The organism is Peribacillus simplex, from assembly GCF_001542915.1.
GTDB lineage: Bacteria > Bacillota > Bacilli > Bacillales > DSM-1321 > Peribacillus > Peribacillus simplex_B.
Genome location: NZ_LNNH01000018.1, coordinates 1 through 57,671, shown reverse-complemented (window position 1 = coordinate 57,671; position 57,671 = coordinate 1). Strand labels below are relative to the sequence as shown.

Here is a 57,671-nt window from a genome sequence, read left to right as displayed (position 1 = left end):
GGGGTCGCATTGCCCACTAGCAGTTGCCGTTTTGTTCAGTGCAACGTTAGTAATGTTTTTTGCATCCTTTGAAATTGTAATAAAGCCTTCTTTTGTAAGGACATCTTCTCCTTCGCTATTTTTAGCGGTTAGAGTAACGGAGTACACGCCTTCTTCTTCATACCTTACAACAGGATTATTCTCTTCACTTTCTAAAGGTGTACCACCTTCAATCCGCCATTCAACTTCTTCTGTCGCTTCAGATGAATGGTTGAAAAATTGAATTTCTTCACCTGGTGCTGCAACCGTTTGACTTACGCTAAAGTCTGCCTCTGGTTTTGGGTATGCAGGCCATTTAAACATTACCTTCGCAGCCTTGCCCCGAACAAAATCAGTCGTTACAGCTACGATTTCCAGGGTAGTTGCTGTTTCCTTACCACTTCTCCGTAGATTCGAAAGGTAGTATGCATCATTTGGAACTGCTCCGATAAATTCTTTTTTGCCATTAGGAAGGTCACGATATATTTCATAATGCTGAATATCACCTTTCACTGACTCCCATGATACATCTAAATCAGCATATAGCCCCTTCGGGAAAGTTGCATTTTTCACCTTAGCTTTCGTCGGCTTTGCCGGGACCTCTTTAGCGTTATGTTTGTTTGTAACTTTAATTTCCCCGATGTTGATTTGATAGTCTTTTATTGCTTCATCACTCTCGAAGAATAGAGAGATGGTTGCGATTTTTTTCCCCTTGTATTTGTTTAATTTAAATGTTTCCTTCACCCATTGATTTCGGCTCTTTTTCTTCACATCAAAAAACACAAAATCATCAGGCTGATCCACAAAGCTTACACCAAGCTTCATATTAGGCTTTTTCACACCCGTTTTGTAAGTTACAGAGACCTCCGTATCCTTTTCAATGGGTAGATTCGTTTTATAAAGCTTCACATGTGTCGCATTTTTTTTCGTTAGGTTACCCGAAACCTTCAAAGAGCTGCCACCAAAAAATGCTGTATCCCAATCAAAATCAACCTTTAGAGGCTCCCCTTTGCTATCCTTTAGCCAGCGCCATGTTGGTAAAACATCTTGTAAACTGCGATTATTCCATTCTTCCATCCTTTGTGCTGGACCAGCCACGGCAAAGAATTTCCCACTACCTGTATTAAAATGAGTGACAAAAGGAAGCTCTTGAATCACCGTTTTTGCTGTAAAATAATGAGCCATTCCTTTCCAGTTTCCATTATCACCAGTCTTGCGAGGATCCCCAGCTTTTCCAGTCCAGAATTCTTGTTCTTTCTGATAGAACGCTTCCATTGTTTCAGTTGTTTTAAAAGCCCAGTCTGGACGATAAACCCCTAATGAAGTCAAAGGTTTTTGCCCTTCTGGAAAAATCCCATTCCAAGGAATGTTTGTCTTCGTTCCATTGGCTTCTACATCAATGCCGGTATATAGGTCATAAGGGTTTCTACCCATTTCCAATGCCTTATCATGGGAGGATTGTTGATTCGTCCACCAGAAGTTCAAAAACATACTGTCGGATATTCTGTCCTTATCATCTTGCAAGAACATCTTATTACGATCTGTTAAGTGATTTTGCCAGTTGATTGATCCGTCTTCCACCATTGAGTCATACCACATAATGTGCATGTCTTCTTGCTTATTATTTTGAAGATATTTTAAAAACTTTTTGGTTTTTTGTGCAGTTTCATTATTCCCACCTGCTGTTTCTTGATTGACGAACCAGCCGTCGAATCCGTAATATTCAGCTGCCTCTAAAAGTTTATCAGCAGCAGGAAATGACCCATCTTCCCGCTGTGCAAGCATTTGTTCTACCCACTTCGCTTGTCCTCCGTACGTTATCGGAGGAAAGAAAATCGTGCCTAAGATTGGAACGCCATTCTTATGGGAGGCATCGATCACATCAGCGCTTGGAGGAGTAATGATTCCTTCTCCGGCAGAACCCGCCCAATACACCATTAAATCAACATACTGCCAGTAGCTAAATGTATTCGCAAAAAATTCATTTCCGCCTTGAGAGGGCACCCCGCTTGTGTTGGGGTTTAATGCCGATAATGCAACCAATTTAGCTTCTGACTGAGCTGTTTCATTCACATTGAAAACAACCTCTCTATCAGCTAATGGAACGGTGCTTTTGTTATATACAGCATCCGGGTCATTTTCCGGACTCCAGGCTAATAATGTCTCAGGATACCAATAAGATGATTCCGGCTGTTTTGCAAACCCCGTAATAGGAAGTATACAAACTAAAAGCAAACCGAAGAACGCAGTGACGAGTCCAAATCTTATCTTCAACAAATCCCCACTCCTGTCAGTAAGATCATTTTATTCATCCTCTGTAACAACCAAGATGCGGTACTGTGCCTTGAATCAGATATTGTTTTCTTGTAGCTTTTTATGGAGCGGGCTGCCCTTGACTGCAAAACCGCATAAGCTTAATACAAATTCACTGAACATCGAATTTGCCCAGGAGAACCACTCTCTCGTAAATTCTTCTGGTTGGTCTGCATTGAAGCCTTCATGCATAAATCCAGTTCCGCCATCCGATTGCTTCATCGCTTCCAAAATCCTCTTTTTATCCGAAACATCTGTAGATGTCATCCCCTCCATTGCCAATGCAATATGCCATATATAATGATCGGGTGTGTGCGGACTACCAATTCCATGGGCCGCTTTTCCTTCATAAAAGTAAGGATTATCCCTACTTAATAAGAAGCGTCGAGTATTCTGATAGGTTGTATCATCAAATTGGCACCAGCCCAGATATGGAGCAGCTAGTAAACTGGGGATGTTCGCATCATCCATAAGATGATATCTTCCCATTCCATCCGTTTCATAGACATATAAATCTCCATGAATCGGATGTTCTAACACTGCATGTTCTTCTATTCCCGCTTTTATCTCAGAAGCTAATTGCTCACATTGCTTCGCAAGACCTTCATCCTTTAAAACTTCTCTACAAATCTCTGAGGCATACCCTAGCACTACTACGGCAAACATATTTGCAGGTACCAAATAACCATATAAACAAGCATCATCACTTGGTCTAAATCCGCTCCAGGTCATTCCCGTTCTCACAGTTTTAGATCCCTTCCCATCCCGGTGCAAAGTATCTGATTGCCTTACATCCATTCTTTCGAAGCTATATGGTGATTCATCCTCATGATTTTGTTCCACTTTCCAGACGTGCAAAATCTTGTTCAATGCTTGTACAAAGATGTCATCAAAGCAGGCCGTTTCCCCAGTGGATTTCCACAAAAGATAAGAAAGCTGAATCGGGTAGCAGAGTGAGTCAATTTCATATTTACGTTCCCATGTCATTGGGGACATTTCCGTTTTATCATCTTGATGGCCTTTTCCATTAGCGGCTTCATTGAATGCATTTGCGTATGGGTCATGAACGATATAGTTCATTTGGCGACGAACCACACCTTCAATTAATTTCGCCATTTCATCGTCCTTCTCGGCAGCCAGTAAATATGGACGCACTTGGGCTGCTGAATCTCTTAACCACATAGCTGGTATATCACCTGTAATGACAAATGTTGTTCCATCTTCTTGCGGCTTTAGTGTCGTTTCATACGTATTAACAAAACATCGTTCAAACATTTCCTGAAGCTTTTTATCTTCAGGGAAATTCTCCTTCACCTTTTCGATGAAATAAGATAGTGATTGCGGGATCGTTTTCTCAGTTTCCATTACCTTCACTCCTTCACTTGCCAACCAAGGCTTATGATTTCAAACGGTTTTACTTTTTCTTGAATTTCCGTATTGCCAAAAGGTTCTTTCACATTCTCAACGATAGTACTTTTATAGCCATTTATTCCTTGCGATGGTTGAGCATTTACCATTGTTGCTTCTTCAGAAGTATTGAACCATCGGGCAATTACATCATCTCTTTCCTCCGCTAACTTGATAGAAGAGATGGCTAATGATTTACCTTCCCAAGTAAAAAATTCCTTTTCGGTTGGAAGTGCCCCTTCATGGATATCTGTTTGTACAGCAATCACAGGCACTTGGAAGTCATACGCCGCTTTGAATACTTCTGACTCAACGACTGTATCTTGGTGAGGGATGACCATCCATTCTGCTTGATATGTTCCAATGCACTGAGCTTCTGGTGTCGGGAAAAGACCCCAATCCCCTAACTCAGAAGTGGAACGGAGAATCGTAACGGCTATTGTTTGTTGCTCCTCAAGGATTTCATACTCATGTAATCCTTTATTCGCAATTGTCATCCCATGTTTCCCATCCGTTACACTTACAAATGCCTGTTGATGATGATCAAAACTAGGATTGTCCCACTCCCTTTCCGGTATATTAGGACGTTTGGCCACTTCAAAAATACTGTCTGCATAGTGCTCATTCGTATGTAGATTAGTTGGAAAAAGAACACGCAGACGATGATCCTTTGCTTGATTTTCAATTGTCACCTTAACTGAAGGTCCCTTCGCTTTTTCATCTAACTGAATTCGAGTAGTTAAGCGAATGGTTACATTTTCGGAAGATCTGCCTGACAGCCGGTCCTTATGCCAAACCAATAGTGCCTTTTCTCGTTGAAACGATTCATCGGCCTCTTTTGGAATCTCCCACTCATGAACAAGTTCCATAACTGTACGTACTGGATGGTCTTCTACGACTCGTATCTCCGCTTTCAAATCTTTCGTTGTAAGTGGAACTTCACCATTTGGCTTCCTGAACATATATTCATTTCCAATGTCCCCGCTATTTTCATAAATTCCGAGATTTTTAAATACTTTCCCAGTCTGCTTGTCAGTCAATGTATACGAACCATTTTCATGAACAAACAAATGAACAAATTCATTCTCCAATTCACGAACACATGGATTGATCGGTGGCTGTTCATTCAACTTGGTTCCCTTGGCCGGTTTGAGATAATATGTTTGATATCCATAACCCGGAAGAGATTGAGCCAGGAATGTTAATTTGATGATTCTTGCATAATAAGGACGCCGGAAGCCATCTCCTGGTAACTCATATCCAAACCGGGTCCCAAGGTCCTTTGTTTTACAAGCAAGTATCTTGCCGCTTTTATCAACCAAATTAATATCAGGCAAATCCTTCGAACCAAGGAAAGCTGGAATCTCTGAAAAAGGCATATCTGAAAAATAGACTTTTTCTAATTCAATTTCCTTTTCGATAACCACATCTCGTCGATTTCCTGATGTGTTAAAAACAACAACTGGAATCATGTCCTCATCAACAAGACTATGTTTCGTTGAAATATGAGATACAACTTCATTGGCCTTATCCTCGACAATGGATGATGCAACCTGCTGAACCTTCTCAAAGCGAGTTACCATTTCTCGATGCACTTCATCTACACTACAACCGCAAATACTGTCATGGGGATGGTTTTCCATCAAAGTTTTCCACGCATATCGCAAATAATCACGTGGATATTCATGACCAAGGATGAATGAAAAAACGGATAGCGGCTCAGCCACTTTTTCTAAAAGCGTTTGACACTCTTGATTCATCTGCTTTAAATAGATACGGGCGGAGGCTGTATTTACAAGAGTGGACCACCCATCTGTACGTTGATTCCGCAGTTCTCCCGTAATCGTCTGGAGCTGTTCTGGTAATGCTTTCTGCAGCGCTTCCATATAATCATCAAAATTGGAGTGTACAAACGTGATATCCGGAAAAAGTTCTTCAGCCACCTTGATTGCTTCTCCTACATCCACTTGAATTGGCTGATGATCACAACCATTCATGAAAAGAAGATTTGCTGTTGAAGAATATTTCTTGGCATCCGCTAGTTTTGTTTCCCAATACTTTCTCGCAGTCTCTCTTTCCACTGGTACTTCATTGCCGTTTGAATACCAATTCGCAAACAACACACCAAGCACCGCCGAACCATCCGGCGACTCCCACTTAAGTTCTGAAAAAGGAGATTCAAATGATTTCGCATCGCTCACCATATTATTGAATCCGGTCGGCTTTACACCTCTCCCAAACGCGGCAGTATTGATATTAGCTTGCTGAAGCATTTGAGGCGCTTGCCCGTAAATGCCGAATGTATCCGGGAAGTAGCCTACCTTTGACACAGCACCGTATTCCTTTGCCGCTTGCAATCCATATAACATATTCCTGACATTCGCTTCCGAGCTTGTTAAAAAGGCATCCTGTAACACATACCACGGACCGATATGAAGCTTTTGTTCTTGTATGAGCTTCTTAATCCATTCCTTTTTGTCAGGACGAATTTGGAAATAATCATCCAAGATAATCATCTGTCCATCCAAGTGAAAGCTCTTGAAATCTTCCCCCTTTTCAAATAGATCGATAAGTGTATCCATTAATTTCACTAAGTGGTAGCGATGCTTTTCAAAAGGCATATACCATTCCCGATCCCAATGGGAATGAGAAATAATATGCGCAGTAGTCTTACATTCCATCTTGTTTCCCTCCTATATCTTAATCCTTCGACAGGAAAGTAGCCGCCAGAGCACCCTTCGGTCACGTCCATGTACCCTGACACTTTTTCCTATCTCATTCATTAGCCAGCTTGGTGAAAATGATAATAAGTCATCACCTACTACGAACAGCCAACCCCATTAGGAAAGCGCTATCAATATTTTCTTAGGATGACCTTGCCACGATTTAGATTATGTGGATTTAGTGCCTTCACTTATTTCTAATCCAGGAGAAGCGGAGTCCCTATAACGGTATGGAACTGCTGCATCGAATTCTTTCACACACGAGGCAATCTATCGGTATCGGAACCACCCGGTGCTAGGACGACTTCACCTCTTGTACATATTTCAATCGCTATAATCGTTCTTATATGTTGCCTATAGCCGTTTTCATGTACAATCTCCTTCTTCTATTTTTCTTCACATTAACGATATGTTTCAGAAAGTCAATAGTCAATCACCACAGAGAAAGTGATAAGCTTTTTCCATATAATCTATAATTTATCCATAATTTATAATAATTCATTTTTTACATGTGAACCCCTGTTCGATAAAAGATCCAAAGAGCCGAGCAGTAGCTTCTGGCAACATCAATCTGCATTATTGCACCCATCACCCGGAGCTATAAAAATGGCATTCCACAGTAAATGAAGTGCACCCCCATTGTTAGACACATATCTAAGGGGCATGCCGACAAAACGCAAAGACTCTAATACAATTTCCCCGAATAAAAAGCCCTGAATGTTCTACGCTAGGTAGAACATTCAGGGCTTTTTTTGAGTTGTATTTGGAAAATACAACGTAAAATATATGCAAATTATCGGTCAAACTGAGAGAAATAGAATCAAAATATACTTATCATCCTAGGTCTGATAGTTCATGGACTTGATTTTGCAAACTTACCGTAAATCTCTTACTTTGTCATCCAAACATGCATCACCGAAAACAGCTGTTCCAATTTCAATGGTTTGCTAATATAGTCTGACGCACCTGATTCCAGGCATTTTTTCCGGTCATCTTTCATCGCCTTTGCAGTCAGGGAGATAATCGGAAGATCCGCGAATTCTTTTATGTCACGAATCCGCTTCATCGTTTCGTACCCATCCATCTCAGGCATCATGATATCCATCAAAATGAGGTCTATCCCTTTATTTTTGTCTAGTACATCCAGGCATTCCAGGCCATTATTCGCAATCAGGATCTTCATCCCTTTACTTTCAAGAGCTCTTCTTAATGCAAAAATATTACGGTGATCATCATCGGTGATCAAAACCGTCTTGCCATAGAAAACATTATTTTCATCGGCCAATTCTTCATTTGACTTGGTATGTTCCACTTCCGGAACTGCCGCTATTGCTGTATTAGACTGTTCAAGAGTTGCTGCTACTTCTGCGGATGCTTGTAAAAATGTTTCACGTGAGATACTTTCTTCGGTAATACTCGGAATGAGAAGAGCGAACGTACTTCCTTTCCCTTCTTCACTATCAAGCTGGATTCTGCCACCTAAAAGTTTTGCAAATTCAGTGCTGATGGACAACCCTAGACCTGTACCGCCATATTTTCTACTCGTAGCTCCTTCTCCTTGTTGGAATGCTTCAAAGATCAGGGCATGTGTTTCTTTTGGAATGCCAATTCCCGTATCCGTAACCGAAATCTCTAGCCAATAATCGACACCCGTGTAGTTCACATTCGTCAGCACTTTCTTGATTTGGACGGATACAGAACCCTTCTCTGTGAACTTGAAGGCATTCGAGAGCAGATTTTTAATGATTTGCTGGAAACGCTTCTCATCGGTTTGGAAAATGGTCGGTACATCCGGGCTCATAGTTATATGAAAGTTAAGGCCCTTCTGATTCGCAATATGTGAAAAATTCCTCTCTAAACTGGCAGGAAGTTCACTTATATTCACTTCACTTAGCGTAAGCTCAAGCTTTCCAGCTTCAACTTTTGAAAGATCTAGAATATCATTGATCAAGTTTAACAAGTCTTGCCCAGAAGAATGAATGACTCCAGCAAACTCTAATTCTTCTTCTGATAGAGAACGCGTGTTATTTTCAGTAAGCATCTCGGATAGGATCAAAATACTATTTAACGGAGTGCGTAGTTCATGAGACATATTCGCCAGGAATTCCGATTTGTATTTAGAACTAATCGTAAGCTGTTTCGCCTTCTCTTCAAGATCTTTCTTTGCGATTTCAAGATCTCTTGACTTTTCTTCCGCTTCTTGTGAACGATTTTTCAGCTGCTCATTGATCATCTGTAATTCTTCTGACTGCATCTGCAGTTCCTCAGACTGACTCTGCATTTCTTCAGATTGTGCCTGAAGTTCTTCGGTCATCGCCTGAGATTCAGTTAATAATCGTGCAATCTCCATGCGATCAATGACACTATTGATGGTTAACCCGAATGTTTCAAGTACAGTATCTATAAAAGCGATATGCTGCTCCGTAAATTCATTAAGGCTCGCAAGTTCAAATACGGCGATGACTTCCCCTTCATGAATGATTGGAGCGATCAGAATACTTCTCGGCTTTGTTTCTCCTAATCCAGAAGAAATCAACTGATAGTCTGCTTCCATTCCATTGATCACTTGTATTCGTTTTTCAAGTGCACATTGTCCGATCAAGCCTTGTCCGAGGTTGAAACTCTCTCTTCCTGCATCATCCACGGAATCTGCAAAGGAAGCCTTTTTTACGAACTTAGTCCCTTTCTCTTTTCCTTCTTTACTATAAAAAGCTCCAAATGATGAACCCGTTATTTTAGCGGCACCGGATAGGAATGTCTCCGCAAGGTTCTCCAATGAAGATATGCCTTGGTTGTTACTTACGACTTTTGTAACATTCGTTTGCAGCCAATCCCGTTCTTCAAATGAATTCAGAAGTTCGTTCGTCGCTTCTCCAAGATCCCGAATTTCGTCGTTGGTCTTAACGTGAATCCGCCCGCTCAAGTCACTGCCGTTCGCCATTGCACGAATGCTTGCCACAACTGCTTTTAACGTTTTGAGGATGGATCCGGATATAATCATCGCTAGGACAACAGATGCAATGATGACGAAGGCTAACATGCTAAAGAGACCAATTTTCAGATTCAGGTTCTGCTCGTTCAAACTCTCCGCACGTTGTTCCGTAAGCGCTTTTTCCTTATTTCGGAAGGTTTCAAATTGGATCAAGACGTTATCGATTTCTTCTTTTCCCCGTTCTTCTTTAAAAAATTCGCGAATACCCGCTGTATCGTTCTGCTCCTTCAGCTTAATGAACGGATCACCTGCGACCGCTACCCATTGCTTGATGTTTTCATTAATCGAATCAAGCACTTTTTGCTGTTTCGGATTGTCGGACAGAAGCTCCCTAAGTGCATTGTAGTCTTTTCTCAATTGGGAACGCGTCTCATTATACGGCTCTAAATAGCTCTGCTCTCCCGTAATAATATAAGCTCGCTGACCCGATTCCAGCTTTAACAGATCTTTTTCAATTCGATTTGTGATATCTCTAACCGCGAAATCATGCTCGACGATAAAGTTTCTTTCCGTGTTCATCGTATCTAACTGCTTCATTACAGCCCAAATAGACGCAATTAAACAAATAATCACAATAATATACCCAGTAATAATCTTCTGGCGTATTCCAAATCTAAAATTACTCATCCATGCTTGCCTGCCTTTTAATAACATAATTTCTTTTAATTATAATATGTTCCACAAGATATAGATAGCTCTTGAGCATGTTATATGTTTGATAGTAGGACAAGCACTGCACGTATTCGAATGAAACACGCCAAATAGGCTTGGTGACAGGATTCTTTTTGTAGCTCGCAACTTATAACACGGCCTTTGTATGGTCCTGTTAAACATGGTTGCTTTAAAACTTTATTGTACTAAAATCAAATTCGGACTTCCTCCTTGCCCGGAACTATATGCCTGTCTTTCTATGAAACTGGATGTATGAAGTTTCCCTTTCAACAACAAAAAAAAATCCTCCCACAGTAAACCGCGAGAGGCCTTCAACGTTAAAGATCTTCACATTTTTGGTGAGCTTTCATGATTTCGTGGTCAAAAAATGGGTAGCACCTGACTTAGTCGGGTGCTACACCAAAAAATATCAATCTACTTGTTACCTTCAGCGGCACCCACACTCTTTATGGAACGATGAAGGGTAAAACTTTCTCTACAGCCTATGACGGAAGATTTACCGTCAATTTCCTTACTTCACAAATTTCTTGTTAAGGCAAATACCTTCTTGCACCTGTTAATTCCTCTATATACCCTTTAGTATTAACAGGAATGATTTCAACATTTTTCTTTGAGTTAGGCGAGTGAATCATCATACCATTTCCCGCGTACATCGCTACATGGTGTACACTTCCTTTTCCATTATCATGAGCAAAGAAAAGTAAGTCCCCCGACTGGAGATCTTCAAGTTCAACTGATACACCATTTTTTGCTTGAACACTGGAATCCCTTGGTATGGTAATTCCGTATGATTGATACATCGTAAAGGTAAATCCTGAACAATCAAAACCAAAGCCGCTCATGCCGGCCCATAAATAATGCAATCCAAGAAATCTTTTTCCCGTTTCTACTAACACTTCCCCTGTTGGCGCAGGAATTTCAGCTGTTGAGTGAAACAACTTGGCGTGTTCCTTTTTTACAAAAGCCTTTTTGCCATTTGGTTTGAGTACTTTATATGCATGTTTGGTTTCACCTTCATAGGGAAGGCGAGTATTGTAGCTAATTTCTATATTTTTTTCTTTAAAAGATGGTGATGGATAAAGAAAGGTTGTAGGTTCGGTAATCATAATAAAAGGTTGATTTTCTGCCTTTGCAAACTTTTTGCTATAGGTTAATTGGGATGCTGGCAACCAACCAGGGTATCCCAAATCATTTCTTGGGGTTGGTTGACCCGCTACAGCTACTTTCACCCATTCACCTTGTCTTTCAAGAATTGTCACTTTATTTCCGTAAAGAGCTTGAGTTTCCAGCATTCCGTCAGCGGATAATTGCAATTGCTGCTCATATGTCATAGCACTCGTCCATTTTCTCATATTCACTGGGTTGGCAGCAGATGGTTCATCAACGGGGCGTAAAATATTGGGAGCTGTCCAAAGTGTCGAAACTGAGACATCCACATAAGCGGTTTCATCCATTTTTTTCTCTTTCGTGTTTGCTTGTACATTCGAACCAAATCCTACTAGGAAAATGGCGATAATCGTTAAAATGAAATGTTTCATAATCCAAGTCCTCCTTTTTTTTGTTAACATGGTTTGAATCCTCGGAACTATCATCCAATTAAATTACTATTGCACGCTATAGTTAAAACTTCCATTACTCTACTTAGACCCGACCAATCCCAGGCAAATCCGATAATTGAATTTCTTCCCCGTGATACATAAGTACATCCGGTTTTTCCGAAAGCCAAAGCGGTGCATCAAGATCAAAATATTTCACATTTGGATGTGAGGCCGCAAAATGGGCTGCAGCTCCAACAGAAAGGGCTGGTTCCATCATGCTTCCAATCATGCAAGCGACTCCATTTGCTTCGGCGATACTCGCAATATTCCAGGCTTGTGAGATTCCACCACATTTCATCAATTTAATGTTTAATAGATCAATATATCGACCAGCGACAAGTTTCAACGTATCTTTGGTCGAAAAGAGACTTTCATCCGCCATAATTGGAAGCCCAACTCGTTCCGTGACGAATTTTAGTCCCTCCAGATCATAGCTTGCTACAGGCTGTTCGATGAATTCGATGTTAAACTTTTTTCGTTCCATCTCGTTAATCAGCTGTACCGCTTGTTTGGGTCTCCAGCCTTGGTTCGCATCGAGACGAAGCTTAATCGTTTCTGGTATTCCATCACGGATGGCTTCGATTCGTGCAATATCAAGCTCTGGATTTGCTCCAACCTTCACTTTTAAGGTCTGAAAACCATCATCAGCACTTTTGCTGGCATCAGATGCCATTTTTTCTGGTGTATCTACCCCCACTGTCATACATGTTTTCAAGTCCTTTTTATCGCCAAGAAAAGCATACAAAGGGATATTTAATAGTTTGCAATAAGCATCGTGTACAGCAATGTCAGCAGCTGCTTTGGCACTTGTATTCCCGACACAGCAGGATTGGATTCTTTGAAGGACCGTTTGAAAATGAGTAATATCAGCACCGACAAGTTCATTTTTTATTGGCCCAACTAGAGCCGCTTCAATGCCCTCTGATGAGTCTCCCGTAATGATGAAGGTTGGTGCTGCTGCCCCCTTGCCAATCATGCCATTTTCAAGCGTTAATGACACTTCGATATTTTCGATTTCGGTTGCTGTTCTTAATGCGGTTTTAAAGGGTACACGCAAGGAAACCTTACGACGCTTGACTTGTAAGTCATGTATAATCACGATACTCATTTCCTTTCCATTTTTTTATAGCCCTTTTAGAAAATACTTAATATTTTAGCAACGATCATACCAAAATAGGTTCCAAGGAATGATCCGATTAATGCCATGATCACACCAACTGGAATGAGTGCGCGGCTATATGATGCAGCTAACATTGGCGCTGATGCCATCCCGCCGATGTTCGCAAGGCTTGCCACGCCAAGTGTAAATAAATCATATTTAAAGAGTTTCCCTAACAATAGCATGATGATTAAATGGATCAACATGATCAAGAATCCAGAGACAAGATAAATCGGTGCTTGCGCAATATTTGAAAAATCCGATTGCGAGGCAATGAGTGCAACAATAACATATAGCATCACATTCGAAACATCCAATGCACCCGGAATCTTGGCAACTGGTGTTTGTCCTAAAATTAAACCGATCACGGAAGCAAGCATGATTGTCCAGCTTGTCCCATTTATTACGGCACCTATCTCGGGAAGATGCTGACCTGCAAAGGTAGATAGAGCTGAAATGAATAAACCAATACCCAATAAATACAACATATGCTGGAATTGTACTCCAGTCTTTTCTTCGGAACTTGCTGCCGCTTCCTCAAATCCTTTTTGAAGAAAGCTTGTATCCGCTTTTGTCCAGCGATTAAACTTTCCCGCAAATGGAACAAGCCAAAACATGAACATGACCCAAACCGCGTAATTAATTGTATCCATCATTAAGGCATAACCAAAGATATTCTCCGGCACTTTCAATATGCCTTGAAGGGCCACCATGTTTGCTGACCCACCTGTCCAGCTTCCTGCAAGTGCTCCAAATGCCTTCCACGTATCTTTAATATAAAAGTGTTGAAAAGCGATATAGACTACGATAAAGCCAATCATAATACTGACAACAGCTACTAAAAACCCGCCAAGCATCCGCGGTCCTAGTTTGATAATACTGCGTATGTCACACTTCAATAACATGATGGCCAGCATAGCGGGAAGCAAGGCTCCTTTTACACTGGAATAAACAGTCGCTGTGGACTCATTATCTGCAAAGAGACCACAAGTTTGCATGATCGCAGAACCGATGTAAATAAGAACTATACCCGGTATAAATTTTAAAAAGCGATTGGTATTGAATTTCTTCTCAAACGCAACCATTAAAGCTGCAAAAGCAACCAATACACTGAAATACATGAATCCATCCTGAATCATTGATATATCCTCCTTAAAAAGACAAAAAAATCCAGCCTAACAAAAAATCGTTAGACTGGATTTTGTCTAGGTTTATTTAGACAAAGCAGTTATAGCTATATATTTCTTTAGAGCATCCTGAAAAGCGACAACCATCGCCTTTTGGGAAGAACCAAAATAACGGTTGGTAATATCTTCCACAATGGACGGATCATCCACATGACGTCCAATAAAAAGTGATTGCACAAAGCGAATGGTTAAATCCACTGTCGCCGAGCAATCCACATCAATAATTTTGCCATCTCTTCGATCGACTACCAGCGCCAAAAAATATTGACTGAATTTCATGGTAATCGGGTTATTTTGTGACGACTTCGCATCACCAATTATAAAAATCGTGTCTTTTTCATACATGCCATTGAATTCCTTTCAATCATAATTCAGACGATATAAGTGACCAACAAGGAGCACTTGCAGAAGCTCATATCATGAAATCGTTTTCAAAGGAATATTAACAATATACCATCCCTTTTATTTTCAGACAATAGGAAATTATTAATTATTAGCTTTGTAGAGTAAATTTTATCAAAAATTTCACGAAAAGGAAAAACTTTTATTAATGAAGCGGGTTTCACCATATAAAATCACTGATAATTTTGCTAAAAAATAACCTATTCCATCTATTTGTATTAAGTTGGAAAGTTGAATCCGATTTTAATTACTGGTAGTCCCTTTATTTTCAAGATCTTAATTGTCTCTGAATATTTAATCTCTAATACATTTATATCGACCCCTTTAATCAAATTTTCCAATCTAAAATAACCCCAGACCACGATTGGATATCAATTCAGTAATAGTATACGAATGGATCCAACAGATAAAAAAAACTTTGCATCTAATAAGCATTTCCATATTGTTCAGGTGATTTATAACGGAGGTAGTTAATAAAGTTAAACCAATATTTTAAAATCAAAAAAGCCCCTACTCAACAAGTAGGGGTTTTCCTAAAGATAAATGCCTCATGACGGCTGCCGCACAGATCGCTTATGTATTTTTAAAAGTAGTATGAAAAAGATTTTTTATACAGCATTAAACTGTATTCACTCAACAGTTATAAAATTTTCACTTTAATTCTCGTAGTAAATAATTACATAAATCAACTAGAATATATTGATCTCTCATAGATTTAGTTAGATAAACGGGATTTACATCTATATTTACATGCAACAATGCCTTTTCAATAGTATCTATGGACACTGAAGGATTATCTCCTAGTAGTGATGCAATGCCTGCTTCATATTTGTCCTTTTGGTAAGTACCTTTCCTTTTATCTTCTAAAGCATGCAGCAAATGAAAAATTACCTTTGAATCCTTTTCACTTAAATCATGATTCATAATGAAATGAAAATATGTATATTGTTCAGGGTTATTATCCAATGCAATTGTAAGCAGTAATTTTTGATGATATTTCACCTTATTTAATTCATCTAACATATTATCCATTATAATCCACCTCTTTTATTATAAAACCCAAAGTGCAATACAACGGGGTTAGGTAGGTGTTATTGCTCTTCTAACCCTATACTACTATATTTAGGAAATTCTCTCGTTCCAAAAATGAAACGATGTATTTCACATTTCCAATTCCTTTATTCCCCTGTGTTAATTGTTATTCGTTAGTAAACTTTAATAAAATAGAGTGAGCAGGATTGAAGTAAGGTAAGCCATACTCCCTTAAGGAAACTGCATCTACAATATCAACATTGGTTAAAAGACCCTCTAGCTTTTGTTTTGGTTTAAAAACGCTATATGGTAATAATGCTGATCCATCATACTATCTTCTATCTTATCTCTGCACACCTTGCCCCAGCTAAAAGATCCTAATGAACCTGTTGGCTCCAAAAACATTGAGAAGAGGCCTCTCACAGTAAACCGTGAGAGGCCTCAACCTTAAAGGTATTCACATGTTTGATGACCTTTGAATTCCAAAATATTCTTAATGACCAAAAGAAGGGTTTAAATAGTCAAAACCGATACGCATAGATCGAGTGTTTTCACCTTTCGCCCCACTGGCTACTCTTTAATACGGACGCACCTGTACGAATCAATTCTTATCCTCTCTAAATTTGACCAAGTTGAACCAGCTGGCTCCCCCATGTTGCGATTCAGACAGGCCATGGCTAACAAACCCCAATTTTTCATAGAAAGGAACTAATTCCTGTTTACAAGTTAAAGTGATTCCCTTTCTGTCATGTTCTTCTACAAGTGATTCCATTTTCTCCATTAAAGTCTTCGCAATTCCTTGCTGCCTGGCATTCTTGGACACAGCTAACCCTAGGATGCTCTGATATCCTCCACTTTTCGGATTCTCTTTGATTTCCTCAAAAAGATCATCCGTTATATAAGGCTGATCAATGATGGGACCATTAATATAACCAAGGATTCCGCCTTCCTTTTCTGCCACAATAAAGGTGTCGGATATCAGAGTGATCCTGTCCACAAACGCTTCCCTTGTGGCAGCTTCTTCCACGGAAAACCCTTCATTCTCAATGACTATAAGCTGTTCTAAATCTGCAGCTTGAACATTTCTTAAAAAAATCATTCTGACAAAAACCCCTTTCTTAACCGGATTGATTTGCATGAGTTTTACGAGTAAACAATATTTTATCTAGAAAGCTTTCATTGATGGATAGCGGACATATCGAACCACACGGTAAACCCGGCCTTTTACTTGAAAGGGATAAAAGGCAGGGAGGAAGTTCCCCCACTGCCCTATTTTCATTTCGTTAAGATCTTCCCGTAAACTTTTCGGACATGAATGAAATTATATTCACTTACAAAGGTTGAGCCTAACAGGAGGGTGCCGCCAAAGATTTGAACGGTTGTCATATTTTCTTGTAGTAATGCAGCCGATATCAGGATCGCTACAAATGGATCCACATAGCTTAGCATGGCAATGCTTTGCCCTTTTAAATTTTCCATTCCGGAAAAAAACAACCAAAAACCAATACCTGTGTTCACAACCCCTAAGAGCAGCACAAACGGAATGGAAGTCCTTGGTGCTTCCAAAATACCCAGCCCCTCAGTGAATAATACATAAGGCAAGAGCAGGAAGGCAGTGGTGCCAAGCTGAATGATGGTAATCTCCAACATGTCGATGTTTTTAATGAATTTATTCAATAACATTAAGGCGGCGTAAAATGCAGCCGCGATCAACCCGAAAAGAATCCCCAGCAAATCTTCTCTGCCAGAGGCGCCAATACCGTTTCCGATAATCAATAACATACCGACTATCGCTACGCCAATGCAAACTACTTTTTTGATTGGCAATCGTTCTTTCAGTACGAATGGCGAGAGAACCATGACAAAGACTGGTGCAAAATAATAACCCAATGTTGCATTCGCAAGTGTTGTGTGTTCGTAGGATTGATAAAGAAAAATCCAATTCCCTCCCAAAGCGAAAGCGGAAAGAAACAAGGGAAGAGCATTGCCCTTTACGAATTTCCAAGGAATGGGCTTCCTCATCATTACAAATACGAACACTAAAAAAAGACACCCGATCGAACTGCTCAGCAAAGCTGTTTCACTCGAGGATAAATCAATGAATTTTACAACTAAACCGATCGTACCAAAGATGATCATTGATAAGATAAACTGAATGCTAGATTTCATCGTCTACTCCTTCGAATCTGCGAAACAGCTTATACATTTCGCAGATTCTTAATCTGTTTTATATATAAGCAAATACAGCTGAGTAAACGGTGGCGGCGGTGATGTCGAAACTGGCTTTGTAAGGTATGGATTTTCACATGATTTTGGCATCATGAACCTCCTAATATGCAAGAATGATAGTTTTAAGCATAATGCTTTGGTTAAACAATGGGAAGGGATATCTTTTTTTATTTTTTATCAATTTGCTGAAGTCCTGAAGTTTTTTCATGTCGACCGCTACCTCCCCAAAGGACAAACGGAATGAGCAGTAAGGCAAGCACGGCACCCGCAATCGATAACGTTGCATAACTGGAATGGGCTACAACCATTCCCGATAAGCCTCCGCCCAATGCGCCCGACAATGCAATCAAAACATCTACAGAGCCCTGTGTCTTAGCCCGGGTGGATGGAGGGGCGGCATCCACCAGAATGGCTGTGCCACTAATCAGACCGAAATTCCAGCCTAGCCCAAGCAAGGCAAGTGCAATGATGAGCATCATCATCGAATCAGCAGGTCCAAGAGCAGCTAAAATGCCGGCAATCAGTAACGTAAGGGCAGAAGCAATCGCCATAACGCCACGACCCATTTTATCCACAAGAAAACCGGTCACCAACGAAGGCAAAAACATGGCACCGATATGGAATCCGATGACCAGCCCCACTTCATTTAACCCGTGACCATGGTGGCCCATATGTATGGGTGTTATCGTCATGATGGCAATCATGACGAATTGGGTTAAAACCATTACTGCAGCTCCTGCATAAATGCCCCGCCTGTTTGCCGATAGCAAATCGGCCTTCCCATTCAAAGGTGAATCACTAGTTCCTTTTTGAGCAGCAGCAATCGCTTTTGCAACAATGAAGGGATCAGGACGAAGCAGCATGAATAATACGAAGCCTGCAAGTAGATAAGCTATCGCAGCTAATATGAATGGACCAGCTAAAGCTGGAATTCCAATTGATACAGCCAAATCCCCCATGACATCCACCAGGTTCGGTCCTGCCACGGCACCGAATGTCGTCGAAACCATGGCCATGCTGATCGCTTTTGCTCTTTGGCTCGAGTTAGCCAAGTCCGTTCCTGCGTATCGTGCTTGCAAGTTTGTCGCCGTCCCGGCGCCGTAGATAAGCAGTGATGCAAATAACAGCAGGATGCTATTTGTTAAAGCTGCGATCACCACGCCAACGGCACCGATGCCTCCCGCAAAAAATCCTGCCGCAAGTCCTGGACGGCGTCCGAAGCGCTGGGACAGACGCCCCACTAGCAGCGCAGCCCCTGCTGACCCTAACGTGAATAACGCCGTAGGAATTCCCGTCACACTATCTGTACCCAGCATATCCTGTGCCAGCAATGCCCCCACTGTCACCCCCGCTGCAAGTCCTGCTCCGCCGAAAATTTGGGATATGACAACAACCAGTAACGACCGTTTGTATAATTGTTGTTGTTTTTCAGGAGAATCAATATAGCTTTGCAGTCTATTCGATTGGCCTGCCAACTCTTTTACACTATTTTGCAATACCATCTAACCTCTCTTTCCAAAATGATGATTCTATTCTTGTAACGATCCAAGATTTGCATTATCATAACATTCACAAAAAAACCATACAATATCATAATTGTATGGCGAACAATATATTAGGCTAAGTTTTTTAGTAAACGTTCAAGGATACGTAATCCTCTTTCCAGCTCCTCCATTGTTTCCGGAGCACAAATGGAAACCCGTACAGCCCTCTCCGGGGAACTTTTCCCCACTACAAACCGTTCAGCGGCATACACCTGTACCCCCTGCTCTGCAGCTAACGCTTCGAAGCCAGCACCTGTAATCTTTCCAGGCAATAGTAACCAACGGAAGATACTTGTTTCAGCACCTAAACACGCATAGCCTGCCAAATATCGATTGACGACCTGATTCCGACGAATTGTTTGCTTCCGATGGCCCGCAATCATACCTTCAAATTGATTCGATATGATGGTACGCGCCGCAAGCTCCGCTAATAACGGGGAAACAGTTATATTCAAATTATAAAGTGCCCTTGAAATCGGCTCCTTGAATGGACTCGGCACAGCGACATAGGCTAGCCGCAAACCCGGTGCGATCGACTTCGATAAACTGGCAATGTAGATGACCTGTTCCGGGGCAAATGAGGCGATGGCCGGTAATGGTTTTTCGTTATGTAGATGATACGTCGCATCTTCTATGATGAACTGATCATGCTTTTTCGCAATTGCCGCAATCATTTTCCGATTCTCGACAGACATCGAGCAAGCTGTCGGATTATGAAAATCCGGGATCAAGTATATGCCTTTAATATTGTCATGCTTACACGCATCCTCAAAAGCAGCTGGACTCATTTCACCATTCTCGGATTTTATCGGCACTATTTGCACACTAAGCATCGCGGCCGCCGTTTTCAAGCCTGGATACGTATGCTGATCAGCGCCAATGCGATCACCTGGCTGACACAGACTCGCCAGCGTGGCGGCAATCGCATTTTGACCGCCATTTGCAAATAATATGCGCTCGACTGTCGTTTCAAACCCGCCTCTTTTCATTAGCTTGATCGCTGCATCCTTTTGCCAAAAGCTTTCACCTGTTCGGCCATATCCGAACCACTTTTCATAATCCGTCTCCTGCAGCATGTTTTTCAGCTGGTGGAGCAATGGCTCAAACGAAGCATTATCTGGCAGTGTCGCTCCCATTTCAATCAAATGCCCCGGCTTCACTTCGTCCAGTAAGTAAGCATTCGATAAAGCATCATACGAAACGAACGTGCCGCTTCCAACCGTTGCACTCAGCAAGCCCTTCAACTCACACACCTTAAACGCCTTTGAAACAGTACTTACATTCAAATCCAAATAATCGGCCAATTCCCGCTGCGGAGGAAGCTTCGTACCAGGCACCAAAAGCCCCTCCATAATGTCACATTCTAACCGCTTCGCCAATGCCTGATATATCGGCCTATCCTCCCTACTGATCGTCGGCTTCCAGGTCATTGGATAATCCTCAAACGAATTGATCGGCACAGTCCTCATCCTTTTTCATACAATCTTAATATTGTATGGCGATAAATTCAAACCAATCCTGCACCGATCACCTTAACTAAACATTGATTATTCCTATTATTCACAATACCATTGACAATGAAGTGAATCCATCATACAGCAAAAGCAACGACTGCAACTGATGATTACACTATCATCACGAAAATAAAGAGGTGCTACATATATGCTTCCAAAGTATGCTTTCCCTTTTATCATTTGTATGTTTCTTCTAATGGGGTGTGATACCACAGAAAAGACAAGTGAAAAATCTGTCCATGATCCAATCGAGACTAAACAGAATAACTCATCGAATCAAAAAAACAAATCATTGGAAAACAAGCTGCTTCCCCCTAAATTTAGCATCACAAAGTTTGAAATGAATTATATTCCTGAGAATAAGGAATTAACTTTTCTGATGAATTACGAAATAGATCAGGACATATACGAAATCTTACAGGAAAACACCCAAAAGCTGTACTTTTCACTGGAGTACCCTGAAGCAGTATACGATGTTTTACATAAGACAACCAGTGAATCAGTGTTGGCAGAGCAGCCTACAGATCACAAAACTACATATCAAACTCCATTCAAACTAAACATCGATTTAACGAAAAAAGAATTGGAGAAAATAAAAAACAACCTATCTGGCTTTAACCTCATTATAGCTGACAAAGATAAGGATCCTATTGCCCATTTTATTGATTTGAATGGGTTCAATACTTTCGATCCTGATACTTCAAACTCTACTCATATAGATGAGATAACGAAATAGATGGCGAAGAAGAGTCCCGATTCAGGTAATGCTTCTATTAACCTTCAAAATACCGAAGAAAAGGCCTCCCACAGTAACTGTGGGAGGCCTTCAACGTTAAAGATATTCACATGTTAGGTGAGCACATTCTGAACCTCGTTAAATCCTTTATTAGAGGATTTAAGCGATGATTACATCATGCCGCGCATCATACAATTTAACCTTAATTAAAACACATAACAAAACATACGTTCTAAACTAGGATATTCACTCAAAAATTTAAAATAATAACATTTTCGGCATCCATTCGGCACCTTTGAATCAAATCCCTACTCCTTAACAAAAATCAAGCTTTGGAAATCCGACCTTGTCTCATTAACTGCTTCAAAGTAAATAGATAAATACCATTTCTATATTATATCCTTAAAATTCATCTATATTTGATATTTGTTTAATCTAACATTGAGATATATAATAAAAATAAGATAAAAAAGAAAGCGTTTTCAACATTTAAATACTTCGTTACTTCTCATATTATAAGGAGGATTTAAGATGAGCCAAGTAGAAAGAAATTCCAAAGCGCAGAAATTAATTGAGCAACAAAAGTTCAATGAGAAAGACATTTCCAAGATGACGGATTCACAGGTTGAATATTATCACTGGCTCTATTTCGATGACTCTGTTTATGATTATATGTAACTCAAATATTAAATGATAAAAAGCGGGGAAAACACTGATAATTCAGGGTTCCCCGCTTTTCCTTTTATCCTTTCCGAAATACTTTCTTGCAAACCCGATCTTTGCTGATAAGTGGGTTTCAGTTGCTTTTTTGACCTGGCTGACTTTCAGCTTCCTTCCTTTCCCCCCATTTACTTCCTTGCGGCTGGGCACCCATACATAATAGAAGGGAATGAGCTCTACAAAACAGTCGAGGGAACAAACCTCCCACTCAAGCCAAAACATTTTCTAAAGAACGTTTTATGATCCACGTATCACAGTACACTGCATTCAATACTAATCCTACGTTCAACAGTTATTCATATAAAAAAGCCCTCCTTGGATATATGGCAGCGTAGAGATCAGTAATAGGTTTTTCTTGTTTTCCAGATGATTTAGTAACTGAACCCAAATGCTATGTGGGACTAGGCATACGCATACATCCTTACTGATCGAAGCAGGGGTGGGTTTGAAAGAAATTCAACAACGATTAGGACATACGGATATTCAAACAACGATGATTATCCATGCTCATATGACTGATAACAAAAAAAAGGCCTCCCACAGTAAACCGTGGGAGGCCTTTAAATTTAAAGATATTCACATGATTGGTGAGCATTCATTCTGAATCCTCGTTAAATCCCTGTATTAAGGGATTTAAGCGAAGATTACATCATGCCGCCCATCTAAGAGGTGGTTTTTTGCTCTTATATGGGCTGGCAAATTCTTGGTGTAACCTGGATTTTAAGAATCTAGATTGTATACGTTGGAATGAAAAATAAAAATTGGGTTAGCAGAAAAGTTAGCAACCCTGGATGGTGAATTTTTAAATCACACCCCTATTAATTTCAGAAGGAGAGATTATCATGAAAATGAAAAAACCCTTAAATCCTATTCAAACTGCGTTATTAAAGAAGCACATAAAAAAATTCGAAGAAAAAGATGGTGTTTTAACTGAAGCTTTTACGATTGATGGTGATGCAGGCATGATTTTATACGGATTTGTGTCTCCGAATAAAACGGTAAAAGGCGTGGTTTTTATTTAGATCAATAAATACAAGGGAGTTTTGTAAATGAATTTAAAAAAGGTTTTTAGTGGCTGTCTTGTTTTATTGTTTGTGTTGGTTGTATCAGCTTGTGAGAGTGATGGTATTAATGGAGGGATCGGAAAAGCTACTGAACTCGATTTGAAGGAAGTTAAAGTATTTATGGAAGATAAAAAAACTGGGTTTTTATATGTGAAATCAGCATTTGATTCTGATTCTGATAAAGAAAGTGATCGAATGCAGTTAAGCGAAATTGAACGTGTTGCCGAGGCTGAAAAGATTGATTTTTATGTGTTTGATGCAAAAGAACTGCCTACTTCAGAACTTTACGAACAGGATACTTCAAAACGTACTCTTGAGCAAAATTCAGGAACCTTAGCCTTTTATCAAAAGGGTGAAATCAAAGATGAATTGAATTTTAAGGATATTTCAGAAGATGATGTTTCTGGCGAGGTTGAAAAATTCGTTCAAAAAATGAAACATGATTAATCCAAATAACGTTAACCAAAATAGTGCGGTTAACCATTGATATATTAGGGATTATGAGTTAACTAGGAGGGGTTCTATGGATGAAGTAGCAAGGATACTTGAAAAATTTTCTGATTTTCTCGAAATGACCAATCCAATCTCGTACATGCTACGTTTGATCGGGTGGGCCATTATAAAGGGTTTGGCATGGCTTGTTGATTCCCTATCAAACATAACGGATTCAATCCTGGGTTTAAAAATGTTTTATGACAGTGCTGAAATTACAAGTTTTGTAGAATTCCTTATTCCTCTTTCTGTTATATTGATGGGGTTTTCGCTTCTCTACACAGGATATCAGCTTATTTTTCAAAAAAAGTTGGATCGCGAAGCCATTATAGTGAATGTGTTTATGATAATGTTTTTTTTCGCTTTGGTACAAGAAGGTATGGAAAAAGCAAACCAATTCACAGATAAAGCTATTGATGCTCTTGATGTTGTTGAAGAAGGTTCAATTAGTCAAAAAGTTATTAAAGACAATATGACTGATCTTGCTCAATTTGATGCAACGGGTTGGAAAACAACTGAGCTTAACCATCCAAACCGAGTTCCGAAAGATCGAATTTTAAAAATTAATATTACACAGGCGATTGATAAGGATTTTGATCCCGCAGGGGAAGCTAAAGAAATGTCTGAAATAGGACTTGGGGTTTTTTCTAATCGTTTGGAGTATGACGATTTAGGTAATCCAAAGAAAGTTGAGTTAGATGATGGTTGGTTCACTGCGTTTAAAGAAAAGTATTACCGTTGGGATTGGAACTTTTGGACAATCGCCATAACATTAGCTATTACAGCCTTCACTATGCTGACAATTGCTATTAAGTTAGCAAAACTGTTCTTTGAATTAACATTCAACTACGTATTAGCAATCATTATAGCCCCTGCTGATATTCATTCAGGGCAAAAGACAAAGCAAATCCTTCAAAGTATCCTAAATACTTTTCTAGTGACAATTATGATTTTCCTATCAATGAAAATCTATCTGATTGGAACAGAGTTTATTACCGATAAATTGGATGGTGTCGCCTATTTAATTGCATTATTTGCTTTCTCTCTTGCTGTAATTGATGGTCCCAATATCGTTGAACGGTTATTTGGTATTGATGCAGGACTGAAATCTAGCTGGGGTGCCGTAGCCGGTGGTTATACTATTGCAAAAGGCGTAACGGGTGCAACAAAGGGTGCTGCAAATACACTGAAAGGATTATCAAGTGAAGGTAAATCTGCCGCATTGAAGGGTGTAAGTGGTATTGCAGGAATGGCACAAGGCCTTAGAGCAATAGGACAGGACCAATCCAGAGAACAGACTCCGAATGGTTCCGAAAGTGCTCATTCTGTAGATTTAAAAGCACAAAATCAAAATCAAGAAAAACAAAGTCCAAATGGTTCGAAAGGTTCCTGGGAAATCGAAACTGGAACGCAAGAAGTTGCTTCTTCTATTGAACAAAAAATGGCACAACAACAACAACAACAACAAGAAGGGCAAACAGGTAGAGGAAAAGTAATAGGATTACATGATCAAATGGCTCTGAATGGTGTCTCCGGTAATGGAAAACGGAGTGCAGCTGTAAACAGTCCACACTCCATTTCATCTGGATCGCCAAGCCAAATGAACAATGGCGATATACAAAAAAGTGAGAAAACGTCAGGTGACTACTACAGTCCCATTCCTTCATCACCTTCCTTCTCACAATCAAATTCCCCTTTGGTTTCATCTGAAATGCAAGGAGAATCTAATATGAAAACACCACTACAAGAAAAAAGAACTGATCGAGAAACTCGTCATGTTGGAAGCATAATTTCTGATAATGTGCGGAACAGCCCGTCAGTAAAAACGGTTAAACGCACCTATCAAATTGGTCAAAATACAAGCGAAAGTCTAAGAAACAACATCGCTAAATTCCGTCGAAAAAACCAATAAAAAAGTGAATGAAAGAGAAGGTTTCCTTTTCTTTTTTAAAATAACATTCAATTAAATAGGGGGACGCGAAGGGGACATTGGTCGAAAATAGGGGGACACAAAGGGGACATTGATTAACATTTAGTGATATCACTAAATGACTGCTTTTTAATTATTATTTAAGACCCACATCAGTCCATCTGAGAAAGTTCAGGTATCCCACGTCAGCCCACCTATATCAAACAGGAGTCCCATGTCAGCCCACCTGAAAGAAATTAACGATATCATATAAAACACTAGGCTTTGCCTAGGATATCACCCTTGGTGATATCAGTTTTTCCTTATGCTCTTTCTAACTCTAAGTCTTTTTAATCCAGATTTTTGATTTTGTCCAAAAGGAGAGTTAAACAATGGATATTTTTTTAAGAAACATAGACCCAGTAGCAATGAAAAAAATCGATGAAATGGCAAAAAGAAAATCAATATCAAGACAAGAGTTTCTTAAATCAGTTGTAGAAAAGGTTGCATATGAACCAGAAAGAAATGAAAACGAAGTGCGTTTAGAAAGAATAATAGAAATGAACTTTCAAATTATGAAGGAAGCAACAAGTACGATTAGTCGTTTTGAAAATCTATTAGTTGAATTAATGGAAGAATAATTGGAAATCCATTTTCTCCTTTTTTCTTGAAGTTATCTTTTTGAAAAGTAAAAGAGAATGTAAAAGTAGAGGGCACACAATCATTTGACCAAAGGAGCATATGTCACATTTGGAATTAGTTGTTTTTTATTAAAATAGGAGCAGACCGCGGATAAATTCCAAAAGTACATTGGCCTATGAATTGTGATCAAGACCAATTTCCAGATACCTCAGTTCCTCTTAAATAAGTAATTCTTCTATTACCGTTTCAAAGTATCTCAACCATTGATTGGAGGTCTTTTTTATTAGACATTAACGCTTTCGTGTTCGATGTCAAAAGCCTTTAATTTTCCGAGTATTTTTTGTCAACTACTGTAACTTCGATAAAAGGCTTGAGCAAATACTAATAACCTTGATAAACTAAGAAAAGAGCCTGTTTTGAAAGATTAATCAAAACAGGCTCTTAATATTGAATAATTCTTTTATAAAAAAAGCTTGAATGAAATGGTGTTCCCTTTCTCAACTAAAACACCCAGTTTGTTGAAGAAGAAAACATGTTGGCTTCTTGAATAAAGGTAACAAATTATACTTCCTTTTTAGCTTTAAAAACAAGTTTGAAATTTAGATTATATAATACAAATAAAATGAATAAATAGAAAGATTATGTTTTAAAAGAAGACTAAGAAAGTAAAAAAAAGTGTATCATTATTACAGCCTAGAAAATATTAATAAAATAAGCCCTTTTCATTTAATAAACTATTAGTTTTTAGAGTCATACCTATAATTAAATACGCCGAATTTTTCTGTTAATGGTATTAAATGAGCTTTAGGCATACTTTTGTATCTAGCAATTAAAATATTACTAGTTTTCTCTTCTTCTATAGACTTCAAATATTTAACGAATGTATCGTTACTCATATAAAGCTTTTTGTCTGTAAAACGGGGTTCTTCAAACGATTTAATAATTAATTTTCTTTCTTTATAATCTAACTTTTTACTGAATGTACTTTGTTCCTTATATATCTTTTTTCCTCTAAATTTTAAATTTGGCATTTTACTTTTCAAACTTTCATATATTTGTTGAATCTTTTTAGTAACGTTTTCTTCAAAAACATCCGTATGAACAACAGAAAAAATAATAATTTCGTCTAATTGTTTCATAAAATCTTTTAAAGATTCACTATCAATTTTAAAGTATTCCTCGGATAAAGGTTTATCCTTAGATGGATAAAGGTAATTGTGCAGCGTGGTCCTAAATTGCTTTCCACTTATACCAATATCTAAAACAAAGGCTAGTGATTTATATTCTTGATTCGCAGCACAATCATTAATGATACGGAAGTCCTCCCATATTTTATTTTGATAAATTGAATTTCTATCGAACCCATAATCTCTTCCTATATTCGTAACCATTACATTGAATCCATTATCATCTTCCTTAGTTTTCAAAGGTAGAAGACAAACATTCTTTTCTTCACTTATTTCAATCAGGCCTTTAAAAAATTCAATACACATCTGCTCATCAATTACTTCATATGCAGCAATCAATTTTAGTAAAGCTTCATGGTACTGTTCTTCAAATTTGTCCAAAAATCTCCATATTCTATGATAAGATTCATTCTCACTTATATTATTCTGTTTTTGTATCTTTTTACTCGATTCTTTAAAGCATACTAAACTTTTTAATGCATTTCTCTTACTATTCAATAGTTGAACTACTTTCTTATTGTCTATCATAGATATTTTTTCTTTTATTGAAATTAAACCCTGTAAAGGAATAGCAATTATTATATCAAACTGACTATCAGAATATAATGCATATCTTGCATCTAAATTTGCAACTTCGTTAGAAGGAATAATTTCTAAATCTTCATGTTCAAAAGGATAGAGGATTTTAACATTTTCCAGATTTTTTTCTTTTTCTTCAATCCAAACTATATTAGGTTTCTTATAATCTTTTATAATATTATTTAACCTTTTAGGTTCACTAGAAAAATATTTCTCTACTCTTTCTTTCGCAATTTCTATTTCTTTGAAAAAACCATTAAGTTCTTCAAATATGTCAAATTTAATTCTATCGGTTATCCCCTTAAAAAGCTCAAATAATAATTTATCTTGTATTTTAGTTCTATCATTCTCAAACACAATTAATCTGTCAAAATCATGCGGAGATAAGGATGCATAAGCATTTACAAAGTCAACTTCCTTAAAATTCTTTTTACTACTTTTAATAATTTTCTTTAAAGCATATAATTTTGCTTTTTCTATTTTTATTGGATCAATCTCACCTTCTTTTAAATTTTCATTTAAATATTTACCCAAAAAATTTACATAATTTATTATATCCTCATCAGTTATATTCCTAGGTATAAATTCACTTTTAAAATTTGTTGGACTGTATTGATATGCGTCTTTATTTTTCTCTAGTAAGTCCCCGTCACTTAATAAATCCATAATTTCCTGTTTAACTCTTTTCGGAGTATTATCAAATAAATTCATTTTATTAACTACTATTTTTTCATCATACATAGAATATTTGAAATGTATATCTTCTGATGAATTAACAAAAGTTCCTTTTTCAAAGTAATTATATAAATGACCTTTATTTATCAATTGGAATATTCCATATATTAACTTAATTCCATAAATCAAATCTTTCCCACGTAATTTATCATTTATATTCATCAGTTCTTCATTAGTTTTTATTTCTAATATAAAATTTATATACTCGTCTCCATTCAGCCAACTATCATTTAGTACTGCGTTCACTTGAATATGGTCTTTCAGTTTTGCATTAGCTCGAACTAATAACTTGTTTTGTTTTCTAAAGACAACCCGTTTATTGTAATAAGTATTGAGTCTAGGTACTTCTGGTAAATCCGGGAAATAATCTGTATTTTCATCAATGCACCACTTCAAAAACTCTATATTTTTTTCTTTAATTATTCCTTTGATTTGATCTAAATTAACATCTTGAATTTTTGATTTAATATTACTATTTGGATCTAGTATGAAGAGTAGTAGGTATACAACAAATTCTTTTTCCCTTTGACTTACAGGCTCCTCTGGAAATAAAGCTCTATCATTTAGCACATCACTTATAATCATAATGAGATTTTGTTCTTCAACTGATTGCCATACAATATGTTTTTTGTACTTATACCATTCATTCATTGAAACTGGAAAATTTTTGTCCAAGTTAAGCACTTTCTTCCACATGCCCTTGAATCCCTCTAAATGTATATTGCTATACAAGCTTAAAAAACATACTAAATTAACTAGACTCTGCCCATTAGATTGATTTAGGTTTTTGTTAAGCGATATATTAATTATACTTTCAAAGGTATTAACAACTTTGTCTAGTCTCTTTAAATTCTCAGCCTTCTCAAGAAAATAATCCAAGTCTTCTAAAATTGTTAACGGATTTAAGTTTCCTTTAAATTGAAATCTAGTTAAAATCTCTGACTCCAATTCTTCGCCAAGACTAAATTCATTTGCATACTTTAAATTATCAATTATTATATCCAAATCTTCTGTTTCAAAATTAATATCACTTGTATCTATTTTAGAGAAAATAATCAACCTTATTAATTCTATTCTTTCATAATCTAAGAGATCTTTTTTGGAGGAATATGATGTTATTATTTTTTTAAGCACATCTTTATCATATTTATTAAAGTTTTTAATTAATGCCGAAAATAAGTTGCTTCTAGCAAGACCCTGTAAATTTATCAATAAATCCAACTCAAACTTTAAATCTTTATCAACAAATAAAATATTATTATAAAAGTGTTTAAACAGACTACCTCTACCAATGTCACTTTTTAATATCATTTCTCCAATTTCTCTTTTTCTAGAATCAAATATTTCTTTATCTATTAAATGTGTCAAATAGAACGGCAATTGTTTAACATCTACTTCATTAAACTCAGTAGTTAACAGCTCATTTAATAATTTTTTTGTATTATTAATTAATTCATCGCTTGCACCAATATAATCTACTCCATCGACAAAATACTTTTCAAAACTCTTCGTAATAACCTTGTACTTTAAGTCCTTAACTACACCAAATTGAAATTTTTCATTTTCCATATTAATATCTAGCTTTAAGGTATCTAAGACTTGTTGAACATTTTGAAATATTTCATTTGCTCTAGTTTTATCTCTAAGAATAATAAACATATCATCGACATATCTATAATAACTTTCAAAATCTTCATCAAGATACGATTCAATTACTTCATCCACCTGACTGAGATAAAGTTCTGCTAATATTCTAGCGTATGCAGGACCTTGGGGGACACCTTTATCTGAACCAGTTATTTCCTTAGATAGTTCAATTAGATAATGAATAATAGGAAAAATTTCATTCTCTTTTATTGGATTTACATTTAATTTTATTTTTTTTAATAGTACTTCTCGTAATGCAATATGATCAATAGAATCGTAAAAAGATTTTATATCTAATTTAATCAAATAATATTCATCATAACTCCCATCATTAATTATGCCCTCAATACTATATACATACTCTAGCCACGCCTTACTCCAATTTTCGAATATATAATTATTATTACGTTTGTTTAGACGGTATGCATAACTGTTAACTGAAAAATCTCCGTACATATAATCCGTAAGTTTTGATGACATATATGTACTCAGTATTCTATCCTTAGCCGCTAAACTATACATATGCCTATTTTTTATTTCAGTTTCCTTTCTAACATACTGATACGACACTATATTTTTAAAACTATAATTTTTCTCATATATTTTTTGTATATCGTCTTTTAAATTTTCATCATTAATATTTTTGAGATCATCTTGTATAAAAGTTAATGGTACCTCATCATTTTGCAATAAGTAATTCAATTCAGACTGTGCTATTTTGCCAAAATTCACAAGGTCATTAGAAATCAACTCAATTTTAAGCTCTAAATGTAAATCTAATAAATCATATATATTCTCTATCCCATTTTCCCTACAATAACTACATTCCTTTTTATATAAATCTTCGAGATATTTTATATTAGGTGGGTATAAACCTTTTAAATTTTGTAGCTTTTCATTCGTTACATCCGCATCATAAGACTCTTCATCACTAGAAAAGAACTCATTTAATAATCTAACGCCAAAGTTATCATCATTAATAGATTTAATTCTAATAAGCGATGCTACTAAAACTATTCTATCACGCTCACTCCAATGAGCTAATGGTTTATCAAATAAGTATCTGAAAATCTCTGATTTCGATAATACTTCTATTATTCCTTCAAGATTAATATCCTGATCCGTAAGAACCATATTTTTCTTTTGGTAATTTTCTTCTTCATTTACTTCATTGATTTTTAATGATTCAATTAATTCTGAAACAGAGTTTATTTTGATATTGTCCAATATATTCATTTGTTTTTCTAGAAACTCATTATCTAAAACAGCTATTTGTTCAATCTCTGAAGTCTCTTTGAAAAGATAAGAATATCTATTACTTTTCAAATGGAATGATAGAGGTACTTTGACCCCCAAACCTATTGTATTATTTTTTGCGGAACCATTTTTAGGATACTTATCTGTTAATATAATTCCCAATAAATTTTTTATATTAATTTGTAATTCTTCATCAATTTTTTTTATAATAGCATAGCCAATATTTTTACTTACCTCTTTATCAAGGAATATCCATACATGTATTCCTCTATTCCCTGAAAACTCAGATACATATTTTATATTATATTTATTTAAAATCTTAACAGTTTCACTATATACCTTATACAATGAATTTCTCAGCTCTGTATTTTTAAAAAAATCAAAGTCACTGTCAATTTTATCTTTTGCAATATCAATATCTAAACAAACCCATTTTAATTTTTGCCTTACTTGTTGGTAGCTCATAATGCTTTTCTTAGAATTAATCATGTTCTCTAAAATCGCAGCTGACATTTTATTTCTTTTTCGAACATAAACTACTTTCCCATCTTCCCCTACTACTTGTCGCCCGAAATACTTCCTGTTATAAAAAAAGTAATTAAATATTTTTCTCGAAACACAATGCACTAAATTTTCAGTTAAATCTTGAGTTAATTCCATATGTATTCCTCTTTTCAGGATTTCAATTCTTACATCTTTATATTAATTGTATTACCTTTATCCCTAACCACCCTTTGTTCACATTTAACAATTTCCTCCTAATAACTAGTAAATAATAAATCCAAAACCCTTGTTTAACAATAACTTTATTTTCCATAAATATATAATACGACCATAAATTAGTATAATATAACTATTGTTCTAAATTACCCCTTATATATTACCATAGAAATATAATAAAACTTATTTTAGACAGGCTTTATACTTTTTTATCGTTTAACTATTTATTTTAGAATTAACTAAATTAGGTGTATTTGTTGAAGAATGTCACACAAATAACCAATTTTTTTATAAACGACATTCCACATCCCTCTCTCTACTTCTTTGTTATTGCATAACACTGAACTGTCAGCACAACAAAAAAGTTGCTATAATTCAGATCTGCTAAACCCTCTATTGTATCCGTTACTCCACCCTATTTTTCTCTAAATTATACCATTTCTTATGCAGCTAAACTGCCCCTATAGTTCCATAAGAAAAAGCTGCCTTAAAGACAGCTCCGATCTTCAGCTAACGCACCCGTTACTTCAATAAGAAAAGTCGACAAAATGGCAGCTGAATCATAAACTATCATAAACTCTTGCACCCGTTTGTTTAGGCTTAGATTTAGACTTACGTTTCTTCTTAAGTCTTCTATCTTACTCAGTTGGTGTTTATCTGATAAGTGATCAGCAATTCTCATTTCAGCCATTCCTATTTGCAAAATAAAAAGACACCCAAAGTGGATGTCTTAAATATTATTTTTCACTTCGTTTTCAAATGAAGATAAAGTTCGTTCTATTTTTACTTTTTTATTTGATGAGCAAATAATTCTATTGCTTTCCAATATTAAATACCTTATTACTTCAAGAACAGGCTCCACAATTTCGTCAATTGTTCCTATTACAGAGTATCCACTTGCACCGAAATGAGAAAATGAATTTCTATATTCATTTAATCTTTCAATAGCTATTTTCTGCTTCTCTGTTAAAACTAGAACTTTTCCATTAACACTTTGTATCAATTCTTCTTTCTTACACAACTTCAATATTTCCATGATACTCAACAAGCGCCATTTACTTGTTTCTTTTTCAGTGTTCTTAAAAATTGTATCTAGAGGATTTCCCGACTTTACATAAGTAACAGCAAAACCATAAAGTGCTCCATGTAAACTGATACAAACCCATTTAAACCTATGATTGTAACCATATTTTCTATAATAAGAACCTGCTTGCTCTAGAAAATCAATAGCATTCTCTAGTTGGTCAGACACATAAATATTTGACATTTTCTATATCACCACTTATTTAAAAGTATGTAGTTTCAAAAATAATACTATCCTATATCCAGATAAAAAGCACCCTTGAAAGGATGCTTACTCTTATTTCTTCATCTTTTTTTAATACCTTATGGAACTATCCTGCCCCGTTAGTTCCATAAAGAAAAAGCTACCTTAAAGACAGCTCCAATCTTCAGCTATCGCACGCACCTGTGTTAGTTCATTAAGAAAAGCGAGGAAGATTCCTCGCTTACTTTTCAGCCATGTTCATAATCTCATGTGCGACAACCACTTCAGTGCCAGAAAGTCCCACGGAACAAAACAATGTAACATCATTGATTGAAGTTCTGCCCGGTGTCTTTCCAGTTATGATGTCCGAAAGCTGTACAATATTCTGCTCATAAGGAGTATTGGCTAAGAAGTGAGGTGTTGAATAGGCACATAACTGTTCAAGGGAATCTGTAGTAATTACGGAGCTTTTACCAGCTACTTCTATGGGTAGCTCATGCCCATTCATCGATTTTGGTCCAACAGTATTGATATGTACACCCGGTTTTAACCAATCTGCATCGATCACTGGTGAACGACTATTTGTAGCACAGATGATGATATCTGCCTTCTCCACACACTTTTTGGGGGAATCCATAGGAATTACATCCATATCAAGTTTTTCAGACATTTCTTCGGCAAACTTCTTTCGATTTATATCATTACGACTGTAAACCACAACCCGTTTGATATCACGAATAGCTATAGCTGCTTCTAACTGAGTACGAGCTTGTATACCTGTTCCAATTATCGCTAGCTTTTCAGCATCTGAACGAGACATGGCTTTAATGGCAGCTCCCCCAATTGCGCCAGTGCGAAGGGCACCAAGTGAATTGCCAATAATAACGCCTTTGAATACTCCTGTCACGGAATCAAACACAGATACCAATTGTTCGTGACCCGAATGATCGTTTGAATAGGTATCGTAAACTCGAAAGCCTATAACTTTTTCAGTCTCCGTTGCGGCTCCAGCAGTGAAAACTAAGTTTCCATTCTCCGTCTCCAATTGAAATCGAGGTGGTGAAACAAGGGTTGCGTTTGCTTGTTCACGAAAAACGCGCTCAATTGCCTCAATGACGGGTTTCATTCTAGTCAATCTCAAAACGTCAGAATCTGTTAGAACTTGATATGACATGTATTATATTCACACCTTTCATAGAAACCTAGTCTAAAACGCTATAACTTTACACTTTTTACCTTTATTAACTAATCCTACCTTTCTTTTAGTTTAACATAAAACAACCATTTCTTTACTCAACATTCTGGCCCAATTGTTGAACAAAGATTAAACAGTACTCTTCAACTATCCTGCCCCGTTAGTTACATAAGAAGGAAACAATCCAATAATCTTATTAACAACATCTAATCAGTACCTCAAGGATACCAATCACAAGCCATTCCATCATTATCACGATCTAAATCATGATGGTCTTCCTAGATTTTTCAAACTAGCGTTTACCATTTCTAATTTTTTTATCACCAATAAAAATCTCTTGGTAGAAAATTAAGGAAAAATAAAAAAGCTACCTAAGATAGCAAGTGTTCTTAAAAAACTCTTAATATGATTGGGATTTTACATCGACCTAAATTAATCATTATAGGATATACTTCAATGGCTCTGAAATATTTTTTTATGTTGTTTGGTCTAGGGATAGTTACTTAATCATCACAAACAAAAGTTTTTGATGAAATAACAAAAAACTCTCTTCTAACACAATCTAACATTTAATGGAAGTAACGAAAGGTTATGTTTGATTTAGGCCTAAATTAAAGAAATTTAATTCCACAATTAGTTCCCATTTTGATGTATTTGTCCTTTGCTGTCGAGCTTTGGGATAACATGAGGTCTTTTGGTGAACAAGTCTTATTTTCATTCATTACCGGAATGCTGCCCCGTTAATTGAAAAAGGAGGTATTAATTTAGCTTGCTGCCATTTTCATAAAGATATAAAATAAGAATGGAAGAATAGGGGAATCCATAACCCAAAAAGTGAACGGTGTATACAGGAAAGCCATAATTGGAAATGAAAATAATAGCAATTCAATTTATTATAATCTGATAAATTTATGGGGGATTGGGTATGATGGAAGAATTAAACGCAGACAAGTTGTTCATATCCTATGCCTGGTCTAGTCCAGAACATGAAAAATGGGTACTGGAGCTAGCAGAAAGGCTGGAAAGTAATGGGGTATCAGTAGTTATCGATAAATGGGACAGCACCGAAGGGCAAAACCTGAACGCTTTTATGCAAAGAAGCGTTAATGACCCCACTATTACAAAAGTATTGGTTATTTGTGATGAAAAGTATGCTAAAAAGGCTGATGGGTTTGAAGGTGGAGTGGGGACCGAGACTGTCATTATTTCAAATGAAGTCTATCAAGATGTGAAGCAGACGAAATTCATCCCAATTATCACCCAAAGAAGTGTTGATGGGGAAGCGTATATCCCCACCTACCTTAAGGGAACAAAATATATTGACATGTCTTCCGAGCAAAGTTATGAAGATGGATATGAAAAATTACTGCGGAATTTGTATGGGAAACCAGAATATGTCCGGCCAATAAGGGGGAAAGCCCCGTCTTTTCTCCTACAAGATGAAAAAAAAACAGCATTGGAGAGCCGAAGGGCACTGAGTAGGTTTCGGCACAATGTAGAAAAAAGGCCCCGAAACATCGATATCTATACCCAGGAATTCAGCGAGACGTTTAAAGAGGACTTTGCCTCATTTGCCATTACCGTTTCAAATACTGACTCACTTATAAATTCTATCTATAACAGCCTGCATCAAACCGTGGAACTTCGAAATGTCTATATTGAATTTATAGAGTTTTATATAAGGGAATCAGAAACAGTTGATGTTGATCTGATTATTAATTTTTTTGAATCGTTATACCCTATCATTTACACAAAACAAAACGGCTCTCTTTATTCCGAAAATCAGTTCGACCATATGAAACTCTTCGTTACCGAACTGATGATCTACACGATAACCCTATTGTATAAATATAGAAAATATACAACTATAAGGGATTTAGTCAATAACCATTATTTCGTGTTGAATGATACCGGCAGAGAATTGGACGGATCGATTGGGATTTTTAATAGTTATCCTAGACTTATAGAAGAATCTCCAAACCCGTCAACCGGCCAGAGATATATATCAAACTCAGGACAATTGATTTTAGACAGAGCCAACTATAAGGGGATAACAACTGCCGACCTAGTTCAGGCCGATTTTCTGTTATATTTCCTAAGCTGCTCATTCGATAAATTGAATGATTATTTTAGCTGGAATCCGCCTACAGCCCCTTATTTTACCAACGAAAGGATTTCATTCATGGCAAAACTGAAATCGAAAAGGTTCTTTGAAAGTGTTAAACTCATGTTTGGCATTTCCGATGTGGAAGAGATGAAGAAATTAGTAAAAGGTTTCAAGGATTATCTTGAGCGTGTAGGGAACACGAGATCTTTGATGTTCATCAAAAATACGATTATTCGTCCAGAAGATATTGCTTCGTTATAAAGCAACAGAAAAACGTTCAGAGTATAAAATGCTCTGAACGTTTCAAGAAAAAAGGGCCACCTGTGGCCGCCCTGGTATTCGTTGCATCCGAATGATGGGTACTAGAAAAGGAAGTCTGAGCAAGCAACTAAGCTTCTCAGACTTTTAATAGCCTTCCTATTTATAGTCCAAGTATGGAATCAGACAGTTCTTGGATAACATTTTCCAACCCTTCTGTAAGACCTGAAGAATGAGCCTCTTGTACATAGTCGGCAAGAGCAACGTGTTGCTCATTATCAGGGTCGAAGAATGGTAAGTTCATGTGTTTAAAAATATTCCCCACTTGTATCGCAATGTTATGGCTCTCTACAAACTCTCTGACTAATTTAGAATTAAGTAAGCCACACAAATAATACGCCGGTTCAGCAACTTCAAAGTCAACGAAAAATACTTTATGATCCGGGATATAAGGTCTACTGCCAACCAAAGGAACATCTTTTTCTGTAACTACAGCAGAAACAAACTTGCTTGATTGCTCTGCCCAAACAACCTTAAATGGTGCAAAAGTGTACTCACCAACGTTGTATACCCCATAGTACGGTTTGTCCTTTAAGTAAAGCTTTCTTGTAGATCTTTGCAGAAGCAAATCTCTAAAATCAGCGAAATATCGCTTAGTAAGTTGGTACTCTGTATCTAAAAGCTCTTCACTTGTTTCAAAGTGTTCTTTTTTAATACCCTCATTAGGCAGAAGTACGTAAAGGTCATTTTTCGGCTGAACTTTAAACTTTTTAAAATCGCTTGCTCCTTTTATCAATGGGTGTAGCATGCCTGGTTCAATCCAATACTTACTTTTTGGACCAATATCTTTTTTTCCTGATTCTGGCCGAGTCTCTATTTGTACCAAACCATCCTCATCGTTCACTGCAACTATATTAACAAAGTAAACCCCATTCAGGTCTGCAGTAATTCCTTTTCTCCCTTGAATCCAACCACCCTTCCCAGTGATATTTTTCATATCCTTAAATCTTCCTGGAGGAAGAACAGCCCACGGTGACTTCTCTTCATTTACTGGATTTGCTTCCATCTCAAACATTTGAACTTGCTCATACACTTTATTTAAAGGCAAATATGGAAGAATTGTTCTCTTGGAGCCAGTTCTCGCCCTCCAAATATTATATGGGACAGGATAATCGATGCTGCTTCGTAATTCTTTTTTAAAAAGAGCAACCACCGTTTTGTTAGCTGCATCGTTAAAAGGTTTTAATTCTTTCATGTCATCAATAGAAATCGGGACAAGCATTTCCTCATCATTGATTCTAAAGCTTCGGAATCCTTCAGATGACGGAGATTGAAAATGCGTCTGTGTAATAACAAATGCCAAATAACCATCTTCTTTTAGCCATTTATCCGCTACTGTATATGTTATCATTCCTGATATGTCTAACTCATTGCCCCCATGATATGGAGTGCTTGAGAATATATCATACTGCAAACATGTTGGTTTTACTCTCTTACGATATAGTTCTGGCAATTTGGACCAGCGGACCCAAGGTGGATTTCCGACAATAACGTCAAATTCACCAGCATTAGCTGACCAGAAGAAATTTCTTATGATACGGAACCATATACCATTCCAACTTTCTCTGTGTAAGTCTAAAATACGATTGTAAGTTGCCTTTAACGGTTGTTCCCAACTTTTTGCCTCTTCTTCTCTTAATAACTTGATTCTTACCAGACGTCCTAGCACTTTTTCAAACTCTACATCCTGCTCTACCTGTTCGCCCATTATCTCGAATACTCTGTCTAGCCTTTTACGGTCAAACGCTAAGGATTTTGGGATTTGTACTGTTAAATTCGCTATCTGGCTGCCAATTGAATAAGTTACTACTTCTTCATCACTTTTTGGATCATCCGATGGAGCATAAATAGCATCGGCCATAAGGATTGGTATTTCTACATTTCGGCCAGGTGACATCTTTAACAAGTCAGCAATTGCAATAAGATAATTTACTCTTGCCGTTTGAACAGCTAATGGGTTGAGATCGAAACCCCACACATTCTCTGTTATTAATTGCAGAGTCTGGCGCGATGATAACTCCTCATTCTCAGCCTCTTTCCTAATCCTCTTGATTAAGCCAAGTAAAAAAGATGCTGATCCGCATGTAGGATCTAAGAAACGACTTCCAAGCCAATTAAGGTCTTCAAATTTATCTAATGTAAACTCCACAAGCCAATCAGGAGTATAATATTCCCCAAGTGATTTCCTTAGTTCTGTAGGTACCAATGCTTGATAAAACCCTTTTAGAACATCCTGGGTTCTTGCTTCTACAAGCACGTCTGTCCGATAAAAAGACATTTTGATCAGTGTGTTACGTAAAGAAGACAAAATTACTTCCCTAGTTGCTTTGTGCTGGCAGGCATCTAAGTACCAGCTGAAGATAGCCTCTTCAACAAAACCACTAATACCTGCTGCTTCAAAAAGTCTTCCTTTTTCAATTTCTTGGCTGAAGCTACGCATTAGTCTCTCATCGTCATAAGTAGCAGCAGTCTGTGCAAATACTTTTTTAGATGTCATTCCATGTGCAGAAACTATTTCAGCAGCCAGCAATTTGATGATCAAGGAATTATAAGAATGGATAACAAAAAGACTAGCGGGAATTTGAAGATGAGCTGGGAGGTTCGGAGAAACACTAAAACCGATGGATTTTTTAATACCATTTATTTGTGTGCTGGTTAAATCAGCGACTTGACCAAAAAGCGTTCGCCACTCCTCGAAAAGCATCTTTATTTTGTTGTTTTTTCTATCCAACAAATTCATAGATAAAGCATCTGACAATGCTTGCATCAATTCATGTCCAGTGTCAGATGACAAACCAAAATCTTCCACCAAGTTTTTTGCCGTAACAGCTCTTCTAAAAGAATCCTTAAAGGCAGTAGCCACCATAGTTACTGACTCAAGCGAAAACGGTAATAATTCGTCATGAATGATTTCTCCGTCCAACATTTTGGCAAAACAAATATGTTCACCGTCAATTGCAATACCTATATAATCTCCCTCACTTAACCCCTCACCTTTTGCCTTTTTCTCGATATAGGGTTTCAAACGGTCATAAATTGCCTCTTTAAAAGAACGGCTTGTTGTTTTTCCTTTAAACAAACCTTTTGATTTAAATTCTATAATTACCTCATTATAGCTAGAGTCATTACGATCTCTTTCTGCTTGAAGGTCTATGCCAAGCGAATCGGAAAGGGCTCTAATCCAACTAATTCTGAGTTCCTCTTCATTCTCCCATTTATTTTTTGCAGTCTTTAACGTATTATATAAACTTTCGTACAAAGTATTCACCTCTTAAGACTTCTAATAAATTGATTATAACATGCACAAAGGAGCAAACGTTATCATGTATGCGACTTTATACTGTAATCAAAGTGGACCAGCCTTTTTTGTTACCAGTTTCTGAAGGAATTTAATTTTAGATAAAGGAAAATTAATGCACAAAACTACAACTACAATATAAAATGATTTAAGCCAATAAGAGATATCCATTTTATCAAGATACAGACTAAGAAAGAGGAATACAATGAATATTGCCGTATGCAACCAGTTTCCACTTCAAATTTTTTTACCACCTATGATTCCAAGTTTCATTTCCATCTCTATTATAATCAAGTCTCTTAATCAGTTTTAAAGGATTTTTTATATTCTTTACGATTATTGTTCAACTAATCTGCCCCGTTAGTGCTAAAAGAAAAAGGATTGCTGCATCAACCCCTTGTTAAACCATCCGTTACTTGAAGCAGAATTAGTTGTGATCAGGATTTCGTCTATACCAAATCCTCTAATGACATCTCTGCATAGTACTCCTCAAAGTCCAATGTGGACGCCTACAGGTTCTATTAAGGGTTTTGATTGCTTTATCTATTCTTGGTTAATTAGTGTTGGGTCTGGTTTTAAAAGCGAATTCTGTGATGCACATATATGGTTAATACCAATCAGGAATAAATATTCACTTTTCTCATAATTACAGTTTAATATCTGGAGTTGTTCATGCTGTTATAAGTAAATTTAAAATAGATCTCATTCCTTATTCATTGGCACCTCAGACGACTTTCTACAATGGATGGAGTGTTGGGTAATGAAAAAAATTGCATCTTCTATCCGAAAAACAAAGAATTCATCGGAGTATTTCATTTTCCTGGATATCCTTTTTTCTCTGAATGATTTTTTATTTTCTTCAGCAGCTCCAAGCCCTCTTTCTTTGACACGTTTACCACTAGTTTTGCCATGATTAAAGCTCCTCCTTTATATATGGTTTGATAATTACAGCATGGCCACAATTATGAATATTTATATATCTATCAACCTGCCGGAATACTTACGATTTCAGGTACATAAGTAAAAGGTACGTATTTTCACTTTTGAGAGAGGGAAGGGCTTATAAAAGAGGGAAGCCAAACAACAAAAGGAAAAGTCAGATCCGATTAGTAAAGAGATATCAAACCATCGATTTCAGAATCTTTGAATGAATAGGATGCCCCCCATTTCCCCTTACCAGGCCTACACGAAGTCAGTGGCACATGTCGGGAGTGAATCAAAGACAATTCCTTACGTCGTCCTTTGCAACCCTTTTCCTATAAACCTATTCCATTTATATTCCAAGCCCATTTAATCTAAGTCTAATCATTGCTTGTGCTAAAGGTAAATTGGCTGGTTCTATATCTGCAAGCTTTTTGATGATGTTAGCTGGATCTGGATGATCATAGAGAGTCATAGCAAAATCAACAAATTGTTGCTCTTCTTTTTCCATTGCTAAAAATTTTTCACTTTGAGTGAACATGGTTTTTTCTTTATTCCATCCCCCTGTCCAACTCATAGGTTCTATAATTTCTTTAGTGGAAATATTTGCTGCTGCATTAGTGTAAAAAGCTAGTAAATAATTATTTTCATACGAACAGAAAGGAAAAGTCATTAGATATGCTATAAATTTATCCTTATGTTCTTTGTTGAGAAAGTATATTGATTTTACTGTGTTCTCTTTTTCTAATAAAAGATCTTTTTTGTAGTTATTAATTAGAAACGAAATTCTATCTATAATTGTAGATTCACTAAAATATGCCCAGTCTTTTAGAAAACGATATTCCTTTGGGTTAATCCTAACTGTTTTATAATTATCTTCTTTATTCTTATTCATTAGTTTCCCCCTTGTCATTTTAAATAAAAAAGAAGAAAAACAGTTACATTATTTCCTTTTCAGATACAATGCTATGTAACACTATAATCCCTACTGTATAACTGTTTAACTGGTGTTATTCTGTCCAGTTACAGAGTTACATATATTTTTACATACCGGACTATTAACTAATAATAAAATTACATTAGATTAATATACTAAACATATAACTCTGTAACCCTTGTAACTATTTTATATAAACGGCTTCAATCCACGGTCTATCAATACTTAATGGGCTACATTAACTTGTAACTATGTGTAACCATTGTAACGCCATCCAATCATCCAATCCGTTTAACTGAAATTGAATCCCAATTGCTCAATGATCTCCCTATTCACTAATACGCCTCTAAACGATCGCTTGTTTTTTTTTATGACTTTGTAATCGACTTCATTGTCTTTATTGATAAATGTGTCAGTCAGTCCTCTTTTCATCCATAGGTAGCGAATTTGCTTTTCGTTGAGTCCTAACCGTTGTTTTAAATAAGCAGGTGCAAAGTAAAAATCTCCATTATGGAAAAAAGCGTTGATTGTTCCCTGTGGCTCGTAATCTGCATACAGTTTATTACGATTTGCATCAATATCCTCCAAAGCATTTTGTAGTTCCACAATTGGCAAGTCCATTGCCTTATTTGTTTTAGACATTTCAACAAAGAGTTCTTCTAAATCCCTCAAATTTATTTCAATAGATTCGTTTTTAAACATCTCATTTAACACTCTTCCTGTAAATACAATGAAAGAGTAATGTCTTGATAACCGCTTTAAAATATTATTATCACAACTAATTTCTAAAAATTGTTTTTCATATGCTTTAAAATATTTCATATAGTGCTCTCGATTTTCCTGCCATCTTTTTAAAAACTCTATTCCGATTGCTCCGTAATTATCTCGAAACGAATCATACACTTTCCTCAAATAATCATGGTCTTCTCCTTCAAATGAAAAGTTTGAAATTAGTATGACGCGGGCAGGAACTCCTTGGGCGTTTGCATATGTTACGATCTCATTCTCTCCAGAAGTAATCATTAAAGAATTCCATGAATCCGTGTATTGACTGCCATTCAAGCTTCCTCTTTGCTTTCCTGTATTATTAACGTATTGGTAAATCATTGGTTGTATCATTTTAGTTTCATTCGCACCGTTTGAATCATCCAGGATTTGAGGAAATGAGTTTAAAAAGGTAGATCTTCTTTCAACAGCTACGAGTGTAGTATTGAATGTTCCAAGATATCTTTCAGGATCACCCCATACAGATGCACACATTCTAAGAAGGCCACTTTTCCCACTACTTGATGTCCCTGATACATCAATAACAATAGGTTTCATATCAAATTCGTGCAAAATCACAGAAGCAAATGAAGAAAGGATAGGAAGAACTGCTTTCGGATGATTTTTAACCAAATTAAAAACATTTTTGATCCAACTATCAACAGTCCCCTTTACCCTAAAAGATTCATGTAGTTGAAGTTCTCCCCCATCATTTGGTAGTACCTGAATCTCATTTGATATTACTGGGTGAATGAATTTTCCTTTAATCTGCCCAAGCCGATTAACAATCTGTACTGTTGGAATATCGTTTTTTGCTATGAACAGATCAAAGTATTCTATTAAATGTTTGGAATTAGAGTCATTGCAACTTAGTCCTTTATCAGCTAGAGATAGAATCTCACGTTTTGAAGCAATTGTGCTGGCTGCAACTGTTTCCTTAAAGTCTCTCCCCATGTTATTCCAGCAAATTTCATAGTATATTTCGCTTCTCTCTAGGTGCTCTAAGTATTTAGTAATGTAAGGTACATTCCGACTCACAAAAGTGCTAACTTCTTGTAATTTACCATCAATTTTTTTCATTTCTTTTTTGTAGAGTGAACCTTCTTTTTTCAGATAAGGATCAGGAAGCTTAAATTCAAACGATTGAAAGATATTATTTACTTCTAAAGGTTCTTCCTTTTTTCTTGAGGTTTGTTCTAACTTGGCGATGCTATCTATTGAGGCCTTAACGTCCTCCCATGTATAACTTCGATCCTTGTCAATACAGAAATATTTATAGATTAATAGCATGCTTTGTTTCACTTGGTCTAATGGAACATTTATAGATTTAAGTCGTCTTCCAAGGTCATAAAGTGATTGGTTACGAGACCCATTTACCATTGGAATCGCAAAGTAATAGTCTTTGGTTTTCTGGGCATTCCATACTGGTCTTAAGTAAACAGGAAGCTCGTCTAAATCTTCTGCAACCTCAACAATAAAGCGTTTTTCTGTATTCTGGCTCGGAAACACAATAAAGCTATTCGTTGTTCCAACACGTGTATCAATAAGTATTCCGAGTGATGTAAAAAATCGACTAATCATTTTAACTTGCTTGTTTGATATTGATGACGCCTTAAACACGAACTGATAGCCTCGCGGGGTCCTAATTAAATGATGTCGAACTCTTTCTCCCTTTAAAAGTTTGATTAGATAAGAACCGTGTTCTACATCATCGACATCAATAACGATAAATCCTTTTGGTACTAGAGCACCGATCCACCCTCCCCTTGCTAGGTGGTCTCTAATCTCTGTTTCAGTTAAGCTCTCTCTATTAATATATGAGCCAAGTGGCTTTTTCGCTGTACTGTAATGAGTATTTCCATTCGAGTAACCCAGACATTTTATAATATTTGTGTTCGGGAATATCATTTCAACCTCTTGTACGTAAGAGCTGTGTAACATGATGATTCCCCCCTGCTTCACATATTTGATTGATAAAACGAGTGATACGATTTAAAATAATAGTGTAATGTTTTTTCATGCCTATTAACTCACCCCAATGAGCTAATGGGCCTTTTTTCTTTGCATCAGGTTGCATGTTTCTCCTCACAACAACATTCATCCTTTCCTTTTATATTTCAGAATATCTCCGCCATTATTTCTCACATTATCGTAGTATTTTTCCATATATTCTTGAACATCCTTTCTTTTAAACAACCATTTACTCCCGAGGCGAATTTTAGGAAAGTTCTCTTCGTATAAAAGGTGCGTACAAATTGAATTCCAAGACATATTGAGATATGACGTTAGTTGTTTAGAATTCATAAAAAACACCTCTGCCTCAAGTTCCTCAAGACGCTCTTCCACTTTTCTTAGATACAACTCTTTCAACTGTTCTTGGTTAATCTCTAAAGTAATCATAACTACTCCTCCTTCTATTTTTACAATCATTAAAAGTAATAAAAAACCATTTAACAGATTGTTACTAAACATGATATAATAACCAAAATGTTATTGCAAGTGTGTATAAAATTATTTCACTTGTGTGTTATTGTGTTATTGTGTTATCTTTCTTTGATTGAAGATTTTATTAAATAACGGTTTTATACTTTTTTAATAGGGGGGGTTAAATAATGAGAGCAATTAGTCCATTCGGTAAAAAAATAAAAGAAATAAGAATGGAAAATGGGATGACCATTAATACTGTAAGTAAAAAATCTGGCGTTTCCCAATCTTACATTTCACAAATTGAAAATGGTTCAAGGGATACTCCACAACCTGACATGATTAAAAAAATCGCGAATGGCTTAGGTGTTGATTATTTCATATTGATGAGAGCTGCTGGCTATATGGCAACATCAAACGAATTCCCTACAACCAACGAGGAAGAATTCACAAATATTTGTTTTAATGTGAAAACTGTATATAAAAAGACAGATGAAAATGGTTCGGAAAAATATGTGAGATACACTGAAGAAGAATTGAAGAGCAATTTCTTTAATTTACATCATTTGATAACACAAGATACCAATGATATTTTTTATAAAGATCGCGTATTAACTAGAATAGAAATTGAAAAAGTTAAAACAATGCTTGAATTGCTGCTAGATGATTAATTGAAGGGAGGTGAACTAATGGCGCACATTTTAAAACGTGGTGACAGATGGGCTTACATGGTTAACGTCGCAAAAGATCCAGTGACCGGCAAAAGGAGACAAATTACTAAATCCGGCTTTAAAACAAAAAAAGAGGCACAACTTGCTGCTAACAAGGTAGAAGATGCTATAGCAAACGGTGGAGTGTTTCAGGAAAGCAACATAACCTTTGAAGAATTTGCTACTGAATGGTTAAGCTATTATGAACACCAAGTAAAAATCAGTAGCGTTCGAGCGCGCAAGATAGCGATGAAACACCTTGTCTCTTCGTGGCAAAATACTCCTTTGAAAAAGATTACAAGGCATATGTACCAAACTCGCATAGATGAATTAAGCAAACAATTTAGCCCTAACTATATTGACAGTATTCATACGACGGGAAACATGATCTTCAAGCATGCTATCAGGCAAGACTTGATAAAGACAAATCCAACCTATGGTTTTGTCATGCCCAGAAAGCATGTGACTGTTGAGGATATCGAGGAAGACGAGGTTAAGGGAAAGTTTCTTGAGTTAAATGAACTGAGAACCTTTCTACGTATCACAAAAGAACAAGGATTATATCTAGACTATCTATGTTTTGCTACTTTGGCATATACCGGTATGCGCTTAGGCGAAATGTTAGCATTAAAATGGACAGACCTGGACCTTACTAAGAAAACTATAAGAATCACCAAAACATACTATAATCCAAATAACAAAAGTACAGGTTATCAACTCCTAACCCCAAAAACAAAAAAGTCAATCCGCACAATCATGATTGACGATGGACTTGTCGCCTTATTCAAAGCACACAAGCGTGAGCAGATGGAATTGAAAATGAAACAACGGTTAGTATATGAGGATCACGATTTCATTTTTGCTGAAAACATCGGGCACCCAAGGGTTATGAAGCAAATGGTATTGCGTTTACAGCGTTTAATGAAGCATTTGGAAGTAGACAAGCATATTACCCCCCACAGCTTTAGACATACTCATACATCCCTTCTCATTGAAGCTGGGGCAGGCGTAAAAGAGATTCAAGAAAGATTAGGGCACACAGATATAAACACGACGATGAACATTTACGCTCATATGACAAAAAATATCGAAGAAAAGACCTCCCATAAGTTCAGTGAACTTACGAAAGGTCTCCTCTAATTGGTGAAGTAAAATTGTTTCAAAAACTGAAAGTTAGCAAAAAGTTAGCATTTCACTAATCTCCACCTTACAAACCCCTATATACCAAGGGTTTTAGGCGATGATTACATCATGCCGCCCATTCCACCCATGCCGCCCATGTCAGGCATGCCCATGCCGCCAGCGCCTGCTGGTTCTGGTTTGTCAGCAACAACAGCTTCTGTTGTTAGGAACATGGCTGCAACTGATCCAGCGTTTTGTAGAGCTGAACGAGTTACTTTAGTTGGATCGACGATACCGGATGCGATCATGTTGACCCATTCGCCAGTAGCTGCGTTGAAGCCAGTGCCTACCGCTTCGCCTTTTAGGCGTTCAACGATTACAGAGCCTTCAAGTCCAGCGTTGTGAGCGATTTGGCGTACAGGCTCTTCGATTGCACGAAGGACGATTTTCACGCCTGTTGCTACGTCGCCTTCCGCTTGGATTTCAGCGATTTTATTGTATACATTAAGAAGTGCTGTACCACCACCGGCTACGATACCTTCTTCAACAGCGGCACGAGTGGAGTTCAATGCATCTTCAATACGAAGTTTACGTTCTTTTAGTTCTGTTTCTGTAGCTGCACCGACTTTGATGACCGCTACGCCGCCAGCTAATTTAGCAAGGCGTTCTTGTAATTTTTCACGGTCGAATTCAGAAGTCGTTTCTTCCAATTGAACACGGATTTGGTTTACACGAGCTTGGATTTGCGCTGTATCGCCAGATCCTTCAACGATCGTTGTATTTTCTTTTGTAACAACCACTTTAGACGCACGGCCTAATGAATCGATTGTTGCAGATTTAAGGTCAAGACCGATTTCTTCAGTGATTACTTCGCCGCCTGTAAGAGCTGCGATGTCTTCAAGCATTGCTTTACGACGGTCACCGAATCCAGGAGCTTTAACCGCAACAGCGTTGAATGTTCCACGAAGTTTGTTCACAACAAGAGTTGCAAGCGCTTCGCCTTCTACATCTTCAGCAATCAATAATAGCGGTTTACCTTGTTGTACGACTTGCTCAAGTACAGGAAGGATTTCTTGGATATTCGTGATTTTTTTATCAGTGATCAAGATATATGGATTTTCAAGGACTGCTTCCATTTTATCTGAATCAGTAACCATGTATGGAGAGGCATATCCGCGATCGAACTGCATACCTTCTACTACGTCCAATTCTGTTGTGAAACCTTTCGACTCTTCGATTGTGATGACGCCGTCGTTACCAACGCGCTCCATTGCTTCCGCAATCAGTTGGCCCACTTCTTCATCAGCTGAAGAGATGGCAGCAACTTGTGCAATCGATTCTTTGTTTTCGACAGGTTGGGAAATGGCTTTCAATTCTGCGATGGCAGAGTTGACCGCTTTCTCGATCCCTTTGCGGATACCCATTGGGTTCGCACCAGCTGTAACGTTTTTCAAACCTTCGCGGATCATCGCTTGTGCAAGAACCGTTGCAGTCGTAGTACCGTCACCAGCTACGTCGTTTGTTTTGCTTGCTACTTCAGCAACCAATTTCGCACCCATGTTTTCGAATGCATCTTCCAATTCGATTTCTTTAGCGATCGTCACACCGTCATTCGTGATAAGCGGTGAACCGAATTTTTTCTCAAGAACCACGTTACGGCCTTTTGGTCCAAGCGTTACTTTAACTGCATCTGCAAGTGCGTCCACACCACGAAGCATGGAGCGGCGTGCTTCTTCACTAAATTTGATTTCTTTAGCCATTTTTAAGTACCTCCCTAAAATTTTAAGAAAATTTTTCGTTCAGTTAAGTATGATGTATAATTAGCCGATTACAGCCAAAATGTCGCTTTCACGTAAAATTAAGTATTCAGTATTTTCGTATTTAACTTCAGTACCTGCATATTTTGAGAAGATAATTAGATCGCCTTGGGCAACCTCTAAAGCAACACGTTCGCCATTTTCAAGGACACGGCCAGTACCGACTGCTACTACCTTACCTTCTTGTGGCTTTTCTTTTGCAGTATCAGGAAGAACAATACCGCTTGCCGTTTTCTCTTCAGATTGAACTAGTTCAATAATAACGCGATCACCTAATGGTTTTAACAAGTGAAACAACCTCCTCATATTCTCTTGATAATGTGCTTCATGATTATTAGCACTCTTCATCATCGAGTGCTAACACATTTATAATATTAAATAAACCGAGCCTTTTTTGCAAGTATCTTATCGAAAATTTTTTATTAATTTCTGATAAATTCCGGGTATACTACATTAACATAATGATTAGATACGGAAATGTTTTTGCAGGGGTACCTTTGAGTGGTGTTCTGCCTCATTATTTGATACCATTTTGGAGTATGCGTTTATCGATTTTCCCCTGTCAGGAACGTTTTCAGGCGAAATGGGCGACTAAATAAAAGGAGTTTTCATCTTTGAAAAAAGAATATTGGTTCGTCATCATCACTTACATTGCCATGCAATTATCCAGTATTGTCGGGGTACCCATCTTCATGCTGATTGGGACTTCAACCGGAATGCCTGCTGATGAACTTGAGCAAAAGTCTGCAGCATACTGGATCGTATTCAGCTTTTTCGTTGCATTAGCCTTGATTCTTTTTTTAATGAGAAAAGATATGAAGGAAAAGATGGACACAAGCAACCAAGCTCCCGTTTCCGAATCGATATTGTGGGCGATAGGCGGTGTGTTCCTGGCCCTGGCTGCTCAAGCGGTCGCTGGGATCATTGAACAAAATCTTGGTGTGGAGCCTGAATCGGAAAATACGCAGCAACTCATTGCAATCATTTCCCAAGTCCCCATGGTCATTTTCGTCACTTCAGTACTCGGACCAATCATGGAAGAAATCATTTTCCGGAAGATCATTTTCGGATCACTTCATAAACGCTTTAACTTCTTCATTTCCGCTGTACTTAGCTCGGTTATTTTCGGCTTGGCGCATGGTGAATTGGAGCATCTGCTTTTATATACGGCAATGGGCTTTACCTTTGCTTTTCTTTATGCGAAAACAGGCCGCATCCTCGTGTCCATGAGCGCACATATTGCGATGAATACGCTTGTCGTCATCTTTCAAGTCGTGAATCGCGAGCAAATTGAGAAGATGCTGGATACTGCTCAAGCCTTCATCGGAGGTTTATTATGAAACGACAGTCACCCTTGTTCATCGGAATCATCTATGCAGGCTTAGGTGTCCTTTTTACGGCGATTGCGGTCCAAACCGTCAATTCGTCAGGATGGGGCATCTTCGCCTACATACTTGTCCTTATCGCGACGCTTGATTTTGGATCGGGCTTACGGATGATCATGATCCATTTTAAGATCAAGGCAGCGCAAAAAAATAAGAAAAAATAAAAAAACGCTGCAAATGTGCAGCGTTTTTTCATTCTTCTAATGCCGCTTCCTCCACTACCGGATAATGCTTCAAAAAGTAGATGAGCGATTGGAGCTCCACGGCAAGGTCAATGTGGTGCACCCTTATGGATGGCGGCACCGTCAGCCGCGCAGGGGTGAAATTCAATATCCCTTTAATGTCCGCTTTGACCAGGCGATCGGTAATCGTCTGGGCCACTTGTGCAGGGACTGTCAAGATAGCAGCCGTGATATTATTTTCCTGCAATAGTGTATCGATTTGGTCCATATGATAAATCGGCACGTCAGCTATTTGCTTCCCTACCTTGTCTTCAGAAACTTCAAATGCCATTTCGATCTTTGTATTATTATTTTTTATGAAATTGTAATTCAAGAACGCAGTCCCTAAATTCCCTACCCCGATCAAAGCGACTTTCGTCAGCTCATCTTGATCCAGGGTTTTCCTGAAGAAGGATAATAAATAATTGACATTGTAGCCGTAGCCTTTTTTCCCAAGCGCGCCAAAGTAGGAAAAATCGCGGCGAATGGTGGCAGAATCCACTTTTACAGCTTCGCTTAACTCTGCCGAGGAAACTCTTTGTTTTCCTGAGGAGTGTAAGTTCTTTAAAAATCGATAGTACAGTGGCAACCTTTTTGCAGTTGCCTGCGGTATCTTTGGGTCATGGTTCATCATTCTTCCCCGCCTTCACACATGCTTTTCAATCTCTATTTGTTTGATTTACTTGTCTTCTATAATCGCTGCTGGATACTCCACCGGTTTTCTCGACTAAGAATGTAGGCCCGATTACCATACCCTTATCCAAGGCCTTACACATATCATATACAGTAAGGGCAGTCACGGATGCAGCTGTTAACGCTTCCATTTCCACACCTGTACTCCCTTTGGTCTTGGCTTCCGTTTCAATCCCAAGTCTATATCCCTTTGGTTCCTTTTCCCAATCAAAGGCTATATTGACCCCCTGCAGTGCAATGGGATGGCACATCGGGATGATATTGGACGTATTCTTGCTGGCCATGATTCCCGCAACTTGGGCGACAGCCAAAACATCACCCTTTTTCATTTTCTGGTTGGTGATCGCTTCATATATTTCATCGTTCACCATAATGCTCGATCGAGCCGTGGCCGTCCGGGTCGTTTCCGGCTTGGCACTCACATCGACCATTTTTGCCCTGCCTTGATCATTGAAATGCGTCAAGTCTGCCATTAAATAACCCCTCCTAAATAATACACTATTATTCCACTTTATGTAACAGCTTGTTTTGGCCCGGAACCAAGCTATTGCCGATAATAACTATAATACGTTACACTAACAATAATCAATTGAGGTGAAACTATGATTTTATTACAAATCAATCAACTATCAAAATATTACGGAGCTGAACTTATTTTATCAAACATGAAGCTCGAAGTTCAGAATAAAGATCGAATTGCACTTGTCGGGCGGAATGGTGCGGGTAAATCCACATTGCTGAAAATCATAGCCGGCCAGCTATCGCATGATGGCGGTGAAATCATCAAGCCAAAAGGTGTCACGATCGGCTACATGGCACAGGATACCGGCCTTGAATCCGAGCTGACCATCTGGGATGAGATGCTGACCGTATTCAAGGATCTTATGGATCAAGAGAAGGAGCTGCGCCGCCTTGAAGCGGATATGGCCAAGCCTGATATCTTTGGAAATGAAGCCGTGTACCAAAAGGTGCTCAACGAATATGACGCACTGATGGTCGCATTCAAGGAAAAGGGCGGTTATCAGTATGAAGCGGATATCCGTTCCGTATTGCATGGCCTTCAGTTTGCAGACTTTGACTACTCTACCCTGATTTCCACATTGAGCGGCGGCCAAAAAACGAGGCTTGCGTTAGGGAAGCTGTTGCTAAGGAAACCGGATATATTGATACTCGATGAGCCGACGAACCATTTGGATATCGAAACCCTCTCATGGCTTGAACAATATTTACAGAGCTATCAAGGCGCTGTCCTCATCGTTTCCCATGACCGTTATTTCCTCGATAAAGTGGTCAATCAGGTTTATGAAATTTCCCGCAATAATATGAAAAAGTATTATGGGAATTATAGTTCCTACCTGGAGGGAAAAGCCGAGGATTATGAGCGGGACATGAAGCTGTTCGAGAAACAACAGGGGGAAATCGAAAAGCTCCGCGACTTTGTCCAACGGAACATCACAAGGGCGTCGACCACGAAAAGGGCGCAAAGCAGGCGCAAACAGCTTGAAAAGATGGACGTGCTGGACAAGCCGCAAGGTGATGAGAAATCCGCCAATTTTTCATTCCAGATTGAGAAGCAAAGCGGAAACGAAGTGCTCCACCTTCAGGATTTGGCGATCGGTTACGAAGATGAAACGGTTTCCAAAAACATTAACTCGCGGATGACGAAAGGCGAAAGCATAGCGCTAGTCGGTCCGAACGGGGTTGGAAAATCGACATTACTGAAGACGATCATCTCCAAGCTGCCTGCACGTGCCGGATCTTTCCGTTTCGGAACGAACGTCGAGGTCAGCTACTACGATCAAGAACAAGCCAACCTTATTTCCAATAAGCGCGTACTCAATGAATTATGGGATGACTATCCCCTTAAACCGGAAAAGGATATCCGCACGGTTCTCGGGAATTTCCTTTTTAGCGGGGACGATGTTTTGAAAACCGTGTCCACTTTAAGCGGCGGGGAAAAGGCCCGGCTGGCGCTGGCCAAGATGATGATGGAGAAAGGGAATTTCTTGATACTGGATGAGCCCACGAACCATTTGGATCTCGACAGTAAATTGGTGCTTGAAAATGCGTTGATCGATTATCCGGGAACGATACTTTTCGTCTCACATGACCGTTATTTCATAAATAGAATTGCCACCAAGGTCATCGAGCTCTCCAAGGAAGGCAATGAGGAATTCCTTGGTGATTATGATTATTATGTAGAGAAAAAACAAGAGCAAGCGGAGATCAAGGCGCTTGAACAGGAAAATCAAGCGAAAATCGTAGATGTGGCTGTCGAAAAAACGAATTACAAGATCGATAAGGAAGCTAAAAAGGCTGAACGGCAGAGAAAGCGGCGGATAGAGGAAATCGAAGCGGCCATGGAGCAGCTTGAAGCCGAAATAAACGAATACAATGAACTCCTTTGCGACCCAAATGTCTTTCAGGACCACGAAAAGGTGATGGAGGTCCAAACAAAGCTCGATCAAGCCCAAGAAACATTGGACCAGCTCCTCGAGGAATGGGCGGAACTGGAAGAATGACAAAAGACCAGAGTCTGATGACTCGGTCTTTTCTTTTTGAATGAAAAAGACAATTAAAGTTATCCACATATTTGTTAACAAAACAATTACCATTCACTAGCGAACAATTAGAGTTATACACATTATCCACAGAAACATATCCACTTATCCACATAATCACCTGTTTATACACATGACGTTCGATTTCCCCAAAATAATTATCCACAGAATATTCTATTTTTAATAAAACGGGGCAAAAAACAGGATCCCTCAATGGGGATCCTGTCTTCTCATTCTTTAAAACATTTCTATATCCAATCCAGGGTTTCCGTTCAAATCCATTCCGGAGCGTTTACCCTTTTCGAACATTACACTTCCAGCAGCACCGATCATCGCCGCATTGTCCGTGCAAAGATAAAGGGGAGGGATGGATAGATCGATAGGCAACTCCAAAAATGCCTCCGTTAACGCTTCCCTTAGCCCTTTATTCGCAGCAACTCCCCCTGCAAGCAATACCTGTTTAACATTGTACTCTTTGGCAGCCTTCACAGCCTTCACGACGAGAACTTCTATTACGCTCGCCTGGAAGCTGGCAGCCAAATCTTCAGGTTCAATCTTTTCCCCGCGCTGTTCTGCATTATGCAAAGTATTGATCACGGCGGATTTCAATCCACTGAAGGAAAAGTCATAGCTGCCTTCCAGCCACGCCCGGGGAAGCTTCAATGAAGGTGAACCCATTTGGGCAAGCCTATCGATATGCGGACCGCCTGGATAAGGAAGCCCCAAGGTCCGTGCCACTTTATCATAGGCCTCCCCTGCTGCATCATCACGCGTCTCCCCTATCACCTTGAAGGAGCCCGGTTCTTCCAAAAGGACCAATTCGGTATGGCCGCCTGAAACGACCAAAGATAATGCAGGGTATTCAATTTCCTGAATAAGCCGATTCGCATAAATATGGCCGGCAATATGGTGTGTCCCTACAATCGGGAGTCCATGGGCGAAAGCCACCGCTTTAGCCGCATTCACACCTATCAGGAGTGCCCCTACCAGACCAGGGCCCTCTGTAACAGCTATCGCATCCAAATCTTCATAGCTCACACCTGCCTGGAGCAGGGCTTCTTCAATTACAATCGTAATTTGCTCCACGTGATGACGCGAGGCTATTTCAGGGACGACCCCGCCAAAACGTTTATGGCTTTCTATTTGTGAAGCCACGACATTGCTTACTATCTCTGTTCCATTTTTGATGACCGCAGCCGCGGTTTCATCACAGCTCGTTTCTATTCCTAATATAAGTTGATCTGTTTTCATGCAAAATTCACCCACATAACATAAGCATCTTCTAGATTATCTGTATAATAATTCTTCCGGATTCCACCCTTTTGAAAACCTAGCTTTTCATAAAGTGTAATGGCCACTACATTACTGACACGAACTTCAAGAGTCATCCTCACCACACCCATGGCAATGGAGATCTCAACCATCTTCCTGAGCAAGGCTTCCCCAAGCTTTTGCCCTCGATATTCGGGCAGAATGGCAATATTGGTGATGTGCGATTCATCGATGACGATCCATGCACCGCAATAACCGGCAATTTTCCCCTCGTCCTCTATTACCATGTATACGGCATATTGATTATGATTCAATTCATTATAAAAAGCTTCCCGGCTCCAAGGCAGAGTAAAGGACTGTGTTTCCACGTGCAGCACTTGGTCGATATCTTCCGTTTTCATCTTTCGGAACGTCATTGTTTTACTCATAATAATCGGTCGCTTTCTTTTTTATTTCCCCTGCTGTTCAAGCCACTTAGCTTCTGCTTCCGCCATGCGTATATAGTTCGGTACAAACTTGTGAATATCCTCTTCCGTCTTGTTAAGGCCAAGGAAAGCCAGTTCGCTTGGTCTTGAGTTGAAGGACTGTATCGGGGCAAATACGGCTGATTCGCCCAGTGAGTCCGTGATTGCCTCCCGATGGATATCTGCATCTTGGCCAACAAATAAAATGGGACGATCCAATCCCTTCAATCGTTTCGCCCATTCAGAGGATAGGATATTACAATCTTCCATCACCGTTTTTAACAGATTATTGTCCATTTCATATAGACCGGTATAAATCTGCCCTCTTCTTGCATCGAACAAGGGAGAAATCAGCCCATTAAAATGGCGTCCATTAGCGGCCAATGCTTCCAGACTCGAAACGCCTGATAACGGTATTTGAAGCGTCCAGGCCAAAGTTTTGGCGATCGTCACACCAATCCTTACTCCTGTATAAGAGCCTGGCCCCTTGGCGACCACTATCTTGGTCAATTCCTTTGGAGCGGTATCACAATCCTTAAGCAGCGTTTCAATGGCCGGCATGACCCGAACTGAATGATTTTTCTTCAAATTTGTCGTGTACTCTCCAATTACCTGATTGCCATCCACAAGGGCGACCCCTAATGTGAAGTTCGATGTATCTATCGCTAAAACTTTCATCAAATAATCTCCTTACATAACTTTACATACCGGTCACCTTTAGGTTCCAGGACAATCCGCCTGCTAGTATCACCGAGACGATAAATATAGATGGTCAGGATTTCATCTGGAAGCTGATCCTTTATTATATGTGCCCATTCAACGACAGTCACACCATCACCTTCAAAATATTCATCGAATCCTAAATCTTCTTCGGATTCACTAACCCGGTATACATCCATATGAAATAAAGGCAATCGGCCCATGTATTCCTTTATAATCGTAAAAGTTGGGCTGTTTACCGTTCTGGAAACGCCTAACCCTTTGGCCAGGCCTTTGGTAAATGCCGTTTTCCCTGCACCCAAGTCGCCTTCCAAGGCCAATACATCACGGCTTGAAAGCCTTTGGGCCAGCTTCTGTGCAAACTGCGCCGTTTCTTCTTCATTTTGAGAAATCCATTCAACATGCTGCATATATCAATCACCTTTTATCATTATTAGCAAAATCATCATCCGGATCTTGACGTGAACCAGAAACGATATTTAACACGATGGTCAAAGAGCTCTATATGTAGTTTACCTTGTTTCAAAAGAAGAAACAAATAAGTTAAGGTCTTATTATTCGCATTTTGGATAAAACAAAAAAACGAAACATAAGTTTCGTTTTTTTCATGATTGCGGGGACAGGATTTGAACCTGCGACCTTCGGGTTATGAGCCCGACGAGCTACCGGACTGCTCCACCCCGCGACGGTATAAATGATGCTTTATGAAATTGATTACAGCTTGGCGGCGTCCTACTCTCACAGGGGGAAACCCCCAACTACCATCGGCGCTGAAGAGCTTAACTGCCGTGTTCGGAATGGGAACGGGTGTGACCTCTTCGCTATCGCCACCAAACATATAAACATTTTCCAGTACATCTCTTATCATAACATATATGATTTTGAAATGCAAGAGGGAATTTTCATTCCTTCAAAACTAGATAATAAGAAGGTATTTCATTTTTTAAAGCGTTGGTTAAGTCCTCGATCTATTAGTATCAGTCAGCTCCACATGTC

Annotated in this window: 41 protein-coding genes, 1 tRNA gene, 1 rRNA gene and 1 pseudogene (1 of these 44 running past the window's edge); 13 read left to right on the top strand and 31 right to left on the bottom strand. The window is 38.1% G+C overall.

The genetic code is table 11. From position 1 onward, the window contains the following. The 13 genes from AS888_RS10650 to AS888_RS10590 all read right to left on the bottom strand — a co-directional run. On the bottom strand, nt 1-2,292 hold the 5' portion of the coding sequence (locus AS888_RS10650; RefSeq protein WP_260320181.1) for an endo-beta-N-acetylglucosaminidase. The gene continues 366 nt to the left of window position 1, outside the view; the window shows 2,292 of its 2,658 coding nt (coding positions 1-2,292); it begins with the start codon at nt 2,290-2,292; its stop codon lies off the left edge, out of view. A gap of 75 nt (nt 2,293-2,367) precedes the next feature. Beyond that, a complete protein-coding gene (locus tag AS888_RS10645; protein ID WP_061142138.1) occupies nt 2,368-3,696 on the bottom strand; it encodes a glycoside hydrolase family 125 protein in 1,329 nt (442 codons plus the stop codon). 5 nt (nt 3,697-3,701) lie between these two features. Further along, nucleotides 3,702-6,419: an alpha-mannosidase gene (locus AS888_RS10640; protein ID WP_061142137.1), complete on the bottom strand. Its 2,718-nt coding sequence runs from the start codon at nt 6,417-6,419 to the stop codon at nt 3,702-3,704. A 931-nt stretch (nt 6,420-7,350) separates the two neighbouring features. After that, on the bottom strand, nt 7,351-9,972 hold the full coding sequence (locus AS888_RS10635) for a CHASE3 domain-containing protein (RefSeq protein WP_445260760.1): 2,622 nt from the start codon (nt 9,970-9,972) through the stop codon (nt 7,351-7,353). 683 nt (nt 9,973-10,655) lie between these two features. After that, nucleotides 10,656-11,663 (bottom strand): C40 family peptidase, encoded by a 1,008-nt coding sequence (locus AS888_RS10630; RefSeq protein WP_061142135.1) that lies wholly within the window; start codon nt 11,661-11,663, stop codon nt 10,656-10,658. A 103-nt stretch (nt 11,664-11,766) separates the two neighbouring features. Beyond that, on the bottom strand, nt 11,767-12,831 hold the full coding sequence (locus tag AS888_RS10625) for a dipeptide epimerase (RefSeq protein ID WP_397251494.1): 1,065 nt from the start codon (nt 12,829-12,831) through the stop codon (nt 11,767-11,769). Nucleotides 12,832-12,857: 26 nt separating this feature from the next. After that, on the bottom strand, nt 12,858-14,021 hold the full coding sequence (locus tag AS888_RS10620; RefSeq protein WP_061142133.1) for a DUF819 family protein: 1,164 nt from the start codon (nt 14,019-14,021) through the stop codon (nt 12,858-12,860). Nucleotides 14,022-14,093: 72 nt separating this feature from the next. Then, nucleotides 14,094-14,414, bottom strand: coding sequence for a DUF3870 domain-containing protein (locus AS888_RS10615; RefSeq protein WP_061142132.1), 321 nt, complete (start codon nt 14,412-14,414; stop codon nt 14,094-14,096). 708 nt (nt 14,415-15,122) lie between these two features. Beyond that, a complete protein-coding gene (locus AS888_RS10610; RefSeq protein WP_061142131.1) occupies nt 15,123-15,503 on the bottom strand; it encodes a DUF1878 family protein in 381 nt (126 codons plus the stop codon). Nucleotides 15,504-16,104: 601 nt separating this feature from the next. Beyond that, nucleotides 16,105-16,602 carry a GNAT family N-acetyltransferase gene (locus AS888_RS10605; protein WP_061142130.1) on the bottom strand — a complete coding sequence of 166 codons (498 nt, stop codon included), beginning with the start codon at nt 16,600-16,602 and terminating at the stop codon, nt 16,105-16,107. A gap of 176 nt (nt 16,603-16,778) precedes the next feature. Beyond that, on the bottom strand, nt 16,779-17,672 hold the full coding sequence (locus AS888_RS10600; protein ID WP_061142129.1) for a DMT family transporter: 894 nt from the start codon (nt 17,670-17,672) through the stop codon (nt 16,779-16,781). A 227-nt stretch (nt 17,673-17,899) separates the two neighbouring features. Next, the gene (locus AS888_RS10595) at nt 17,900-19,234 is read right to left on the bottom strand and encodes an MFS transporter (RefSeq protein WP_155645459.1); all 1,335 of its coding nucleotides are present in this window, start codon (nt 19,232-19,234) and stop codon (nt 17,900-17,902) included. A 113-nt stretch (nt 19,235-19,347) separates the two neighbouring features. After that, the gene (locus AS888_RS10590; RefSeq protein WP_185113074.1) at nt 19,348-20,745 is read right to left on the bottom strand and encodes an aminotransferase-like domain-containing protein; all 1,398 of its coding nucleotides are present in this window, start codon (nt 20,743-20,745) and stop codon (nt 19,348-19,350) included. A gap of 193 nt (nt 20,746-20,938) precedes the next feature. On the opposite strand from AS888_RS10590, the gene AS888_RS10585 reads away from it, so the two are divergent. The 7 genes and pseudogenes from AS888_RS10585 to AS888_RS10560 all read left to right on the top strand — a co-directional run bounded on the left by AS888_RS10585 (nt 20,939) and on the right by AS888_RS10560 (nt 26,352). After that, nucleotides 20,939-21,526, top strand: coding sequence for a hypothetical protein (locus AS888_RS10585; RefSeq protein WP_061142127.1), 588 nt, complete (start codon nt 20,939-20,941; stop codon nt 21,524-21,526). 531 nt (nt 21,527-22,057) lie between these two features. Continuing rightward, on the top strand, nt 22,058-22,204 hold the full coding sequence (locus AS888_RS25710; protein ID WP_155645458.1) for a BH0509 family protein: 147 nt from the start codon (nt 22,058-22,060) through the stop codon (nt 22,202-22,204). 445 nt (nt 22,205-22,649) lie between these two features. Then, a pseudogene (locus tag AS888_RS25040) lies at nt 22,650-22,850 on the top strand (tyrosine-type recombinase/integrase); the annotation flags it as partial. 238 nt (nt 22,851-23,088) lie between these two features. Beyond that, nucleotides 23,089-23,268 (top strand): hypothetical protein, encoded by a 180-nt coding sequence (locus AS888_RS10575; protein ID WP_061142125.1) that lies wholly within the window; start codon nt 23,089-23,091, stop codon nt 23,266-23,268. Between the two features lie 27 nt (nt 23,269-23,295). Next, the gene (locus tag AS888_RS10570) at nt 23,296-23,757 is read left to right on the top strand and encodes a hypothetical protein (protein WP_061142124.1); all 462 of its coding nucleotides are present in this window, start codon (nt 23,296-23,298) and stop codon (nt 23,755-23,757) included. Between the two features lie 76 nt (nt 23,758-23,833). Beyond that, on the top strand, nt 23,834-25,714 hold the full coding sequence (locus AS888_RS10565; protein ID WP_061142123.1) for a pLS20_p028 family conjugation system transmembrane protein: 1,881 nt from the start codon (nt 23,834-23,836) through the stop codon (nt 25,712-25,714). 389 nt (nt 25,715-26,103) lie between these two features. After that, a complete protein-coding gene (locus tag AS888_RS10560; protein ID WP_061142122.1) occupies nt 26,104-26,352 on the top strand; it encodes a hypothetical protein in 249 nt (82 codons plus the stop codon). Nucleotides 26,353-27,090: 738 nt separating this feature from the next. Here AS888_RS10560 and AS888_RS10555 read toward each other — a convergent pair. The 3 genes from AS888_RS10555 to AS888_RS10540 form a co-directional block, all read right to left on the bottom strand. Then, nucleotides 27,091-32,418, bottom strand: a complete 5,328-nt coding sequence (locus AS888_RS10555) for a reverse transcriptase domain-containing protein (protein ID WP_061142121.1) — start codon at nt 32,416-32,418, stop codon at nt 27,091-27,093. Between the two features lie 790 nt (nt 32,419-33,208). Continuing rightward, entirely contained in the window at nt 33,209-33,745 is a 537-nt protein-coding gene (locus tag AS888_RS10545) for a hypothetical protein (protein ID WP_061142119.1), read from the bottom strand. Nucleotides 33,746-33,986: 241 nt separating this feature from the next. Then, nucleotides 33,987-34,919 carry an ornithine cyclodeaminase family protein gene (locus AS888_RS10540; protein WP_061142118.1) on the bottom strand — a complete coding sequence of 311 codons (933 nt, stop codon included), beginning with the start codon at nt 34,917-34,919 and terminating at the stop codon, nt 33,987-33,989. A gap of 946 nt (nt 34,920-35,865) precedes the next feature. Between AS888_RS10540 and AS888_RS10535 the strand changes: the two genes are divergently transcribed. Further along, nucleotides 35,866-37,308 carry a toll/interleukin-1 receptor domain-containing protein gene (locus AS888_RS10535; RefSeq protein ID WP_061142117.1) on the top strand — a complete coding sequence of 481 codons (1,443 nt, stop codon included), beginning with the start codon at nt 35,866-35,868 and terminating at the stop codon, nt 37,306-37,308. 160 nt (nt 37,309-37,468) lie between these two features. On the opposite strand, the gene AS888_RS10530 is transcribed toward AS888_RS10535, so the two are convergent. The 5 genes from AS888_RS10530 to AS888_RS10515 all read right to left on the bottom strand — a co-directional run bounded on the left by AS888_RS10530 (nt 37,469) and on the right by AS888_RS10515 (nt 45,686). Continuing rightward, the gene (locus AS888_RS10530) at nt 37,469-40,624 is read right to left on the bottom strand and encodes an Eco57I restriction-modification methylase domain-containing protein (RefSeq protein WP_061142116.1); all 3,156 of its coding nucleotides are present in this window, start codon (nt 40,622-40,624) and stop codon (nt 37,469-37,471) included. Nucleotides 40,625-41,936: 1,312 nt separating this feature from the next. After that, nucleotides 41,937-42,479 carry a hypothetical protein gene (locus tag AS888_RS10525; protein WP_061142115.1) on the bottom strand — a complete coding sequence of 181 codons (543 nt, stop codon included), beginning with the start codon at nt 42,477-42,479 and terminating at the stop codon, nt 41,937-41,939. A gap of 333 nt (nt 42,480-42,812) precedes the next feature. Beyond that, a complete protein-coding gene (locus AS888_RS10520; protein ID WP_061142114.1) occupies nt 42,813-45,227 on the bottom strand; it encodes a DUF927 domain-containing protein in 2,415 nt (804 codons plus the stop codon). After that, the gene (locus AS888_RS26430) at nt 45,196-45,363 is read right to left on the bottom strand and encodes a hypothetical protein (protein WP_155645455.1); all 168 of its coding nucleotides are present in this window, start codon (nt 45,361-45,363) and stop codon (nt 45,196-45,198) included. The genes AS888_RS10520 and AS888_RS26430 overlap by 32 nt, the downstream gene beginning before the upstream one ends. Before the next feature lie 20 nt (nt 45,364-45,383). Beyond that, a complete protein-coding gene (locus AS888_RS10515) occupies nt 45,384-45,686 on the bottom strand; it encodes a DNA-binding protein (protein ID WP_061142113.1) in 303 nt (100 codons plus the stop codon). Between the two features lie 212 nt (nt 45,687-45,898). Here AS888_RS10515 and AS888_RS10510 point away from each other — a divergent pair, with 212 nt between their 5' ends. Together AS888_RS10510 and AS888_RS10505 are read left to right on the top strand one after the other, a co-directional pair. Beyond that, nucleotides 45,899-46,381 (top strand): helix-turn-helix domain-containing protein, encoded by a 483-nt coding sequence (locus AS888_RS10510; RefSeq protein WP_061142112.1) that lies wholly within the window; start codon nt 45,899-45,901, stop codon nt 46,379-46,381. Nucleotides 46,382-46,399: 18 nt separating this feature from the next. Next, nucleotides 46,400-47,560: a site-specific integrase gene (locus AS888_RS10505; protein WP_061142111.1), complete on the top strand. Its 1,161-nt coding sequence runs from the start codon at nt 46,400-46,402 to the stop codon at nt 47,558-47,560. Nucleotides 47,561-47,664: 104 nt separating this feature from the next. On the opposite strand, the gene groL is transcribed toward AS888_RS10505, so the two are convergent. Both groL and groES read right to left on the bottom strand, forming a co-directional pair. Continuing rightward, complete coding sequence (gene groL / locus AS888_RS10500; protein WP_061142110.1) at nt 47,665-49,302, bottom strand: chaperonin GroEL; 1,638 nt, start codon at nt 49,300-49,302, stop codon at nt 47,665-47,667. A gap of 60 nt (nt 49,303-49,362) precedes the next feature. Beyond that, the gene (gene groES, locus AS888_RS10495) at nt 49,363-49,647 is read right to left on the bottom strand and encodes a co-chaperone GroES (RefSeq protein WP_061142109.1); all 285 of its coding nucleotides are present in this window, start codon (nt 49,645-49,647) and stop codon (nt 49,363-49,365) included. Between the two features lie 326 nt (nt 49,648-49,973). Between groES and AS888_RS10490 the strand changes: the two genes are divergently transcribed. Both AS888_RS10490 and AS888_RS10485 read left to right on the top strand, forming a co-directional pair. Then, entirely contained in the window at nt 49,974-50,699 is a 726-nt protein-coding gene (locus tag AS888_RS10490) for a CPBP family intramembrane glutamic endopeptidase (RefSeq protein WP_061142108.1), read from the top strand. Then, complete coding sequence (locus AS888_RS10485) at nt 50,696-50,908, top strand: YdiK family protein (protein ID WP_061142107.1); 213 nt, start codon at nt 50,696-50,698, stop codon at nt 50,906-50,908. Before AS888_RS10490 ends, AS888_RS10485 begins: the two co-directional genes overlap by 4 nt. Before the next feature lie 28 nt (nt 50,909-50,936). Here the strand turns inward: AS888_RS10485 and AS888_RS10480 are convergent, their stop codons facing one another. Beyond that, entirely contained in the window at nt 50,937-51,599 is a 663-nt protein-coding gene (locus AS888_RS10480) for a redox-sensing transcriptional repressor Rex (RefSeq protein WP_057915804.1), read from the bottom strand. 25 nt (nt 51,600-51,624) lie between these two features. Next, nucleotides 51,625-52,131, bottom strand: coding sequence for a cyclic pyranopterin monophosphate synthase MoaC (gene moaC, locus AS888_RS10475; RefSeq protein WP_061142106.1), 507 nt, complete (start codon nt 52,129-52,131; stop codon nt 51,625-51,627). A gap of 129 nt (nt 52,132-52,260) precedes the next feature. Between moaC and AS888_RS10470 the strand changes: the two genes are divergently transcribed. After that, a complete protein-coding gene (locus AS888_RS10470) occupies nt 52,261-54,180 on the top strand; it encodes an ABC-F family ATP-binding cassette domain-containing protein (RefSeq protein ID WP_061142105.1) in 1,920 nt (639 codons plus the stop codon). A 276-nt stretch (nt 54,181-54,456) separates the two neighbouring features. Here AS888_RS10470 and tsaD read toward each other — a convergent pair whose 3' ends face one another. From tsaD to rrf, 6 genes are all read right to left on the bottom strand, one after another. Next, nucleotides 54,457-55,470 (bottom strand): tRNA (adenosine(37)-N6)-threonylcarbamoyltransferase complex transferase subunit TsaD, encoded by a 1,014-nt coding sequence (gene tsaD, locus AS888_RS10465; protein ID WP_061142104.1) that lies wholly within the window; start codon nt 55,468-55,470, stop codon nt 54,457-54,459. Beyond that, nucleotides 55,467-55,919, bottom strand: a complete 453-nt coding sequence (gene rimI / locus AS888_RS10460) for a ribosomal protein S18-alanine N-acetyltransferase (protein ID WP_061142103.1) — start codon at nt 55,917-55,919, stop codon at nt 55,467-55,469. Before rimI ends, tsaD begins: the two co-directional genes overlap by 4 nt. Before the next feature lie 21 nt (nt 55,920-55,940). Next, on the bottom strand, nt 55,941-56,633 hold the full coding sequence (gene tsaB, locus AS888_RS10455) for a tRNA (adenosine(37)-N6)-threonylcarbamoyltransferase complex dimerization subunit type 1 TsaB (RefSeq protein ID WP_061142102.1): 693 nt from the start codon (nt 56,631-56,633) through the stop codon (nt 55,941-55,943). Beyond that, entirely contained in the window at nt 56,633-57,085 is a 453-nt protein-coding gene (gene tsaE, locus AS888_RS10450; protein ID WP_061142101.1) for a tRNA (adenosine(37)-N6)-threonylcarbamoyltransferase complex ATPase subunit type 1 TsaE, read from the bottom strand. Before tsaE ends, tsaB begins: the two co-directional genes overlap by 1 nt. A gap of 201 nt (nt 57,086-57,286) precedes the next feature. Continuing rightward, nucleotides 57,287-57,360 (bottom strand) — tRNA-Met (locus tag AS888_RS10445). Between the two features lie 34 nt (nt 57,361-57,394). Further along, nucleotides 57,395-57,510: ribosomal RNA gene (rrf, locus tag AS888_RS10440) — 5S ribosomal RNA — on the bottom strand. Between the last annotated feature and the right edge of the window lie 161 nt (nt 57,511-57,671).

Excerpts from the sequence above, each read along its gene's own strand:
- AS888_RS10555 (WP_061142121.1), bottom strand. The coding sequence starts at position 32,418 with ATGGAATTAACTCAAGATTTAACTGAAAATTTAGTGCATTGTGTTTCG.
- AS888_RS10535 (WP_061142117.1), top strand. The coding sequence starts at position 35,866 with ATGATGGAAGAATTAAACGCAGACAAGTTGTTCATATCCTATGCCTGG.
- AS888_RS10520 (WP_061142114.1), bottom strand. The coding sequence starts at position 45,227 with ATGTTACACAGCTCTTACGTACAAGAGGTTGAAATGATATTCCCGAAC.
- AS888_RS10540 (WP_061142118.1), bottom strand. The coding sequence starts at position 34,919 with ATGTCATATCAAGTTCTAACAGATTCTGACGTTTTGAGATTGACTAGA.
- AS888_RS10585 (WP_061142127.1), top strand. The coding sequence starts at position 20,939 with ATGCTTCCAAAGTATGCTTTCCCTTTTATCATTTGTATGTTTCTTCTA.
- AS888_RS10545 (WP_061142119.1), bottom strand. The coding sequence starts at position 33,745 with ATGTCAAATATTTATGTGTCTGACCAACTAGAGAATGCTATTGATTTT.
- AS888_RS10615 (WP_061142132.1), bottom strand. The coding sequence starts at position 14,414 with ATGTATGAAAAAGACACGATTTTTATAATTGGTGATGCGAAGTCGTCA.
- AS888_RS10640 (WP_061142137.1), bottom strand. The coding sequence starts at position 6,419 with ATGGAATGTAAGACTACTGCGCATATTATTTCTCATTCCCATTGGGAT.
- AS888_RS10605 (WP_061142130.1), bottom strand. The coding sequence starts at position 16,602 with ATGATTTTTTTAAGAAATGTTCAAGCTGCAGATTTAGAACAGCTTATA.
- AS888_RS10590 (WP_185113074.1), bottom strand. The coding sequence starts at position 20,745 with ATGAGGACTGTGCCGATCAATTCGTTTGAGGATTATCCAATGACCTGG.
- AS888_RS10620 (WP_061142133.1), bottom strand. The coding sequence starts at position 14,021 with ATGATTCAGGATGGATTCATGTATTTCAGTGTATTGGTTGCTTTTGCA.
- AS888_RS10625 (WP_397251494.1), bottom strand. The coding sequence starts at position 12,831 with ATGAGTATCGTGATTATACATGACTTACAAGTCAAGCGTCGTAAGGTT.
- AS888_RS10595 (WP_155645459.1), bottom strand. The coding sequence starts at position 19,234 with ATGGTATTGCAAAATAGTGTAAAAGAGTTGGCAGGCCAATCGAATAGA.
- AS888_RS10610 (WP_061142131.1), bottom strand. The coding sequence starts at position 15,503 with ATGGATAATATGTTAGATGAATTAAATAAGGTGAAATATCATCAAAAA.
- tsaD (WP_061142104.1), bottom strand. The coding sequence starts at position 55,470 with ATGAAAACAGATCAACTTATATTAGGAATAGAAACGAGCTGTGATGAA.
- AS888_RS10470 (WP_061142105.1), top strand. The coding sequence starts at position 52,261 with ATGATTTTATTACAAATCAATCAACTATCAAAATATTACGGAGCTGAA.
- AS888_RS10635 (WP_445260760.1), bottom strand. The coding sequence starts at position 9,972 with ATGAACACGGAAAGAAACTTTATCGTCGAGCATGATTTCGCGGTTAGA.
- AS888_RS10515 (WP_061142113.1), bottom strand. The coding sequence starts at position 45,686 with ATGATTACTTTAGAGATTAACCAAGAACAGTTGAAAGAGTTGTATCTA.
- AS888_RS10525 (WP_061142115.1), bottom strand. The coding sequence starts at position 42,479 with ATGAATAAGAATAAAGAAGATAATTATAAAACAGTTAGGATTAACCCA.
- AS888_RS10570 (WP_061142124.1), top strand. The coding sequence starts at position 23,296 with ATGAATTTAAAAAAGGTTTTTAGTGGCTGTCTTGTTTTATTGTTTGTG.
- AS888_RS10600 (WP_061142129.1), bottom strand. The coding sequence starts at position 17,672 with ATGAAATCTAGCATTCAGTTTATCTTATCAATGATCATCTTTGGTACG.
- AS888_RS25710 (WP_155645458.1), top strand. The coding sequence starts at position 22,058 with ATGAGCCAAGTAGAAAGAAATTCCAAAGCGCAGAAATTAATTGAGCAA.
- AS888_RS10645 (WP_061142138.1), bottom strand. The coding sequence starts at position 3,696 with ATGGAAACTGAGAAAACGATCCCGCAATCACTATCTTATTTCATCGAA.
- groL (WP_061142110.1), bottom strand. The coding sequence starts at position 49,302 with ATGGCTAAAGAAATCAAATTTAGTGAAGAAGCACGCCGCTCCATGCTT.
- AS888_RS10575 (WP_061142125.1), top strand. The coding sequence starts at position 23,089 with ATGAAAATGAAAAAACCCTTAAATCCTATTCAAACTGCGTTATTAAAG.
- AS888_RS10565 (WP_061142123.1), top strand. The coding sequence starts at position 23,834 with ATGGATGAAGTAGCAAGGATACTTGAAAAATTTTCTGATTTTCTCGAA.
- AS888_RS10510 (WP_061142112.1), top strand. The coding sequence starts at position 45,899 with ATGAGAGCAATTAGTCCATTCGGTAAAAAAATAAAAGAAATAAGAATG.
- AS888_RS10485 (WP_061142107.1), top strand. The coding sequence starts at position 50,696 with ATGAAACGACAGTCACCCTTGTTCATCGGAATCATCTATGCAGGCTTA.
- AS888_RS10505 (WP_061142111.1), top strand. The coding sequence starts at position 46,400 with ATGGCGCACATTTTAAAACGTGGTGACAGATGGGCTTACATGGTTAAC.
- moaC (WP_061142106.1), bottom strand. The coding sequence starts at position 52,131 with ATGGCAGACTTGACGCATTTCAATGATCAAGGCAGGGCAAAAATGGTC.
- tsaB (WP_061142102.1), bottom strand. The coding sequence starts at position 56,633 with ATGAAAGTTTTAGCGATAGATACATCGAACTTCACATTAGGGGTCGCC.
- AS888_RS10560 (WP_061142122.1), top strand. The coding sequence starts at position 26,104 with ATGGATATTTTTTTAAGAAACATAGACCCAGTAGCAATGAAAAAAATC.
- AS888_RS26430 (WP_155645455.1), bottom strand. The coding sequence starts at position 45,363 with ATGCAACCTGATGCAAAGAAAAAAGGCCCATTAGCTCATTGGGGTGAG.
- AS888_RS10630 (WP_061142135.1), bottom strand. The coding sequence starts at position 11,663 with ATGAAACATTTCATTTTAACGATTATCGCCATTTTCCTAGTAGGATTT.
- AS888_RS10480 (WP_057915804.1), bottom strand. The coding sequence starts at position 51,599 with ATGATGAACCATGACCCAAAGATACCGCAGGCAACTGCAAAAAGGTTG.
- tsaE (WP_061142101.1), bottom strand. The coding sequence starts at position 57,085 with ATGCAGCATGTTGAATGGATTTCTCAAAATGAAGAAGAAACGGCGCAG.
- rimI (WP_061142103.1), bottom strand. The coding sequence starts at position 55,919 with ATGAGTAAAACAATGACGTTCCGAAAGATGAAAACGGAAGATATCGAC.